This window comes from Parabacteroides bouchesdurhonensis, assembly GCF_900186615.1.
GTDB lineage: Bacteria > Bacteroidota > Bacteroidia > Bacteroidales > Tannerellaceae > Parabacteroides > Parabacteroides bouchesdurhonensis.
The window spans coordinates 3,416,682-3,474,352 of record NZ_LT896588.1; the positions used below are offsets into that span (position 1 = coordinate 3,416,682).

50 protein-coding genes and 1 pseudogene (1 of these 51 only partly in view) are annotated in these 57,671 nt (G+C 39.9%); 20 read left to right on the forward strand and 31 right to left on the reverse strand.

Annotated elements, in window-relative coordinates:
* The 4 genes from C1721_RS14765 to C1721_RS14785 all read right to left on the reverse strand — a co-directional run.
* Positions 1 to 537 (reverse strand): FimB/Mfa2 family fimbrial subunit (locus C1721_RS14765; protein ID WP_199830414.1); only part of this gene is annotated, 537 nt, incomplete at its 3' end.
* A gap of 2,653 nt (positions 538 to 3,190) precedes the next feature.
* The gene (locus C1721_RS14775) at positions 3,191 to 3,751 is read right to left on the reverse strand and encodes a DUF3575 domain-containing protein (protein ID WP_102405998.1); all 561 of its coding nucleotides are present in this window, start codon (positions 3,749 to 3,751) and stop codon (positions 3,191 to 3,193) included.
* 607 nt (positions 3,752 to 4,358) lie between these two features.
* A complete protein-coding gene (locus tag C1721_RS14780) occupies positions 4,359 to 5,117 on the reverse strand; it encodes a tyrosine-type recombinase/integrase (RefSeq protein ID WP_102408958.1) in 759 nt (252 codons plus the stop codon).
* The gene (locus tag C1721_RS14785; protein WP_159063598.1) at positions 5,083 to 5,295 is read right to left on the reverse strand and encodes a hypothetical protein; all 213 of its coding nucleotides are present in this window, start codon (positions 5,293 to 5,295) and stop codon (positions 5,083 to 5,085) included. Before C1721_RS14785 ends, C1721_RS14780 begins: the two co-directional genes overlap by 35 nt.
* A gap of 264 nt (positions 5,296 to 5,559) precedes the next feature.
* Between C1721_RS14785 and C1721_RS14790 the strand changes: the two genes are divergently transcribed.
* Positions 5,560 to 6,735, forward strand: a complete 1,176-nt coding sequence (locus C1721_RS14790; protein WP_102409548.1) for a M24 family metallopeptidase — start codon at positions 5,560 to 5,562, stop codon at positions 6,733 to 6,735.
* Between the two features lie 60 nt (positions 6,736 to 6,795).
* Entirely contained in the window at positions 6,796 to 8,496 is a 1,701-nt protein-coding gene (locus C1721_RS14795) for an alkaline phosphatase (RefSeq protein ID WP_102408960.1), read from the forward strand.
* Positions 8,497 to 8,630: 134 nt separating this feature from the next.
* Here the strand turns inward: C1721_RS14795 and C1721_RS14800 are convergent, their stop codons facing one another.
* On the reverse strand, positions 8,631 to 8,933 hold the full coding sequence (locus tag C1721_RS14800) for a helix-turn-helix transcriptional regulator (RefSeq protein ID WP_102408961.1): 303 nt from the start codon (positions 8,931 to 8,933) through the stop codon (positions 8,631 to 8,633).
* Positions 8,920 to 9,245, reverse strand: a pseudogene (locus C1721_RS14805) (type II toxin-antitoxin system RelE/ParE family toxin). The gene C1721_RS14800 and the pseudogene C1721_RS14805 overlap by 14 nt, the downstream one beginning before the upstream one ends.
* A 168-nt stretch (positions 9,246 to 9,413) precedes the next feature.
* Here C1721_RS14805 and C1721_RS14810 point away from each other — a divergent pair.
* From C1721_RS14810 to C1721_RS14835, 6 genes are all read left to right on the forward strand, one after another.
* Positions 9,414 to 10,736, forward strand: a complete 1,323-nt coding sequence (locus tag C1721_RS14810) for an AAA family ATPase (RefSeq protein WP_102408963.1) — start codon at positions 9,414 to 9,416, stop codon at positions 10,734 to 10,736.
* Positions 10,733 to 11,362, forward strand: a complete 630-nt coding sequence (locus tag C1721_RS14815; RefSeq protein WP_102408964.1) for an RloB domain-containing protein — start codon at positions 10,733 to 10,735, stop codon at positions 11,360 to 11,362. Before C1721_RS14810 ends, C1721_RS14815 begins: the two co-directional genes overlap by 4 nt.
* A gap of 74 nt (positions 11,363 to 11,436) precedes the next feature.
* Entirely contained in the window at positions 11,437 to 12,357 is a 921-nt protein-coding gene (pyrB, locus tag C1721_RS14820) for an aspartate carbamoyltransferase (RefSeq protein WP_102408965.1), read from the forward strand.
* Between the two features lie 6 nt (positions 12,358 to 12,363).
* Positions 12,364 to 12,828 (forward strand): aspartate carbamoyltransferase regulatory subunit, encoded by a 465-nt coding sequence (pyrI, locus tag C1721_RS14825; RefSeq protein ID WP_102408966.1) that lies wholly within the window; start codon positions 12,364 to 12,366, stop codon positions 12,826 to 12,828.
* A 22-nt stretch (positions 12,829 to 12,850) separates the two neighbouring features.
* Complete coding sequence (locus C1721_RS14830) at positions 12,851 to 13,417, forward strand: flavin reductase family protein (RefSeq protein WP_102408967.1); 567 nt, start codon at positions 12,851 to 12,853, stop codon at positions 13,415 to 13,417.
* A 4-nt stretch (positions 13,418 to 13,421) separates the two neighbouring features.
* Positions 13,422 to 14,144, forward strand: coding sequence for a porin family protein (locus tag C1721_RS14835; protein ID WP_102408968.1), 723 nt, complete (start codon positions 13,422 to 13,424; stop codon positions 14,142 to 14,144).
* A gap of 3 nt (positions 14,145 to 14,147) precedes the next feature.
* Here C1721_RS14835 and C1721_RS14840 read toward each other — a convergent pair whose 3' ends face one another.
* The 3 genes from C1721_RS14840 to C1721_RS14850 form a co-directional block, all read right to left on the reverse strand.
* The gene (locus C1721_RS14840; protein ID WP_102409550.1) at positions 14,148 to 17,030 is read right to left on the reverse strand and encodes a PD-(D/E)XK nuclease family protein; all 2,883 of its coding nucleotides are present in this window, start codon (positions 17,028 to 17,030) and stop codon (positions 14,148 to 14,150) included.
* A 395-nt stretch (positions 17,031 to 17,425) separates the two neighbouring features.
* A complete protein-coding gene (gene dnaJ / locus C1721_RS14845) occupies positions 17,426 to 18,580 on the reverse strand; it encodes a molecular chaperone DnaJ (protein WP_102408969.1) in 1,155 nt (384 codons plus the stop codon).
* A 30-nt stretch (positions 18,581 to 18,610) separates the two neighbouring features.
* Complete coding sequence (locus C1721_RS14850) at positions 18,611 to 19,195, reverse strand: nucleotide exchange factor GrpE (RefSeq protein WP_102408970.1); 585 nt, start codon at positions 19,193 to 19,195, stop codon at positions 18,611 to 18,613.
* Between the two features lie 203 nt (positions 19,196 to 19,398).
* On the opposite strand from C1721_RS14850, the gene C1721_RS14855 reads away from it, so the two are divergent.
* From C1721_RS14855 to corA, 3 genes are read left to right on the forward strand one after another with little or no spacing between them, the layout of a single operon-like run.
* Complete coding sequence (locus tag C1721_RS14855; RefSeq protein WP_102409552.1) at positions 19,399 to 20,826, forward strand: PDZ domain-containing protein; 1,428 nt, start codon at positions 19,399 to 19,401, stop codon at positions 20,824 to 20,826.
* 14 nt (positions 20,827 to 20,840) lie between these two features.
* Complete coding sequence (locus C1721_RS14860; RefSeq protein ID WP_102408971.1) at positions 20,841 to 23,309, forward strand: endonuclease MutS2; 2,469 nt, start codon at positions 20,841 to 20,843, stop codon at positions 23,307 to 23,309.
* A gap of 12 nt (positions 23,310 to 23,321) precedes the next feature.
* On the forward strand, positions 23,322 to 24,398 hold the full coding sequence (corA, locus tag C1721_RS14865) for a magnesium/cobalt transporter CorA (protein ID WP_102408972.1): 1,077 nt from the start codon (positions 23,322 to 23,324) through the stop codon (positions 24,396 to 24,398).
* 2 nt (positions 24,399 to 24,400) lie between these two features.
* Here corA and C1721_RS14870 read toward each other — a convergent pair whose 3' ends face one another.
* The 3 genes from C1721_RS14870 to C1721_RS14880 all read right to left on the reverse strand — a co-directional run bounded on the left by C1721_RS14870 (position 24,401) and on the right by C1721_RS14880 (position 26,831).
* Positions 24,401 to 25,000: a recombinase family protein gene (locus tag C1721_RS14870; RefSeq protein WP_102408973.1), complete on the reverse strand. Its 600-nt coding sequence runs from the start codon at positions 24,998 to 25,000 to the stop codon at positions 24,401 to 24,403.
* 116 nt (positions 25,001 to 25,116) lie between these two features.
* Positions 25,117 to 26,085: an Acg family FMN-binding oxidoreductase gene (locus C1721_RS14875; protein ID WP_102408974.1), complete on the reverse strand. Its 969-nt coding sequence runs from the start codon at positions 26,083 to 26,085 to the stop codon at positions 25,117 to 25,119.
* A 2-nt stretch (positions 26,086 to 26,087) separates the two neighbouring features.
* Positions 26,088 to 26,831, reverse strand: a complete 744-nt coding sequence (locus tag C1721_RS14880) for a DUF5131 family protein (RefSeq protein ID WP_102408975.1) — start codon at positions 26,829 to 26,831, stop codon at positions 26,088 to 26,090.
* 78 nt (positions 26,832 to 26,909) lie between these two features.
* Between C1721_RS14880 and C1721_RS14885 the strand changes: the two genes are divergently transcribed.
* Complete coding sequence (locus C1721_RS14885) at positions 26,910 to 28,040, forward strand: glycerate kinase family protein (RefSeq protein ID WP_102408976.1); 1,131 nt, start codon at positions 26,910 to 26,912, stop codon at positions 28,038 to 28,040.
* 4 nt (positions 28,041 to 28,044) lie between these two features.
* Here the strand turns inward: C1721_RS14885 and C1721_RS14890 are convergent, their stop codons facing one another.
* On the reverse strand, positions 28,045 to 28,713 hold the full coding sequence (locus tag C1721_RS14890; RefSeq protein ID WP_234347511.1) for a hypothetical protein: 669 nt from the start codon (positions 28,711 to 28,713) through the stop codon (positions 28,045 to 28,047).
* A gap of 47 nt (positions 28,714 to 28,760) precedes the next feature.
* Complete coding sequence (gene dnaB / locus C1721_RS14895; RefSeq protein ID WP_102408978.1) at positions 28,761 to 30,278, reverse strand: replicative DNA helicase; 1,518 nt, start codon at positions 30,276 to 30,278, stop codon at positions 28,761 to 28,763.
* 188 nt (positions 30,279 to 30,466) lie between these two features.
* On the opposite strand from dnaB, the gene C1721_RS14900 reads away from it, so the two are divergent.
* Positions 30,467 to 31,393, forward strand: coding sequence for a magnesium transporter CorA family protein (locus tag C1721_RS14900; RefSeq protein WP_102408979.1), 927 nt, complete (start codon positions 30,467 to 30,469; stop codon positions 31,391 to 31,393).
* Positions 31,394 to 31,554: 161 nt separating this feature from the next.
* Here the strand turns inward: C1721_RS14900 and C1721_RS14905 are convergent, their stop codons facing one another.
* The 16 genes from C1721_RS14905 to rfbA form a co-directional block, all read right to left on the reverse strand.
* Entirely contained in the window at positions 31,555 to 33,798 is a 2,244-nt protein-coding gene (locus C1721_RS14905; protein ID WP_102408980.1) for a GH92 family glycosyl hydrolase, read from the reverse strand.
* A 33-nt stretch (positions 33,799 to 33,831) separates the two neighbouring features.
* Entirely contained in the window at positions 33,832 to 36,012 is a 2,181-nt protein-coding gene (locus C1721_RS14910) for a family 20 glycosylhydrolase (protein ID WP_102408981.1), read from the reverse strand.
* Positions 36,013 to 36,512: 500 nt separating this feature from the next.
* Positions 36,513 to 36,857 carry a 50S ribosomal protein L20 gene (gene rplT, locus C1721_RS14920; protein WP_102408982.1) on the reverse strand — a complete coding sequence of 115 codons (345 nt, stop codon included), beginning with the start codon at positions 36,855 to 36,857 and terminating at the stop codon, positions 36,513 to 36,515.
* Positions 36,858 to 36,969: 112 nt separating this feature from the next.
* The gene (rpmI, locus tag C1721_RS14925) at positions 36,970 to 37,167 is read right to left on the reverse strand and encodes a 50S ribosomal protein L35 (protein ID WP_102408983.1); all 198 of its coding nucleotides are present in this window, start codon (positions 37,165 to 37,167) and stop codon (positions 36,970 to 36,972) included.
* A 51-nt stretch (positions 37,168 to 37,218) separates the two neighbouring features.
* Positions 37,219 to 37,842: a translation initiation factor IF-3 gene (gene infC, locus C1721_RS14930; RefSeq protein ID WP_102408984.1), complete on the reverse strand. Its 624-nt coding sequence runs from the start codon at positions 37,840 to 37,842 to the stop codon at positions 37,219 to 37,221.
* A gap of 33 nt (positions 37,843 to 37,875) precedes the next feature.
* Positions 37,876 to 39,831, reverse strand: a complete 1,956-nt coding sequence (thrS, locus tag C1721_RS14935; RefSeq protein ID WP_102408985.1) for a threonine--tRNA ligase — start codon at positions 39,829 to 39,831, stop codon at positions 37,876 to 37,878.
* A gap of 51 nt (positions 39,832 to 39,882) precedes the next feature.
* Positions 39,883 to 42,012 carry a tetratricopeptide repeat protein gene (locus tag C1721_RS14940; RefSeq protein WP_102408986.1) on the reverse strand — a complete coding sequence of 710 codons (2,130 nt, stop codon included), beginning with the start codon at positions 42,010 to 42,012 and terminating at the stop codon, positions 39,883 to 39,885.
* A gap of 145 nt (positions 42,013 to 42,157) precedes the next feature.
* Positions 42,158 to 42,484 carry an acyl-CoA carboxylase biotin carboxyl carrier protein subunit gene (locus tag C1721_RS14945; protein ID WP_102408987.1) on the reverse strand — a complete coding sequence of 109 codons (327 nt, stop codon included), beginning with the start codon at positions 42,482 to 42,484 and terminating at the stop codon, positions 42,158 to 42,160.
* Positions 42,485 to 42,495: 11 nt separating this feature from the next.
* Positions 42,496 to 44,043 carry an acyl-CoA carboxylase subunit beta gene (locus C1721_RS14950; RefSeq protein WP_102408988.1) on the reverse strand — a complete coding sequence of 516 codons (1,548 nt, stop codon included), beginning with the start codon at positions 44,041 to 44,043 and terminating at the stop codon, positions 42,496 to 42,498.
* A gap of 22 nt (positions 44,044 to 44,065) precedes the next feature.
* Entirely contained in the window at positions 44,066 to 44,623 is a 558-nt protein-coding gene (gene def, locus C1721_RS14955) for a peptide deformylase (RefSeq protein WP_102408989.1), read from the reverse strand.
* Positions 44,620 to 45,048: a Holliday junction resolvase RuvX gene (gene ruvX / locus C1721_RS14960; protein ID WP_102408990.1), complete on the reverse strand. Its 429-nt coding sequence runs from the start codon at positions 45,046 to 45,048 to the stop codon at positions 44,620 to 44,622. The genes def and ruvX overlap by 4 nt, the downstream gene beginning before the upstream one ends.
* A gap of 69 nt (positions 45,049 to 45,117) precedes the next feature.
* The gene (locus tag C1721_RS14965) at positions 45,118 to 46,515 is read right to left on the reverse strand and encodes an undecaprenyl-phosphate glucose phosphotransferase (RefSeq protein ID WP_102408991.1); all 1,398 of its coding nucleotides are present in this window, start codon (positions 46,513 to 46,515) and stop codon (positions 45,118 to 45,120) included.
* A 99-nt stretch (positions 46,516 to 46,614) separates the two neighbouring features.
* The gene (locus C1721_RS14970) at positions 46,615 to 47,760 is read right to left on the reverse strand and encodes an OmpA family protein (protein WP_102408992.1); all 1,146 of its coding nucleotides are present in this window, start codon (positions 47,758 to 47,760) and stop codon (positions 46,615 to 46,617) included.
* A gap of 109 nt (positions 47,761 to 47,869) precedes the next feature.
* The gene (gmd, locus tag C1721_RS14975; RefSeq protein ID WP_102408993.1) at positions 47,870 to 49,021 is read right to left on the reverse strand and encodes a GDP-mannose 4,6-dehydratase; all 1,152 of its coding nucleotides are present in this window, start codon (positions 49,019 to 49,021) and stop codon (positions 47,870 to 47,872) included.
* A 14-nt stretch (positions 49,022 to 49,035) separates the two neighbouring features.
* A complete protein-coding gene (locus tag C1721_RS14980; protein WP_102408994.1) occupies positions 49,036 to 50,115 on the reverse strand; it encodes a GDP-L-fucose synthase family protein in 1,080 nt (359 codons plus the stop codon).
* Positions 50,116 to 50,135: 20 nt separating this feature from the next.
* Complete coding sequence (gene rfbA / locus C1721_RS14985; protein ID WP_102408995.1) at positions 50,136 to 51,008, reverse strand: glucose-1-phosphate thymidylyltransferase RfbA; 873 nt, start codon at positions 51,006 to 51,008, stop codon at positions 50,136 to 50,138.
* 125 nt (positions 51,009 to 51,133) lie between these two features.
* Between rfbA and C1721_RS14990 the strand changes: the two genes are divergently transcribed.
* The 5 genes from C1721_RS14990 (at position 51,134) to C1721_RS15010 (ending at position 56,186) form a co-directional block, all read left to right on the forward strand.
* A complete protein-coding gene (locus C1721_RS14990; protein ID WP_102408996.1) occupies positions 51,134 to 51,718 on the forward strand; it encodes an HdeD family acid-resistance protein in 585 nt (194 codons plus the stop codon).
* Between the two features lie 181 nt (positions 51,719 to 51,899).
* Positions 51,900 to 53,156: a carboxypeptidase-like regulatory domain-containing protein gene (locus C1721_RS14995; RefSeq protein WP_102408997.1), complete on the forward strand. Its 1,257-nt coding sequence runs from the start codon at positions 51,900 to 51,902 to the stop codon at positions 53,154 to 53,156.
* Positions 53,157 to 53,211: 55 nt separating this feature from the next.
* Positions 53,212 to 53,757, forward strand: coding sequence for an RNA polymerase sigma-70 factor (locus C1721_RS15000; RefSeq protein WP_102408998.1), 546 nt, complete (start codon positions 53,212 to 53,214; stop codon positions 53,755 to 53,757).
* On the forward strand, positions 53,754 to 54,608 hold the full coding sequence (locus C1721_RS15005; protein ID WP_102408999.1) for a FecR family protein: 855 nt from the start codon (positions 53,754 to 53,756) through the stop codon (positions 54,606 to 54,608). Before C1721_RS15000 ends, C1721_RS15005 begins: the two co-directional genes overlap by 4 nt.
* Before the next feature lie 15 nt (positions 54,609 to 54,623).
* Positions 54,624 to 56,186, forward strand: a complete 1,563-nt coding sequence (locus C1721_RS15010; protein WP_199830415.1) for an STN and carboxypeptidase regulatory-like domain-containing protein — start codon at positions 54,624 to 54,626, stop codon at positions 56,184 to 56,186.
* Between the two features lie 292 nt (positions 56,187 to 56,478).
* Here the strand turns inward: C1721_RS15010 and C1721_RS15015 are convergent, their stop codons facing one another.
* Positions 56,479 to 56,655 (reverse strand): histone H1, encoded by a 177-nt coding sequence (locus C1721_RS15015; RefSeq protein WP_102409001.1) that lies wholly within the window; start codon positions 56,653 to 56,655, stop codon positions 56,479 to 56,481.
* Positions 56,656 to 56,883: 228 nt separating this feature from the next.
* Between C1721_RS15015 and C1721_RS15020 the strand changes: the two genes are divergently transcribed.
* Entirely contained in the window at positions 56,884 to 57,306 is a 423-nt protein-coding gene (locus tag C1721_RS15020) for a hypothetical protein (RefSeq protein ID WP_102409002.1), read from the forward strand.
* 74 nt (positions 57,307 to 57,380) lie between these two features.
* Positions 57,381 to 57,671: the 5' portion of a queuosine precursor transporter gene (locus C1721_RS15025; RefSeq protein WP_102409003.1), read on the forward strand. 390 nt of this gene lie beyond the right edge of the window; only the first 291 of its 681 coding nucleotides appear in the window; it begins with the start codon at positions 57,381 to 57,383; the stop codon falls past the right edge of the window.

Consider the following 57,671-nt stretch of genomic DNA (forward strand, 5'->3'; position numbering starts at 1 on the left):
CCCGTAGTACAGCTTCTCACTGGCCGTATGATATGAACCGGACGAACGCGTAGAAGAACCGGAATACAGATTGTTCATATAAAGCTGCATATCCGCCAGTCTGCTTTTCCCGATAACCACTTCCGGATAATGGGCGCTGACGGTATCCAGGTTCGCCCACGACACGATCGTATATTTGCCCGGCTCTACGTTTAACTCCCCATAGACCACACGCTCGCCATTCGTACTGTTTACCTGTACCAGCGTTCCCTCCGAATCATAGATATACTGCCTCATTTCATCCACATATTGCGGCAACACGTTCACCGTGCCGCTGCCCGTATACCAATATTCCAAACGTACATTATACGGACACTCACCCAGTTCCCCGTCAAGCGTACACGAAGCGGTTAAGCCCAGTGCAAACAAAGCCGAAAAGATGGCACGCAGATGACACAGACAGGCACAGATTAACGCAGATAGATTTTCTTTAATAAAGAATCCGCACATATCTGTATTATCTGTGTTATCTGTGTGCCTTAGTTTTAGTGTACTCATAGCTGCACCTCCAATCTTAAAAGGTTCTCACGGGCTTTAGGGGCATCCGATTTCAAGGCCTTGCGGAAGTAATACTCGGCCTCCGCACGGTTGCCTTCGATAAAGCACAATACACCGTAGTTGTTGTATGCACGCGGATCGTCCTTAAAGCGGTCCAGGTATTCGTGGGCTGATTTGGTATCGCCAACCAACAGGACGGCGGCAGCCGCATTCACGTTGGCCGTAATGTCATCCGGATAAAGGTTAGCAGCGATCTCGTAAACCTCCCGGAACTGAACCGTACCCGGGCGGTAGAAATGCGATACGCTCATGATCTCTTCCAAGCTGAGCAACTCAGGATGGGTATAAAGAAGCTGGGAAGCCTCCCGGTCAGTGACGTTCCTCACCTCATAGGCGACCATCAGTTCGATGCGGCGCAGTTTCGGGAAGTAATCCCGCAACAGTTCCTTATAAGGAGCACCGCCGTTTAACTCCATCAGGTAACGTTCCCTACCCTCGAAGATGCCGTAGTTGTCGATGATGAAGTTCACCGATTTCTTATAAGGTAACGAGGACTCGTTTACCAGCTTTCTCAAACCTTCCCAGTCTTCCCCCACCCAAGCAGTGAGCAAGGGGCATTGCTGCAAATCGTAATAGCGGCTGAGATAAGTCTTGAAGCCTTCACTGCGACGTTTAGATAAGGCCTCATTATCATAATAAGCGCCGTCAGGCGAGGAATAACCCGTGATCTGGATATGGCGGAAACGGGCCATATTATCTTTTAGAAGAGGTTGCAAAAGAACGTCCACTTTTGACAGTTCGGCCTTATTGTTCCCAAACGAAGGAACGACTGTGGAGACGCCTTTCGGGTAATCTATATAAGCCGTAGCCGTGGAGGTACGCACCTTGACAGGCTCGTCTTTTGGGACTAAATAATTCACCATATCCGAGAAAGCAGAACTCTCCACCTCGCGGATGACACGCACAGCAGGAACGGTTGCCAAAGCAGGCTGCTGAACACCCGGCTGAGCGCAAGGCGGCGTCAGGTTAATGTCTTTAGTAAGGACATCGTTGGCAAGGAGCAGTTCCGTACAACAATCCTTGCTGACTTGNTGGGCTGATTTGGTATCGCCAACCAACAGGACGGCGGCAGCCGCATTCACGTTGGCCGTAATGTCATCCGGATAAAGGTTAGCAGCGATCTCGTAAACCTCCCGGAACTGAACCGTACCCGGGCGGTAGAAATGCGATACGCTCATGATCTCTTCCAAGCTGAGCAACTCAGGATGGGTATAAAGAAGTTGGGAAGCCTCCCGGTCTGTGACGTTCCTCACCTCGTAGGCGACCATCAGTTCGATACGGCGCAGTTTCGGGAAGTAATCCCGCAACAGTTCCTTATAAGGCGCACCGCCGTCCAACTCCATCAGGTAACGCTCCCTACCCTCGAAGATGCCGTAGTTGTCGATGATGAAGTTCACCGATTTCTTATAAGGTAACGAGGACTCGTTTACCAGCTTTCTCAAACCTTCCCAGTCTTCCCCCACCCAAGCAGTGAGCAAGGGGCATTGCTGCAAATCGTAATAGCGGCTGAGATAAGTCTTGAAGCCTTCACTGCGACGTTTAGATAAGGCCTCATTATCATAATAAGCGCCGTCAGGCGAGGAATAACCCGTGATCTGGATATGGCGGAAACGGGCCATATTATCTTTTAGAAGAGGTTGCAAAAGAACGTCCACTTTTGACAGTTCGGCCTTATTGTTCCCAAACGAAGGAACGACTGTGGAGACGCCTTTCGGGTAATCTATATAAGCCGTAGCCGTGGAGGTACGCACCTTGACAGGCTCGTCTTTTGGGACTAAATAATTCACCATATCCGAGAAAGCAGAACTCTCCACCTCGCGGATGACACGCACAGCAGGAACGGTTGCCAAAGCAGGCTGCTGAACACCCGGCTGAGCGCAAGGCGGCGTCAGGTTAATGTCTTTAGTAAGGACATCGTTGGCAAGGAGCAGTTCCGTACAACAATCCTTGCTGACTTGTTTAAGAATAAGGGAGGCATGCTCCATCCAAGAAGCGTAAGGGATGCTGACGCGGTAACGCAGGTTATAACTGCTGCCCCGTCTGACACCTACCCAAACGTGGTAAGGCTCTATTTTCTTCGGGTCGGGATCGACCGTTTCTTCACGTCTGTCGAAGCGGGCGCGCTGGCTACCCGACAAGACGATCGGAGGCAAAACGATACGCTTGCCTTTATAATGCAATTCAGGGACAAGGCTCAACGACTGCTCAGAAGGGATGCGGATACCGTTAGCCATGATCTTCAAATCGATACGCACACTGTCATCCCTTACCTCCATGTTCTGGGGGATTATACGGATACCTATCTCCGAACCTGAAACCGTCTTCTTTGAATCCGCCCGAACCGACGCGCTGCACAAAAGCAACGCAATAAACAGTATTATTGCACGCAGATAACACAGACGGGCGCAGATCAACACAGATAGATTTTCTTTAAAAAAACATCTGCGTAGACCTGTACGATCCATGTCATCTGTGTGCAATAAGACTATATCCATTCCCATATCTTTATTTTTTCTCTTCTCTCTCTTCTCTTTTCCCCGTTTTTCTCTCTTCTCTCCTACCAACTACCAACTACTAACTACCAACTACTTCTTCAATGAATCAAGTAAATAATCGAAATGCCCAGCTTCGTCGGGCCGTAGTAATGGCGTTTATAGCGGCCTATCAGTTCAGCGCATTCGGAACATACATATTTATTGTATTCCAGGTAGGCGTAACCAACCCCTAACGACAACTCCAACCCCCAACGCCTGCCGAGGGCAAAGTGGTAACCGTATGATACCCCGCCGCCATACAGGTGGCCGCGATAGGTGTATTGATCAAGTTCGGGGATAAAAGGTATCTGACCGATATTGTATTTAGACCAAAGGCCGTGGACGCCGAAGAAGTGACCTTCAAAACTCTTGCAAGGCCAGTAACGGAACTCGGGCTGAACCAAAACATGACGCAGGCTCATACCGTCGGGCAAAAATGTCCACGCGTTATAATTGCCGGAAATATCAAGGGAAGTTTTATGACCCAAAGCGATCTCAACGCCTAGATTCGGCGTCGTAGTGGCCCAATAAGCAAGGTTCGTTTTGGTTGCTATGTGCTGGCCGTATAAATTGCCGGCAGAAAGCAAACAAATAAGCAATTGTAACAATATTCTAACCATTTTATCTTCTTTTTTCTAAAAGAGCTTTATAAACTCTTTTAATGTCCCTTATTTGTGAAATAAGGGACAAAAGACGTAGAATAATGATTTTCAATGCTATACAAAGCCTTACTGACCAAAATAATAAATTTATACGCCGGTTTTATATTTCTTGATAGAGGTTAAATTACAATACTTGGGAGTAAGTTTTTATGCATAGGAAAATGAGGGCGATATTTGGCTAAAATGTCAGCATCCCTTATCTTTTTTTTACGGTTTACCGCTTTTTATAAATGTTTATTTACATATTTAGGGGCGAATTTGGGCACAAAGATGTAAATGGATGTTAAGGGCAAAAAAGGGGCTGTCCAAACTTTGTCTATAATTGAGCTTTGATGAGGCGTTTTTTCAATTTTTGATTAGATTTAGCCTGAACTATTTATAAAAATAAGCCTTTTTAACTTTTATTTGTCAAAAACCTCACATAAATCCTTTCACATTTATTTTTAATATCTACCTTTGCAGGCGTAACCCCATTGACTTTCGGGTTTTGGGGAAATAAAAGGGTGAAATTTCGTGTTGTTCTGACTTTAAAAATAGGGGATGTCCCTTATTTCACAAATAAGCGTCACCGGGAGCGGCGCACTATGTTATCCAAGCTCCGGATTACCTGCATATTTGCTTTATCCAATACCATCTGGTCCAAACTGCTCAGGTAAAAACGCGTTGTCTTCTCCGACGTATGGCCCAGGGATTCACCGATTATACCTAACGGCGTATGCAAACGCTTCGCCTCCATCGCCCACGCATGACGCGCCACGTAAGAAGTAAGCTTCACCGGTAAGTCCAGTCTATTCCCGATACGGCACAAACGGCGGTTATACGTACGGAGGCTGGATTTGTATTCCGTGTACGAAGGATCAGCCTTTTTAAGGATCGGGAAAAGGTAATCGCCAACGCCCTTGCCGGAATACTTATTCAATAACGCGCTCATCCCCTTGGACAGGCGGATACTGATACGGATATTCGTCTTGCGGCGGTAATAAACCAGGAAAACGTCCACCAGGTTCGCCGTGGTAAGGTAAGCCAGGTCTACAAACGGGATACCGCAAGTCATAAAACTAAAGATAAACAGGTCACGCGCAAACGACAGTTCACCTTCGCCATCCAGGTCGCACAACGCAATCTTTTTCAGTGCATCCACATCTATCGTGGCTTTATCCGTACGCTTCGGACTGAAACGGATATGCGAAAAAGGATTGGAATCCTTCGGGGCGAGGCGGTCGCTTACCGCCGAGTTGTACACCGTACGCAGGCAACTAAGGTACGTGCACTGGGAATTGGGGCTGAGATTAGCCAGCCTCATCGAACTCTCGAAGTCGCGCATGAAACGCAACGTTACCTCCTTGAACGGAAGGCTGGAAGAATTTAAAACTCTTCAAACGGTTACGTGTACTACGGTAAATACCCGCCGTACCCGAACGACGGTTCTTTTCCAACATCTTACAACGGGAATCCATATAGGCCAACAAGTCACGGCCCGAATACTGCTTTTCTGTCTTCATACTTTTCTGCTTTTTATTCAACATAAGAGTTATTGAAAAACAAAAGAAGAAAATTATTTGTTCCCTAACACACGAAAACAGAAAAGATCCCGATGATTTGGAAAAGTCATCGGGATCTTTTTACAAAATCATCGGGATGATTTATATATGTCTGTCCATTCATTCGTAAACATATTAATCAATAATTAATCTAAAAAGCAGATGTTTTAGTTACAATAATTAATATCTTTGATGCTCTGATAAAAATAAACGATCCAAAGAATGATGATACCAAAAGAATTGACGAGTGATCTGAAACTAAAATGGACGCGCATACAACAAGCCATGCAGCAGATGGGCGCAGACGGATGTTTACTTTCCATTGATGTAAATCTGTATTATACTACCGGACGTATATATAATGGTTATTTTTACATGCCGGCAGAAGGAGAACCCCGTTTCTTTATAAAACGTCCGAACGGACTATCCGGCAATAATGTAATATATATCCGTAAGCCGGAACAAATGCCGGAACTCTTTGCGGAACACGGCTTGAAAATGCCCGAAAAATTAGTATTGGAGGCAGACGAACTTACTTACAATGATTATATACGCTTGCTAAATATATTCCATCCGAAAGAAACGGCCAACGCAACTGCCATGATGCGTATGCTGAGACGTATTAAAACTCCGTGGGAAATCTCCCAATTCCGTATATCGGCAGAAAAACATGCAGCTACTTACGCTAAGATTCCGGGACTTTTCCGTCGTGGCATGACCGATCTGGAGTTTCAGTTTGAAATAGAAAAAGAAATGCGTAAAAACGGCTCAATCGGTATATTCCGTGCCTTTGGCGCCAACATGGATATTTATATGGGAAGCATCCTGGCGGGAGAGAATGCGGAAGAGCCCTCTCCTTTCGACTTTGCATTAGGCGGGGCAGGCATGGATAATTCCTGTCCGTTGGGAGCAAACGGAACTGTCCTTAAGGAAGGAACGGCCATCATGGTCGATATGGCGGGCAACTACACGCCTTACATGACGGATATGACACGCGTATTCTCCGTTGGCAAACTTCCGGAGGTTGCTTATCGTGCGCACCAGACAGCACTTACCATACAACATGAAATAGAAGGCAAAGCACACCCCGGTACAGCCTGTGCCGACTTATACAACATAGCGGCACAGATAGCTGAAAAGGAAGGATTGTCTTCTTATTTTATGGGAACAAAACAACAAGCTAAGTTTGTAGGGCATGGCATAGGCATCCAGATTAATGAGTTACCGGTACTCACACCCCGTTCCAAAGAAGAACTATTACCCGATATGGTATTTGCCCTGGAACCGAAATTCGTGATTCCGGGTGTTGGAGCGGTAGGCATAGAAAACAGTTTTCTGATTACTGAAACAGGAACTGAAAAACTGACACATTGTAACGAAGAAATAATAGATATTTATTAATCAACCTTCGCAAAGCTCCGGTTGATCACTGAATTTTGCGAAAAACATAAATTTACTGATATGAAAAAGACAATGGCAATTCTGCTTTTGCTGGCGCTAATCATAATGCCCACGAAAGCCGCAGATGTTGAAAACGTAAAGCCGGTTAAGAATGTAATCGTCCTTATCCCGGACGGGACTTCACTCGCAACAGTCTCTATGGCACGCTGGTTGCAATGGTACACAAATCCGGATAAACCGAAATTGAACATCGACCCGTATTTGTGCGGAACAGTACGTACCCACTCGTCCAATGCACCGATCGGCGACTCCGCCCCCACAACATCCTGCTATATGACCGGACAGCCCAGCCGTACAGGTTATGTATCTACCTATCCTGAGAACGACGGCGACAATGACATTTATCCAACCGATCCTTCCCGCGCCTTCCAACCGCTGACAACTGTACTGGAAGCAGCCAAAATACTACAGGGAAAAGCTACAGGTTTGGTATTTACCTGCGAATTTCCTCATGCAACTCCGGCAGACTGCTCCGCACATAGCTACAATCGCGGCAAATATGAATGGATTGCCCCGCAAATGGTACACAATGACCTGAATGTGGTAATAGGAGGCGGTGTTTCCATCCTCGACAAGAATATGGAAGATTATCTGCTTTCCAATGGTTACAGCGTATATAAGAACGACCTGAAAAGTATGCGTGCCGATAACGGTAATAAGATGTGGGCACTGTACGGCGACCGTGAAATGGCTTACGACATCGACCGTAATCCGGAAGAACAACCTTCTTTGGAGGAAATGACGCGGAAGGCTATCAGCAAATTATCAAAAGACCCGAACGGTTTCTTCTTAATGGTAGAAGGAAGCAAGATTGACTGGGCTGCACATGGAAATGATCCGATAGGCATGGCGACGGATATGTTGGCATTTGACCGCGCTTGCGGCGCCGCATTGGAATTTGCCCGTCAGAATGGCGAAACAGCCGTTGTTATCTTACCCGACCACGGAAACAGCGGTATCAGCATCGGCAGAGCAAGCTGTAAAGGATATGATAAACTGACAAAAGACCAGCTGTTCCACCAGTTCTCGCAATATAAACTGACAGCCGAAGGGTTTGCCAAGAAGTTAAACAGCGAACCAAATTCGGAAGTACAGAATATTTTCCGCAAATACGCAGGATTCGAACTGACTCCGGAAGAGTTGAACGCTTTGAACAACAATAAAGATTACAAAAACAGCCCTATTCCTGTAGACCAACGTAAATCCGACGATAATTCGTCTATGTACAGCGGTTCATTAACCGGGTTGATGGCACATCTTCTTACTTCCAGAACGTGCTTTGGTTTTACTACCAGCGGACATACCGGCGAAGAAGTTTTTCTGGCAGCTTATCATCCGCAAGGCACTCTGCCTCTTGGCATGCATACAAACATTGAAATAAATGATTATCTATGCGCGTTATTCGGAATGACTCATAATACGCTGGAGGATTTAACTAACAAAAACTTCGCACCTCATACAGATGTATTTAAAGATTACACATGCCAGATTATTCCGGCAGCAGATGAAAAAGGTTCGCCTACATTGGTTGTAAAGAATAAGAAAGACAAGAAAAAACAACTAACGATCACTCCGTTCTCAAACATTGTAAAAACAGGCAAGAAAGGAGAAAATGAAATCAGACTTAATTCGGTGATAGTTTATGTAGACAAAAATAACACATTCTACCTGCCGTCCGGTTTGACAGACTATCTGAAATAATATTTTAAATACAACAATAGAGAATATCGCAGATTTATTTGTAAACAATCAATATATCTGCGATATTCTCTATTTTAGCCATGAAGTTTGCATTATGTCTCCGGCTTGCCTTCTGGAACCGGGAGATTGCAATATCACATAGCCGGAGTTAATTCAACTGTCAGTCCCAAAGCATTAACAATCCGATAGAATGTAGCTACGCTTGGCACAGTCGTCCCCTTTTCAATACGTGAAATATATGATTTATTTGCACCTATACGTTTTGCCAATTCTTCTTGTGTCAATCTCGCGTTTTTCCGGGCATTAAGAAGTATCTGACTTGTATAAAAAGCATAAGCTTCCTCGTCAAATCTGGCACGTTCAGAAGTTCCGGTCTCTCCATACTGCGCATTAAGAACCGCACTATAATCCCTAATTTTGTGATCATTTATCTGCATAATAAGCCTCCTTTATTTCTAATGCTTTTTCAATCTCACCAGATGGTGTTTTTTGTGTTTTTTTCTGAAAACCATTAAACAACACAACTATCTGACCATCGTCAAAGATAAAAAAGACACGATAAATATTTCCATTATACTCCATACGAAGTTCATATAATCCATCACGTATAAATTTAATGAACTTTACAGGCATCCGGTCTTCCACTTCCAAAAGTGAAATGATATAGTTTAGCTTTAACAATTCTTTTGTAGAAAGTGTTGCTATAAATTTCTCGAAATACCTCCGTATGTTATTATCTTACGTTTCATACAGCAAAGATACTAAAAAGTTACACAATCATGTAACTTTTATTTGATTCTTTATAAGTTTACACTCAAAATTATTTTTTGTATATAAGCCATTATAATTTCACAAAACAAATAAAAACACCGATTTTATAATTATATTTGCCAGATAATTACAAATACGAGGCAAATATGATCGTAAATTTCAGTATTAAGAATTATGGTTCTATAAAAGATACCATATGTTTATCCTTCGAAGCGACCGATTCAAAAGAATTGGAAGAATATTATGTCATACCGGTTGAACTTAGTAATGGAAAATCTTTCAGCTTATTAAAGCTAGGATTGATTTATGGCGCAAACGCTTCGGGAAAGACAACCATATTAAAAGCGCTTAATTTTTTACGTAGAATTATTTTAAAACCTCTGGACAAGAAAGATAGCACATTCAACTTTGAACCATTTCTTTTAGATAATATCAGTTCTACCCAAGAAACATCTTTCACTTTGGAATTTATACAGAATAAAGTAAAATACCTGTATGAGATTCAATTGACGAAGCACGCGATCACCAACGAAAAATTATACATCTATAATCCCAGTAAGTCTTTGGTTTACGAGCGAATTACAAATACAGAAAAACAACTAACCTCTATTTCCTTAGGGAATAAAATATCACTAAAAAAGGAATTCTTAAATTCATTGGAAGCAAATACCTTATGGAATAATACTGTATTAGGAGGTTTCCAAAAAACAAATATAGACTTTAAAGAATTACATGAAGTAACCGTTTGGTTCAAAGATACTTTATTACCAATTGTAACACCAAAAACAAATCTGTTCAGCTATGTATCAAGCCGGATCGAGACAAAGGAAATAAATAAAAATAATGTTATTTCCCTATTAAAAAAAGCAGATTTCAATATTTCGGATATTCTTATAGAAGAGACAACGCGAGAGTTAAATCAGAACGTATTAAAACAACTATGGCTTCTTGTCGAAATGAAAAATAATGAGGAGGATACATTAGATGACATAAAAAAAACAAACCAGATAAAAGAAAAAAGAATACTTCTCCAACATAATATAGGAAACGGCTCATACAGTCTGAAATATGAACAAGAATCAGCAGGAACACAACGGTATTATCAGTTCTGCGGTTTGCTGGATTTGTTGATACGAAAAAATAAAATTTTACCTGTTGATGAAGTAGAATGCTCGCTTCATCCTGATTTATTGAAGTATTTCTTCTTAACATTCTTAACAAACAGTAAACAATCCCAGCTAATATTGACCACTCACTTTCGCGAACTTCTTTTAGAAAAAGATATTCTCCGGAATGATGTGATCTGGTTCACCGAAAGAAAAGAAGACGGTAGCACGGATTTGTATTCACTGGATGATTTCAACACTTCGGTAATCAGAAATACCAGTTCCATATACAATGCCTATAAAATAGGAAAATTGGGGGCAACCCCTAATTTGGGAGATTATTATATTGAACTTGATGAATGATGGGAAGAAATAACAGGCCAAAAAGAGACGGCAAACAGATACATCTGATTGTTGTAGACGGAAAAACAGAAAAGTGGTATCTTGACTTATACAAAGAAAAAAATTCACTTAAAAACTTCAAGGTAGACCCGGATCTATGCAAGAAAAGATCTCTGAAAGAACAATTTCAGACTATAAAGGATAACCTCGACAATTATCTGAGTATTATATGGATTATAGATTTTGATGTCATATTGAAAGAATCCTGCGAAACGCCAAAAGGAGAAAAAACAAAGCTATCAGAATTCAGAGACTATCTGGAACTTTTAAAAAGAAATGAAAACGTGCACATTCTCATTAACGTCCCATGCCTTGAATACTGGTATCTTTTACATATAAAAAACACCAGTAAATATTATTCTTGTTACAATGAATTAGAAAAAGAATTCAAAAATACCGTACTTGACGGTTATGAAAAAACAGAAAAATTCTATAAACAGAAAAACAACGACATTTATTCAAAACTTGAACCTTTTTTGGAAAAAGCAATTATCAATGCCAAACAACTGGGAGATATAAATATTTATGATATGGAAAAAGGAAAAGCGGAGATGTATAAAGTCTTCGATATTTTAAATAAGAAATAAATTAAAGCAGAGGCTATTCAGTCTCTGCTTTTTTTATACATTTGCATACATAAGAGAAGACATACACACAACTTATGAAAAGTAAAAGTTTAGTTTCTATCGACCAATGTTCAAAAGAAGACATTCTTCGTATATTGGATAACGCAAGGAAGTTTGAGGAAAATCCGAACCGGAAACTGCTGGAAGGAAAAGTAGCGGCAACTCTGTTCTTTGAGCCTTCCACACGCACGCGGCTGAGTTTTGAAACGGCAGTGAACCGCTTGGGCGGACGTGTAATCGGTTTTCAGGATGCTTCCACTACCAGCTCTTCCAAAGGCGAAACATTGAAGGATACCATTCTGATGGTAAGCAATTACGTAGACCTCATCATCATGAGACATCACCTGGAAGGCGCCGCCCGCTATGCTTCGGAAGTTACAAACATTCCAATCATTAACGCAGGAGACGGGGCGAACCAGCATCCTTCACAAACCATGCTGGATTTATATTCCATCCGAAAGACGCAGGGAAAACTGGAAAATCTGACCATTACAATGGTGGGCGACCTGAAATACGGACGTACTGTACATTCACTGATTGTCGGCATGTCGCACTTTAATCCCACTTTTCATTTTGTTGCTCCTAAAGAGCTCCAGATGCCGGATGAACAGAAAAACTTCTGTGACAAACATGGCATCAAATACTATGAACATACGGATTTCACGGAAGAGATCATCAACCAGACTGATATTTTGTATATGACGCGTGTACAACGGGAACGCTTCACCGACCTGGAAGAATACGAGCGTGTAAAGAATGTGTATATCCTGCGCGACGATATGCTGAAAGGAAGCCGTGAGAACCTTCGCGTACTTCATCCTCTGCCTCGTGTAAACGAGATTGCTTATGATGTAGACGACAATCCGAAGGCATACTATATACAGCAGGCACGTAACGGGTTATTTGCTCGTCAAGCCATTATTTGTGAGGTTTTAGGAATTAATATTGAAGATTAAATTATTATGTCAGCAGAAAAGAAAAGAGAATTGCAAGTTGCCGCGCTTGAAAACGGAACTGCTATCGACCATATTCCTCCCAGCCAACTTTTTAAAGTAGCGTCTCTTTTAGGACTGGAAAAGATGAATAACACAATCACTATCGGAAATAATTTCCACAGTAACAAAATGGGATGCAAAGGCGTTATTAAGATTTCCGACAAGTTTTTTGAAGAAGACGAGATCAACCGCATCGCATTAATTGCTCCTAACGTTATTCTGAACATTATCCGCGATTATGAGGTTGTAGAAAAAAAGGCCGTTACCTTGCCTGATGAATTGGTAGGGTTGGTAAAATGTAATAATCCGAAATGTATCACTAATAACGAACCGATGCTCTCACGCTTTGACGTTATAAACAAGGAGAGAGGAACTATCAAATGCCGTTATTGTGAACGTAAGATTAACAAAGAAGACATTATTATCAAATAAGCAGACGGCGAATTGAATTAATATGAAATATGACTGGAAACCGGGAACGATGATTTATCCGTTGCCAGCCGTAATGGTGAGCTGCGGAAATAATCCTTCCGAATATACTATTATAACAGTTGCGTGGGTTGGTACAATCTGTACGAACCCTCCGATGTGTTATATTTCCGTACGCCCGGAAAGGCATTCATATCCGATCCTCAAAAAAAACATGGAATTTGTCATTAATCTGACAACACGCGATCTGGCTTACGCGACAGATTGGTGCGGTGTAAATTCCGGTAAAGACCACCAAAAATTTGAGGAAATGAAACTCACTCCCGGAAAGGCTTCCGTTGTAAATGCCCCGACCATTGAAGAAGCTCCGCTTTGTATTGAATGCCGGGTAAAAGAAGTGGTGGCTCTGGGCAGCCATGACATGTTCATCGCGGATGTTGTAAATGTACAAGCCGATGACAAATTCCTGGACCGGGAAACAGGAGCTTTCGATATGCAGAAAGCGGATCTGATAGCTTATTCACATGGTAAATATTATAGTTTAGGTGATTTCATAGGCAAATTCGGATGGTCGGTACAAAAGAAAAAATAAGTCTATGAAAAAATATTGCCTTATATTCGTTTTGCTTCTGACGTGTATTGCCGGCAAAGCCGACAATCTTCTTCATCTGAAAGATAAAGCCTTCAACTATGGTGCGAAAGTAGGATTCAATGCGACATTTCCTATCATTAACTCTCTTTCATTCAATGGCGTTGAAGCGACAGATATACGATTACAATATAAGGTAGGTTATTTAGCGGCTATTTTCTGCAGGGTTAATATGGACCGTTTTTTTATTCAGCCCAGTTTTTCATGGCATCGGTCGGAAGGAGAAATCCATTTTAATATTCCGGAAGAAAATATAACAACCGGCATTCCGAACATAGAAGTAATAGAGCCGATATATAATCTGAATATTAAAACAAATTCGCTGGAACTTCCTATCATGGTTGGATACAGCCTGGTAAAAGAAGGCCCATACGGATTAAGCCTGATGGTGGGGCCAAAATTAAAATATAATTATAATGTTTCTTACACGTCCAATCTTGCGGATACTCCTCACGAATATATAAGTGACAGCACTCCGTTCGGCATTAATATTGCAGCCGGTTTAGGGGTAAGTATCGGCCGGTTATTTTTTGACTTCGTATATGAATTCGGACTAAACGAAGTAGAGGCGGATTTCAAAGATAAAAAGGAATCTACACCCGCAAACAATAATCTGCGGATAGACAAGCGCACTAATGTAATGAGTTTCTCCCTCGGTTTTCTCTTCTAATCACTATTTTCCACAAATACCTTTAAACGGGCAATAAGAACAGGCCTTGCCGGTTGGCGTCTGGATAAAAGGTACACCGGGATCAAAGATTTCGCTCAAACAAGCTTTCAAACCATTCTCAAAATCGTCTATATAACCGGCAAAATCATCTACCGGACGCTTTTCACGTTCCGGACGATAATATACGGAAGAATCAAACAATGTTGCGAAAAGCGTGCGCATATAATAGATACCCGGCTTTATTATCATTCCCCTTCTATCCTTTGCATTATTGTACATCCACGCATACATAAAAACCTGCATAATAGCCTTAGGCCGTTCTTTTTCTTCTTTATTGAAAAGACTTTCCATACTGCTGAAAACAGATAAGCCCGACCCTGTTTTATAGTCAATAATACGCGCCGTATCCCCTATCTGGTCTATGCGGTCGATAAAACCTTTGAGACGGACTTCTTTTTGAGAGCCGGGAAGAGCCAGCAAACACTCCATTCTTTTCTCCGACTCCACATAATAAAACGGGGTCAACTTACTATCGTTTTCCAGAATCTTCAATACATATTTGCGAATCATCTCTCCTATCAGAAAATTCTGTCCGTTTAACGGACGAATTACGTCTGTTTTGAAAAATTCTTTTGCGAAAGCGCGGACAATGGCATCCGTCAACAAAGGAGTATCTTTCCGGATAAGCTTTAAAAGATCCGCCGTCACCATTTTTCCGCACAAAGGCTTATACAAATCTTCCATCACCTTATGCAAAATAGTGCCGAACATGCTGCTTTCTATCGTTTCGCTCACTTCTTCCTCTTCCTTTACGCCTTCAACAACAGAGAAATAGAATTTAAGCGGACAATCCAGATAAGTATTGATAGCACTGGCAGAAATAGCCATCTCTCCGTTACGGCAAAAATTATCCAGACGTTTCATTACAGCCTCACTCTTTTTCACTTCCAAAGGAGGCGTTTTTGAAGAAGACACATTATAAACAACCAGCTTCCGCTTCATCGGCACTTCATAATGATAACGCAGCTGATGCACAAAGCGGCTTACTTCACCGGTTTGTAACCCATTGTTCCTCGTATCATACAATAGGCTTACATGATCGGCGCGATAGATAAGGCGATAGAAATGATAAGCCCAAACACTGTCCTGATGTTCGTAAGTAGGCAAACCGAATCCGCGTCTCAGATTATACGGGATAAATGAATTAGCAGCTTTCCGAAGCGGGAAAATACCTTCATTCATGGAAAGGATTATCAAACGGTCGAAATCGAGCGCACGCGTTTCCAATACACCCATAACCTGCAAACCGGAAAGAGGTTCTCCCTGGAAAGGAATCGTTATTGTATCCGTAATACGCTTCAACAAGCGAAAATAGGTATCAATCTTCATTTCCACACCGGCCTCCAGCATAATGTCTTTCAAACGGTTTACTGTTGTAAAATAATGGAAAATGAACTCTTGTTCAATATCTGTGGAACGTTGGCATTTGTCTTCATTTTCTTCCTCTTCCGCCCAGCCTGTTACTTTGTTAAGTTCCTGAAGTAACCGGATTAAATAATTGGAAAAACCGGAAACGTCCGTTACCGGAGTAAATAAAATATTCAGCAACGGGGTTTTACCCAATTCTTCATGGTTGATATATATTTTGTTATTTTCAGCCATGTCTTTAACCAAAGAGGCTATTATAGCGGGGTCTGTAGCTGAGATATACCGGTGGTTCAATATAGGAAACACGTCTCTGAAATAGAATGCCGGTTGCCGGTCTACATAACGAACATTTTTCTGTAAAGCAAGAACATATTCCATAAGTGAAGCAATCGGTGTGCCGGCCAACGGATACCCCATTGTGACATTAATACGGCGTATTTGTTCCGGTATCGCATTAAGAACCGGAACCAGCAAATTCTCGTCCGGCAAAATAATAGCGGTCCGCAACGCTTCCTCCGAGTTCATTTCTTTTTGATCGCAAAGTTCTTCCAGCAAAGAATAAACCTGTTTAGCCTGCCCTATTCCAGACGGAATACCAATAACCTCTATTTCGGCCGTTTTTTCTTCATCGCGACTCTCTAAATTCAATTGAGACGGGAAATTTCTTAAATTCCGTTCTACAAAATAAGAGGCTTTATTATTGGTATCTCTCACCTTATCGGAAGCATAATCCCAATAAAAATCGGCAATACCCAATTTCTGCAATTGAGACAAGAAACGTTCCTCCGAGGTAGATAAAGCATTCAATCCGACAAAAACGACTTTATCATAAGGCAAATCATAACTTTGCCCCTTTTCCAACCCTTCTACAACTTCGCGGAATATCATGCCCTCATATCCTCTCCCTTCGACCGCCAATGCTTCCCTCAACTCTGCATACAAAGCATACAGGATTTGCCACACAGCTAAAAAGCTCTGTTGGTTCGGAGCATCATTCTTAGGATAAAAAGAAGACCAGAATGTGCGGATAACGGCTATTTGATCTTCCGTTAAGAAGCTGAAATCACTCTCTATTTCTTTCAGGTCTGTTACATTGGTAAAAAGCATGCGGGCATTGACCATATATTTATCTACATCGTCAAAATCATTCAAAAGCATCTCGCCCCAATACAGAAATTCATCAAAAGTTTCCGTTGAACCGCTTTGGCGGATATAAATATCATACAAAACAAACAACATGCTGATATGGTCGGCTGTTTGTTTTCCGCTCAACTGAATAAATAAATCGTTAATGGTGAGAATTGTAGGAGAGAATAATGGCTTTTCCGCCACTTCCGAAAGATATTTCTGAAAAAAAAGTCCAGCACGACGGTTGGGAAATATAAATGCAAGCCTACTCACGTCCGCGCCATATTTTTTATAGAAAAGTCCGGCTATCTGATATAAGAATGGTTTCATACTTTCTACAGGTTCAAAAATGATTCCTTCCGAATGAAAATAAAATTTCTCCCGGAAGAAACCGGAATTTCTTCCGAAAGGGATATTTTTATCGGTTATACAAACGTACGTAAATATTTCCGATTTTAAGAGGGGGTATATAAAAAAGAAAAGGCCATCCATCCCGGACGACCAATCTCATTGTTAACCTTAAATCTAATACCATGAAAAACACAATGCAAATATACACGTTTTATGTTATGCAGCATACTATTTTATTTGGAAATTTCACCATTTTAACCTGATTTAACTATTTCATGTTATAAAACATACTTATTCGAGCATAATAAAAAAAGCAGCTAACAGAATTATTTCCTGAAAGCTGCTTTTAAACTCCTTATACGGGGTTTTATTCATTAATCAAATAAATTTCTGAACCGGCTGAATATTTTTTCCTTCATCGATTTATTCGGCTGAAAGTTCGGTGAGTTTTCCAATCCGTTTAACATCTCTTTCTCCGAAGAAGAAAGTGTTTCCGGAATATATACACTTACATTAACCAATAAATCTCCGGTGCCATAGCTATTAACGGAAGGAAGTCCTTTATTACGCAAACGGAGTACTTTTCCGGGTTGCGTACCAGGTTCTATCTTTACTTTCGCTTTACCGTCTATTGTAGGCACTTCCACCGTTCCGCCTAAGGCAGCTTGCGGAACGCTCAATAACAAATTATACAATAAATCATTTTCGTCGCGAATAAGTTCAGGATGCGGCTCTTCTTCAACAAGGATAAGCAAATCACCGTTAATTCCTCCATGACGGGCAGCATTTCCTTTTCCACTCATTGAAAGCTGCATACCTTCTGCCACACCTGCCGGAATATTGATTGTGATAACCTCTTCATCCCTCATAACGCCTTCACCACTACAAACAGGACATTTTTTAGTAATCACTTTGCCTTCGCCACCACAAGTAGGGCATGTAGTCTGTGTTTGCATCTGTCCCAGAATAGTATTGGCAATACGCGTTACAACACCGCTTCCTTTACAGGTTGTACAAGTAGTCATGCCATTATCACCGTCGGCACCGCTACCATGGCATTTACTACACGGAACATATTTTTTTACTTTTATCTTCTTCTCCACTCCAGTGGCAATTTCCTTCAAATTAAGCTTCACCTTAACGCGTAAATCCGAACCCCTGTTTACCCGATGTCCACGTGATCCGCCGCCAAAACCACTAAAGCCTCCAAAACCGCCAAAATGTCCACCAAAGATGTCACCAAACTGGGAGAAAATATCTTCCATCGACATACCGCCGCCAAAGCCGCCTCCTTGTGAAGCACCGCCAACACCGGCATGGCCGAACTGATCATATCGTTGACGTTTTTGCGGATCGCTCAACACATCGTATGCTTCCGCAGCCTCCTTGAACTGTTCTTCCGCATTTTTATCTCCCGGATTTTTGTCCGGATGGAATTGAATCGCTTTTTTACGATATGCTTTCTTTATCTCGTCAGTCGAGGCATTTTTGTCAACACCAAGTACTTCATAATAATCTCTTTTAGCCATCTTTGTATTTGTTATTTGCTCCTTTTATGCTTATTCACCTACTACTACTTTAGCGTGACGGATTACTTTATCATTCAAAGTATATCCGGTCTGTACACAATCCAATACTTTGCCTTTCATTTCCGGCTCTGGAGCAGGAATAGTAGCAATGGCTTCAAACATTTCCGTATCAAAAGGTTTTCCTACGGCCTCGATAGCTTTCACTCCTTGTTGAGACAAATAAGACATAAATTTATTATAGATAAGCTCTACCCCTTCTATAATCGCTTTTACATCATCCGAAGCCTGAATATTTTGTAAAGCACGTTCAAAATCATCAATAACAGGAAGCAATTCAACCAAAGCCTTTTCTCCTCCGTTTTTAATAAGTTCCGATTTCTCACGCAAAGTACGTTTGCGATAGTTATCAAACTCAGCCATCAAGCGTAAATGAGAGTCATTTAGCTCATTATATTTCTTTTTTAATGTCTCCAATTCATCCGACACATTGTCAGAAGCGTCAGTTTCTTCTGCCGCATTTGTCTGTTCTTCCTGCAAATTTGTCGCGTCTTCATTTCTTTGCTGTTCATCATTCAAAGAAGTCTCTTTCTTTTTGTTAGGATTCATTTTGCTCATAATTTATTTTGTTTTTTTATTACTATCTAGTAATTAGCAACATACAGTACCACAAACCTACTTAATCAAAGCACGTCCATGGACTATTTATTGTTGACATTCATAAGAAAGCCATCAAATATATTGCCAACTGTTCTATGTAACAAAAATATCTTTACCTTTGCATATACATTACTCAAAAAAATATGATAATTTCTGATAATATGAAGAAAGCGATTCTATCTGTAATATTGTTATTTGCTTTTCTTACAGGTTTTGCACAAAGCCGGAACGGAATAGTTTGCCGATTAGGTTTCACATATGAGATTAGTTTAAGCAATAACTGGGGAAAAGGGAAACCGGTTATTAAAAATGTCCAGCCTTATACTCCTGCCGAACAAGCCGGTATCAAACGAAGTGATATTATAGAAGCTATCGACGGTGTATCCGTAAACAATATCTCTCCTGAAGAAATAGACCAGATGCTTAATCCGGCAGGAAAAAATGATGTAATGCTGACAATCAGAAATCTCTCTACCACTCCGACCAAGCAAGTTATTGTAAAGAAAGAGTGCAAGAAAAGTAATGCCATTACAGAAGACCAGTTGGCATCCGCTTTCGCGATGTATAGCATGGAAACAACAAATGACCAGGAATTCACCTGTCCTTTCAAAACAATAGTGACATCCGATTCAGTCAATCTCGCAGGATTTAAAACATTCGCCTTTGCCGCTATTGACGAGAACAACAGAAAGATAGAAACAGCTATCAACGAATGTATTGAAAATGAACTGACTAAAAAAGGACTGAGTGTTGACATTGAACGTCCGGATATGTTGGTACAAACATTTTATTTCTTCGACAAGAATCCTAATTATATGGGGACAAACAAGGTTCAGGTAAAGAAAGAGCCTACTTTCCGATATAATTTCAGCCATAACAAGATGGAACAATTTCCGTTCTTAAATAACGCAGCCTCAGAAGCGGACGCAGAATATTTACTGCAATTCGGATTCCGTTTGATAGATCAGCGTGATATTCCGGGCCGGGTTCTTTGGGAATGCGAAGCTAACGAACTGATGGAAGATTCTTACCGGTTAGACACCTATGCACGTGTTCATGTACCTTTAATGTGTATGCAATATCCTTACGTAAAATACAGTCGTAATGTAAAATTCCTTGTTAGCAAGAAATCATACAATTACACGGGAATCAGTTATAATATAGACCAATTGGAATTAGTAAGTGATGTAGACCGTAACTCTCCGGCCTATGCCGCCGGTATCCGTCCGAAAGATATAATTGAAAAAATAGGCCGCCATAAAATGAATCATTCCGCAGAAGAATTCTCATCGGCTTATAAGCAATTTATTACCAAAACGATGCCCTACCGTGATCCAAAAACACAGTTTACGGATGCAAACGGATTTAAACGTTGTATGTTTTGGGATACTTTTAAATATCCGCAAGTAGCTGATGCCATTCAAAAGAGCGATTATCTGGGGGCATTCTCTTATCTTTACTACTTCACGCCTTATATTAATCCGTCAGGAAATAATACCTGTACGTTTAATATAAAACGTGGTAAAACCAAATTGGAAGTAATTATCCGTCCTACCATTCGGACAGAATCGACGGTAGAGATTAAATAAACGAATTCAAACACGTGATATATCCACATAACTTTGAACAAAAGACAGAATTTAGTAAAGTCCGACAATTAATTACAGATAAATGTTTAAGCCCGCTCGGAGAAGAACGGGTTGCCGGAATGGAGTTCTCGGCAGACTTTACCACCATTTCCGAACGCTTGGAACAAACAGAAGAATTTCTTCGAATCATACAGGGAGAAGATGAATTTCCCGCTAATTATTTTTTCGATGTACGCTATTCATTAAAACGAATACGTCCGGAAGGGACTTGGCTCGACGAAAGGGAACTGTTTGACCTGAAATGCTCATTACAAACGATTAATGACATTATTCGTTTTTTCCGTCCCGCAGAAGATGAGGAAATAAAATATCCGGCATTAACAGCATTAGCCGGCAATACCCTTGTATTTCCCCAATTAGTAGGAAAGATTGATACAATACTGGATAAATTTGGGAAAGTAAAAGATAACGCCTCATCCTCCCTTGCGCAAATCCGCAAGGAAATGACAATAACCATGAGTGGCATTTCAAGGAGTTTGCAATCCATTCTACGTGCCGCACAATCGGATGGCGTTGTAGATAAAGATGTAACTCCAACTATGCGTGACGGACGCTTGATGATTCCTGTTGTACCGGCTTTCAAACGAAAGATCAAAGGAATCGTACACGACGAATCGGCCAGTGGCAAGACCGTCTTTATTGAGCCGGAAATAGTTGTAGAAGCAAATAATCGCGTGCGGGAGTTAGAAGGTGAAGAAAAACGGGAGATTATTCGGATTCTAACCGAGTTTACAAATACGGTACGCCCGATGGTGCCGGATATATTGCAGTCTTATGAATTTCTGGCAGAAATAGATTTTATCCGTGCCAAGGCACTTTTTGCCCAACAGATAAAAGGGATCAAACCTGTTCTTGAAGATAAACAACAAATAGATTGGGCGCATGCCATGCATCCCCTCCTCTATTTATCCCTTCAAAAACAAGGAAAACAAATTGTTCCGCTGGATATCTATCTGGATGAAGATAAACGTATATTGATTATATCAGGGCCGAATGCAGGAGGAAAGTCCGTTTGTTTAAAAACAGCCGGATTATTACAATACATGTTACAGTGCGGACTGTTAATTCCATTGCACGAAAGTTCGCGCACAGGTGTTTTTGCCAATATCTTTATTGACATAGGCGATGAGCAAAGCATTGAAAATGATTTGAGTACATACAGTTCACACCTTACTAACATGAAGTTCTTCGTGAGGAACTGTAACGACAAGACGATCCTATTGATAGATGAATTCGGCAGCGGAACAGAACCTCAGATTGGCGGAGCTATCGCAGAAGCCCTGTTGGATCGTTTCAACCGGAATCATAGTTTCGGTGTGATTACAACACATTACCAGAATCTGAAACATTTTGCCGAAGATACGGAAGGCATTATAAACGGGGCTATGTTGTACGACCGCCATTTAATGCAGCCGTTATTCAAGCTTTCTATCGGCAATCCGGGAAGTTCGTTCGCCATTGAAATAGCGAGAAAAATAGGTTTGCCCGAAGATGTTATTGCCGATGCCTCAGCCAAAGTAGGTAGTGATTACATCGACATGGATAAATATTTGCAAGACATTGTGCGTGATAAACGCTACTGGGAAAGCAAACGCCAAAACATCCGCCAACGCGAAAAGAAGCTGGAAGAAATCACAGCCCGCTATGAACAAGACTTGGAAACGGTGAATAAGCAGCGTAAAGAAATCATGCGCGAAGCAAAAGCCGAAGCCCAACGTATCCTTTCCGAAGCAAATGCAAAAATAGAAAATACAATCCGGGAAATAAAGGAAGCCCAGGCAGAAAAGGAACAGACAAAACTGGCGCGTAAAGCATTGGATGAATTTAAAGCGTCGGTACAGTCTACAGGAGAAGAAGATGACAAGATCGCCCGTAAAATGGCGAAGCTGAAAGAGCGTAACGAACGTAAAAAGCAAAAACAGAAAACACCTGTTCAACCAGTCTTCAACAAAGACGTAATAGAAGTGGGAGATAATGTCCGCTTGAAAGGGCAAGTCTCGGCCGGAACAGTCATGGAATTACAGGGTAAACAGGCGGTTGTTGCTTTCGGAATGATTAAAAGTACGGTTAAACTGGAACAATTGGAAAAGGTCAGCAAAGGACAAATAAAACGTGAAGTCCAGAAAAGTACTTTTATCAGTAGCCAGACCACTGACGAAATGCATGAAAAGAAATTGAACTTCAAGCAAGAGATAGATGTTCGAGGTATGAGGGGTGACGAAGCATTACAAGCTGTAACCTATTTCATAGATGATGCCATTCTGGTCGGAGTGGCCCGCGTACGTATCCTGCACGGTACGGGTACGGGTATTTTACGGCAATTGATACGTGATTACTTGCATTCTGTTCCGGGAGTACGCCATTTCCAGGATGAACACGTACAGTTTGGCGGTGCAGGCATCACCGTGGTAGAACTTGAATAAACAGAAATAGCTATGAGACGAAAAGAAGGTAAGACACATAGAAGAAGACATATGTCTAACCGGCATTTGTCGGATAAATATTTTTACGTTGGAGAGCATGAAACAATCACCAACATCCATCTCACACAATACAACGAAACAACGCTCCATACTCGTGAGATCAAGACAACCGATGTTTTCAAACAGTTAGTCAGTCAAGACCATATTAACTGGTTTCAGGTAAGCGGACTCACAAACGCAGAAGCGATTACCCGGATAGTTAAAGATTTCGGATTACATAACCTCGATGCCAAAGACATCCTGACACCGCAACACGTTGTGAAGATTGAAGAATATCACGACCGGATGCTTATTATCTTAAATTCATGCTATTATAATGAGAACATGGAAATCATGACTGAACATATCAGCATGTTGGTTGCAGGGAATGTAGTCATCACATTTACGGAAAGCAATAACCCCGTATTTGAAGCCACTTATAAAGCGTTAGGATCAAACATGCTGAACATACGTAAGAAAGGGAGCGGTTTATTACTGGCTTTCTTACTGAATACAATTGTGGCGGGCATGGTTGAAACGGTTACAAAGGTGGAAGAGATGCTGGAAGATATAGAAGAAACGCTGTTGGATGTAAATAACGATCAAGGGAACATGGGCTTGCTCATCCAGCAACGCCGGCATGAATATATGCTTATCCGTAAGAACAGCCAACCTCTGAAAGAGCAGTTTTCCAAACTGCTACGAAGTGAGAACGGTATAATTAGCGCCGATATGCTTCCTGTATATAATGATCTTGCCGATCAGTTATCTTTTATAATTCAATCTACAGAAAGTTGCAGGGAAATTATTTCATCGTTAGTCGATCTCTACATTTCCAACAATGATTTACGCATGAATGCAATTATGAAAAGGTTAACCATTGTTTCCACGATTTTCATTCCACTAACTTTCTTAGTTGGCGTCTGGGGAATGAATTTTAAGTTTATGCCCGAATTAGACTGGAGATATGGTTACTCTATAGCATGGATAGTGATGATATTATGCGGGATTATCACCTGGCTTTATATGAAAAAGAAAGACTGGTATTAAAACTACAAGCCGTAATTCTTCTTGAATTTATAAAATGTATTCTTAGATACATTATAGTACTGGCAAATAGCCGCAACCGTTTCACCCTGTTCCAGCATATTTATTATTTCGTCTTTCTTTTCATCCAGGCTGTCCTGCTTTGTTTTAGAACCGACAGGACGACCTAGCTTCTTTCCGGAATGTTTCAATTCCATCAATGTATCTTTAGTACGCATTGTTATCAATGAGTGATCCAGGTCTACCGTAAGCATAAAAGCCTTATTCATCTTCTCATAATCCATGGATGAGTCAAAAATATAACGGTCTTCAATACACCAAAGAGACGCTTTCTTTTTCAGACATACCGATAATATTTCCATCATTTCAAAAACAGAACGGCTCAGCCGGGTAATGTCCGAAACAATCAATACATCCCCTTCTTTTATACGCTCTAAAGTATCCTCCAGCTTCTGCCCCATCCTCTTGGCTTTCTCACCGGTTACATCCGTTATCCATTTATCGACCTGTAAATTGTCTTTCTTTGAAACGAACTCATTGATCATATTTCGTTGAATATCCAGATGCTCTCTGTCTGTGCCTACATTCAAATACGCTATTACCATAAAACTATCTCTTTTATTAATAGAAAAACAAGGATATGCTCCAATTTGTTGGTGAAGATATAAAAAGAAACGAAATTGCCATTATTTCACTAATTAAACTTCTCTATTAAATACAATCAAATATCATAAAGAACCTCGTCTATGTGTTTCCGTAGAGAAAAGGGCATCTTTTTCCCATAACCAATCCTTATTAATATTGTAGGATATTCCGTATCAATTAACAGAGAATGTTTCATTTGTTCGGATAATGCTTTTATCTCACAAGGCTGATTAAGAAAAGCATAAGCAATACCAGAAGCCGTTAACTCCAGAAGAAAACGCTCCAACGTACGTCCTAAACCGATCCACTCTTTTATTGAATTATGGCGAGTAGTGAACAAAACAAAATGAGATGAAGATTGTATCTTTTTCTTATCGCCCCGATTCTGTACAAATGGATTCAGGCAAGCTTTCATGATCATCTCTGATATACAACGGGGAAGATTCGGCGCTCCGAAAACAGCATAGCTTAATCCGTCTCCACTTTCCTCGGCATGGGACTTATTATATCTGATCCAGGAAGAAAGTTCATCTTTAAACGCTTTATCCCTCAACTGAATCTTATTTCCCTTCATGATATAATCTGCTACTACATTATACTTTCTCTCTCCATTCAGCAAAAAACAAACACCCACATTCTCTTCCTTCGGTATATTCCGTAAGGAGTAGATAATATTTTCTTTGATAATCGTTCCATTATATACATTTCTATTCGTTTGCCGTTGGCTTATCTGTTCATATAACGGATTTTTTATTACTGATGAAGACGAAGTAAACTGTACCGAAACAAATGATCCGTCTTCCGGCATGGAAACATCGGCTTTATACCCTTTAACAGAAGCGGCAATACATAAATTCTCCGCAGCGCAACCCAGAGAAACAAAAAGCTCCCTCCTATCGGCATCCACTACCTTCAATTCTTTTTCCGGATTAGGAAGTATATCAATACGGTTTTCTTCCACCCGGAATAACCACGGCTGCGTATTATGTCCCGAAGGAGCCTTTACCGCCTGTTCTACCATAAATATCAAATCATCATGCTGCATAGTTATTCTCCTTTTTCCAATGTGACATTTATCCCGGCTTTTCTCGCTTGCGAATGTTGAAACTGGCGGGCAATATGAAAAAGCTTGCCATCTTTCAATAACCGGGAGCCTGTCTGTTTAAACCAAAAATCCACATTTGCCTTTATTGCCTGTTCTCGTATATTCAAAACCCAGTTATAATCACAAACACGTGCCTCACGACCGGATTCACCACCAACAACAACCTGTTCCACCCACTCTTTTATAGAGAACGGAAAAGCAATATCACTCAATAAAGGTTCACATATTATTATTTTATGTTTTATGGGAGCCGCTTTATAAATAGGAAACCGGTAATCTACCCGATCCTGATTCTCCATAGTACAACAAATCGTAACATTATCATATCCATCTCCCCAATCGCCGGGCAAGCATGTTTGCAGACGATCTATTCTTTTTGTTATAAAAAGGAAATCAATATCCTTCCTGATACGCATCATATCCCAAACCTCAGCTCGCCATTCGTCCGCATCTTCCACAAAGAAATCCGAACTAAAGCAAGTATAAACCAAATTACCCGGAGGAATTTTATACTCTCCATTCCTTTTCCGGCGAAGAGGCAAGTCAAAGTTTTCCGTCTTAGTAACCACAGAGCTGTCTTTACCATGCTTGCCATCAATCCGGTATACATAGCAATGCTGGCAACCGGCACTTAACTTATGACAACCATGCCACGGATTCCATATAGACGATTTCCCCTTTTCCATTATCGAGAGCTTTTACACAAAGATACAAGAATATTTATTACTTTTGAGAACAAATCCGGATACCACATATTATTACGCGTGAGAAAAGTAGTTATTGCCATCGATTCATTTAAAGGTTGCCTCAGCTCCGATGAATGCGGACAAGCCGCAGAAGAAGGAGTAAAAAGTATTTACCCCGCATGCGAGGTAATAAAACTACCCATTGCCGATGGAGGCGAAGGAATGCTAAACGCACTAATGTCGGTCACACAAGGAAATTATGTCCGGCTATACGCCCATAATCCTTTGATGGAAGTTATAGAAACTCAATACGGTATCTCGAAAGACGGGCAAACTGCCTTTATCGAGATGGCAACAATAAGCGGGCTTCCTATTATTCCTCCCGAAAAAAGAAACCCATTGATTACAACCAGCTATGGAACGGGAGAATTAATAAAGGATGCTCTAAATAAAGGATGTCGTAAATTCATTATCGGCATAGGAGGAAGCGCTACGAATGATGCCGGATTAGGTATGCTGCAAGCACTTGGCTTCCGGTTTCTGGATAAATCAGGTATGGAACTGGAGACAGGAGGCAGAATCATGGATAAAGTATTTCATATTGATAACAGCAATATACACCCGGCATTGAAAGATTCTTTATTTACTATTGCTTGCGATGTAAACAATCCATTCTGCGGACCTGAAGGAGCAGCATATATCTATGCCCGGCAAAAAGGAGCAGATAATGAAATGATCGAGGAACTGGATAAAGGTATGCAATCTCTGGCCAATGTCATCCGGCAAATAACAGGGAAAGATATAACATCAACTCCCGGAGCGGGCGCAGCCGGAGGAATGGGGGGCGGTTTTATAGCCTTCCTTAACGCTGACCTTAAATCTGGTATCGATTTGTTATTAGAAGCTTTCGATTTTAAGAACCTGATCAAAAACGCCGACCTCATCATCACCGGAGAAGGTAAAGTTGACCGGCAAACCATAATGGGCAAAGTTCCTTCCGGCATTTTACGTGAAGCACAGAAACAAAACATTCCGGTTATCATCATAGCCGGAAGCGTAGAAGACACGGAAGAATTGAATAAGGCCGGTTTTAAAGGTGTATTTTCCATCACGCCATCGCCGGTTTCATTGGAGGCGGCTATGGAAGCTAACTTTGCAAAAGAGAATATAAAAAGATTAATCCGGCAAATATGCCGGATTACTTCATGAACTGTCAATTACATTCAATTACCTGAACTTGCGAACTTCTGGGATTTCTGGTTAACAATAAAGGAAGCAATTCTTTTTCAAAAATCAATTTACTGATAATACGATAATGCGGAGAATATGTTTCCTCAAATATACTGCTATGATGGCCTACATACTCCCCATTTGCCAGCCTCTTCTCTATCTCGGCCTTATCAGCCTCATAATCCGGCAAAAACAAATTCATCGAACGGATAATCGTTTCTATAGAATGCCATTCATCACGCCATTTCTCTATTGAGACAGGTTGAATCCCGTTTACGCTTCTTACAAAAGCCTCTAGAAACACATCATACGGAATTATACCCTTTTTTAGCACAGACAGATTTACGCGATAGAAATTACCTTCCCATCCCGTAGGTTCGGCAACCTCACCTGACATATTGGAATAAGAGTCCATTTCATGACGCAAATAACGGGCGGCAGAAGCCACATCATTAATAATATGTCCCGGACCGAATTTGTCCTGAAAGAAGTTCTTATACAAATCTTTCAATGTAGATTTAGGATACGTAACCATTTGCCGGGTCACAGCAGTTCTAACTGCCGTTTCAAAAGTCACGCCTTTTTCCGCAGATGAAGTCATCACAAATAAGGCAGACAATAACCCACAGAGAGTAAACTTATTGAACCACATAATATTTGTATATTAAATTATTACTAAAAGCGACACACCACACATCTTTAGAAAGGCACTTCGTTGCTACTTCCCTGGCTTAGAAAATCTTGTCCTTCCGGTGTGATTGGCGGCATAACTTCCAAAGAATTATTCATATTGGAAGAAAATTCCCGGATTCGAATATCTTCTTCAACATTCATAAACTTGGCAAATTCCGCTTTAAACCGAAGCCTGACATCTCCTACAGCACCGTTACGATGCTTTGCAATAATAATCTCGGCCAGACCAATCAGCGAATTACCCCGTTCATCTTCCGTAATTTTGTAATATTCAGGACGGTGGATAAAACAAACCATATCCGCATCCTGTTCAATCGCCCCGGATTCACGCAAATCGGCAAGCTGCGGTCGTTTACCTTCCGCTCCCTGACGGGCTTCCACGCCACGATTCAACTGAGACAATGCAATGATAGGAATATTCAATTCCTTGGCCAGACCTTTTAATGAACGGGATATTGTACTTACTTCCTGTTCACGGCTGCCGAAATTCATCCCGCTGGCATTCATCAACTGCAAATAGTCAATAATGATAATTTTAATTCCGTGCTCACGAACCAAACGGCGTGCTTTGGTACGCAACTCAAAGACAGACAAACTAGGCGTATCATCTACATAAATAGGCGCGTCATACAGTTCTTTGATCTTAAAATCCAGTTGTTCCCATTCATAACTCTCCAAACGCCCGCTCTTAATCTTCTCTCCCGGAATCTCACAGACATTTACAATCAGACGATTCACCAACTGCACGTTACTCATTTCAAGAGAGAATAACGCCACAGGAGTATTATAATTTACCGCCATATTCTTGGCCATTGAAAGCACGAAAGCCGTTTTACCCATAGCAGGACGGGCTGCAATAATTACCAAATCAGAATTTTGCCATCCGGAAGTAATCTTATCCAGCGCCTCGAAACCGGTACGAAGCCCGCTTAATCCTTCTTTCTGGTTAGCGGCTTTCTGCAACAGTTCCATAGCATCCTTAATAACCGGATTGATTTGGGTGACGTCTTTCTTTACATTACGCTGGGATATTTCAAACAGTTTACCTTCTGCCTCCTGCATCAAGTCTTCCACATCAATAGTTTCGTCGAAAGCCTTGCCTTGAATCATGGCAGTAAAGGAGATCAACTCACGCGCCAAATATTTCTGCGCAATGATACGGGCATGATATTCGATATGGGCACTGCTGGCCACTTTACTTGTCAGTTGAGAGATATAAAAAGGACCACCTACTTCCTCCAGTTCTCCTCTTGTCTTCAACTGCTCGGTTACAGTCAACATATCAATGGGACGCTGGCTAATAGCCAGATCCACGATAGCCGAATATATTTTCTCATGAGATTTCTCATAAAAACATTCCGGCTTTAATATTTCGCTGATTATCGAATAAGCATCCTTTTCAAGCATCAACGCACCCAGCACAGCCTCTTCCAACTCACGAGCCTGCGGCTGTAGCCGTCCCATGTCGGGCACTATCACGGTTTTCTGCCTGCTTCTTCCTGTATTTTTGCTTCCTTCTGCCATTTCCTTTTTCTTAATTGGGAAATCAAAGGTAACACTTTTCAATAATTTTACTACCTTTGCAGCCGTAAAAAGTAATTATTCAATTATGGACGACAGTATTCCGCGAGAAACAAAAACAAGTAAAAATTAAGTAGCGGAGGATTTACATCATTATCCTCTGCTCGTAAACAACACGAAAGGAGGCAATAATGAGAAGATTTCTTTATTGCGAAGCCGGTTTTGTAGAAAAAGACCATTGGCTTCCTAATTGCTGGATAAACGTTGAATGTCCCACAAACGATGACATCCAGTACCTTATTAACGAGTTCCATGTTCCCGAATCTTTTTTAAGCGACATTGCCGATACCGACGAACGCGCCCGTATTGAATACGAAGGCAACTGGCTACTCACTATCCTGCGTATTCCGGTGCAAAGTCAAGAACAGGGCATTCCTTTTACCACCATTCCCATCGGTATTATCACGAATAATGAAGTGATTGTAACTATTTGCTATTTTAAAACCGAACTGATTCCGGACTTCATCCAATATACACGACGTAAGGAAGTGGTTGTACGCCATAAGTACGATTTAATATTACGTCTTATCCATTCGTCAGCCGTTTGGTATCTGAAATATCTGAAACAGATAAACAACGCCGTTAACCAAGCAGAAAAGGCTTTGGAGAAAAGTATCCGTAACGAAGATTTGCTGACGTTAATGAAGTTGGAGAAAAGCATGGTATTCTTCAATACCTCCATTCGTGGCAACGAGGTAATGCTTTCCAAGCTGCAAAGTATTTTTCAGGAACCAATGTATATGGATAAAGAACTGTTGGAAGATGTGGAAACCGAGCTAAAACAGGCTCACCTTACTGTAAACATCTACAGCGACATATTAACAGGAACAATGGATGCGTTCGCCTCTATTATATCCAACAATGTAAACACGATCATGAAACGTATGACCTCTTTGTCCATCGTGTTAATGGTTCCAACCCTGATAGCAAGCTTCTATGGGATGAATGTTCCGATCCATATGGAAGACACTCAATACGGATTTGCCATAATTGTTATCTGTTCCATCATACTATCGGCTACGGCGTTTGTTATCTTCAGGAAGATTAAATGGTTCTAGGAAGTAATGACGGAATCCCGACATTCTAATCGGATCACACCTGTGATCTATATAAATCACAAGGGTGATCTGATCGGATCACAGATGTGATCTATATGAATCACGGCCGTGATCCGATTAGTTTATCAGGTTCCTGACTATAAAATATCCTGTACTGATGCTTACTTATGCGTATCTTCAAGCACAAAACGAAGCGTACCAGCATTCACAAGTTCCTCTTGCGAAATTGTATACCCTTTCAATCTCTTATCACCTGCAAATACGTCCTTTATATAAATATCCTCCGGTTTATTGTGCATAGACTCAATAATCAGTTCACCTTTCGGGTAGAATTTCTTATCCAGTTGAATAGTGATCTTGTTAAAGGTCGGCGAAGTAAGTACGTAGTTCACATCACCGGGACAAGCCGGATAGAATCCCATCATCGAGAAGATAGCCCAGGCAGACATCGTTCCGGTATCTTCGTTGCCGGGAACACCGTTGGGAGCATTATGGTAGCAATCTTTCAATAGCTGACGGACTATTTTCTGCGTACGCCAAGCCTCGCCTTTAAAGTAACTGAACAGATATGGATAAGCTATATCAGGTTCATTGGCGGCATCATAATACCCCTTATCGAACACCATCTGGAGCTTATCTACAAACTTCTTGTCGCCACCCATCAGCTTTGCAAGTCCTTTTATATCATGCGGAACATAGAAGGTATAGTTCCAGGCATTTCCTTCATGGAAACCGGGACTGGGTTCAAAATTCTCGCCTTGTTTCGGATCGAAAGGAGAATAGAAAGTACCATCAGGCAGAATGGGGCGAAGCGTTCCGAATTCTTTACTATAGTAATGCTTATAACCCAAGGAACGGTCACGGAACAACTTAGCGTCTTCTTTCTTACCCAGAGCTTCGGCAAAGTTAGCCAGATTCCAGTCGGCTATATAATATTCCAAAGCATGAGAAACCGAATTGTCATACTGTTCACGCAAAGGGACGTATCCCTTACTGAAATAGTCGTTAGCGTCCGGACGAAGCAGGTTGAATTCACCCGGAGTAGTAGCACCTTTGCGCATGGCCTCGTAAGCAGTTTCCACATCAAAATCGCGTAAACCGCGCATCCAGGCATCAACAATATAAGGGATAGACGGATCACCTTCCATCGTAAGCGTTTCACGTCCGTAAAGTTCCCATTTAGGCAACCAGCCGCTTTCCTTATACATATCAATCATGGAACGGATAATGTCTAACTGACGTTCAGGGTAAAGCAATGTCATCAAAGTACTTACGTTACGATATGTATCCCATAAGGAGAAAACGGTATAACGATTGCCTGTAGTATGTCCAACCTTAAGGCTTTCCATCATCGGATATTCTCCGTTTACATCCTGAATAATATTCGGATGAATCAGCAAATGATACATGCCGGTGTAGAAAATAGCTTTCTCGTCATTCGTACCGCCTTCCACCTTTACTCGTGAAAGATCGTTGTTCCACATCGTATTGGCTGCCGTACGAACTTTATCAAAGTTGAAATCCGGTTGCTCGGTATTCATGTTTAGGCGCGCATTCTCGATGCTAACGAAAGACACGCCTACCTTTACCTCGATCGATTCGTTCTCGTCTGTATCATAGGTAAACCAAACGCCAACATCATCTCCACTCATCTCACGAGTGTATTTGGTATATAGCTTATATTTACCGGAATAAATATCCCATTCGGCTTCTACGCCTTTCATATCGCGTTGCTTCTTCCAATAGCCCATCTGCTTCGGTGCTTTGCTCACCTTCATCACAAAATAAATTGGGAAAACAGCCTGCGGATTGTAACAGAACGTACCTAAAAGCTTGCTTCCTTCTATTTCCGTATCGTTGACGATACGAACGGTTGCCCCCGATTCATTTGTCAAGCCTTCTCCTAGATTCATCAGGATGTTCCCCTGCCCTTTCGGGAAAGTAAAACGGCTCAGCCCTGTACGCATACTGGCTGTCGCTTCTGTCTTGATGCCATATTTAGTAAGCACGTTACTATAATAACCAGGATGAGCCACTTCGTCTTTATAATGGCTGCCGTATTCCTTATAGTTTACATTCAGTTCCCCGCTTGTAGGCATCAACAACAGACTGCCCAAATCGGGGCAACCCACGCCACTCAGATTTACATGAGAATAGCCGGTAAAGAAATTATTGTCCGACGAATAAGGAGTAGACCACCACTGACTGTCCTTGTCGAAACGGTTTGTTTCCGATCCCATCACATTAAAAGGAACAACACTCATCATTCCCTGCGGACATACGGCTCCGGGATTGGTAGTGCCGTAATTGCTTGTCCCAATAAAAGGATTTACATAATCTACCGGTTGCTGTGCCGATGCCATCAGGCCGCCACACAAGAGGAAGGTCATTAATTGTGTCTTCATTAATCTATTATTTTAGTGTTATTTATCATGAATTTACCATATAACTATCTCGTCTGTAAAGATAAAAGCATTATTTACTTCCGTTGCTTTCAGGCGAACATAGCGTGCATTCCAATCGCCAAAGAATATATATTCCTGAAAAGAAAGGTCTTTGTCTTTATTGGATATTGTTGTAGGAACAACTCCTTGAGGGATAAAGTTTTCACCGTCTTCGGAAGTTAGCAGCTCCACTTTGCCCGGCTGAAATACACCCGGACCTATCAGTTGCATGAAACGGATAGAAACTTTATGTATACCGGTTACTTCTTCCATATCTACCACGCAATCCAAATCATTCAGATAGCCTTGCCAACGCCCGTCAAGATAAGTAAGTCCGCCCCGGTAACCATCCAGCAAAGCATTCATTCCTCCGGCCATATATCCGCTATATAACTTACTATTATAATGTATAGGCTTGTTAATACCGCGGTGATAATCTACTTTCTTTTCTGTAGGTGTTCCTTGCAATTTACCATCACGGAAGATGGCTGCTTTGATATAAGCGGAATCTTTAACGGCGGCTATAGTTCCTTTATATAGTGTGGAAGAAAGCGTAGGCGTAGTTCCATCTGTGGTGTAACGAATCTCTGCCGGATATTTCTCGGCATCCAGCACAACTTCTATCTGCTTCTTTACAGTGTCTACTTTCATGACCGTTTCTATCTCGTCAGACAAGGTAAAGGTGTTTATGCCCATCTTCTGCAATACCGGGATGTTGGCATTCATACGCGGCTTAAAGTCTTGCCAACTGCGCTGTTCTTGCGGTGTCCAGGCAATCTCGGCCAAAGCAAGAGCACGGGGAAACATCATATATTCAAGATGGTCGGCCGTCTGGATATATTCCGTCCACGTATTAGCCTGCACACCGATAATATGTTTACTCTCCTCCGCCGTCAAAGAATCGACCGGAACAGGATTATAGCTATACACATGCTTAACCGGAGTATAACCACCTATTGCATACGGTTGTGTCTTCGGATCAGCTTGGTAGAAATCAAAATACATATAGCCGCCGGGAGTCATTATTACATCATGTCCCATACGGGCCGACTTGATGCCTCCATTTTCTCCACGCCACGACATAACGGTTGCTTCGGGAGCTAACCCGCCTTCTAATATTTCATCCCAACCTATTAATTTACGGCCTTTGGAGATAAGAAAGTCTTCTGCTTTATGAATCATATAGCTTTGCAGTTCGTCTACATCTTTCATACCTTCTTTCTTCATCAAAGCCTGGCATTTGGGACATGTCTTCCAAGATCCTTTGCCGGCTTCGTCTCCTCCTACATGTATATATTCAGATGGGAATAAATCTATAACCTCAGACAAAACGTCTTCCATAAAAGTAAATGTCTTTGGATTACCTATACAGAAATCGCCATTCATATAAGGTTTACCGGAACAGGAAAGTTCCGGATAAGCAAACAATACTTCATCCGAATGGCCTGGAAATTCGATTTCGGGGATGATGTTGATATGACGTTCGGCCGCATAAGCTACTATTTCGCGGATATCGTCTTTGGTATAATATCCACCATAAGCACCGGGAGTTCCTTCCGGTAGATACTTACGGTCTTTACCATCCCACCATTTCTGCCAGTCGGATTCAGTACGGTAAGCGGTTTCAGAAGTGAGTTTCGGATATTTATCCATTTGAATACGCCATCCACCGGCATCGGTCAGATGCATATGTAAATTGTTCAGTTTATAGTAGGACATTATGTCCAGCAGTTTCAAAATTTCTTCTTTTGGAAAGAAATGGCGGGAAACATCAAGATGCAAACCACGGTAAGGAAAACGGGGAGCATCATGGATGTCTACATACGGAATGCCTTTATCTGTTAATAATTGCCGAAGGGTTTGCCTGGCATAGAACAGACCTGTGTCTGTTCCGGCTTTTACTGCTATTCCCTGATCGTTAACTATAAGTTCGTATCCTTCGGGATTAGATTTATCAAATGAATCGTCTATAATATAATGTATAAATTGCGATGATTCATCTGAAAAGATCTGATTGCTGTCTACTTTAAAGTAGCCGACGTTTATTTTCATATTTGCCGGTTTTGGTATTAAGTCTATCTGTGATACTTCTTTTGGCGAGCAAGCAACCAGAAACAGAGAATATGCAACAACAATTCCCGTGAGTTTTTTATAAGAACATTTTGGCAACAGCATAAATTATTATTTTAGTGTGTTAATTCTTGGCATGTAAATATACAACGGAAAAAGGAATCCTTCCGAATGTATTTTCATTTTCTTTTAAAAGGAATTAGATTTTCTTCCGAAAGGAATGTTTTTACGGTATAAATAAAAAATGGAAAACCTCTCACGAGATTTTCCATTTCATATCTGAAAAGAAAGCCGCACCGTAGATGTGAACAAACTCCGTATGACAGGATTTGAGTGCTTTGCCACCTTTGTAATCCGCTGTGCTAAGCATACCCCGAAGGGCGCGGCCCGCCATCAGCAACAAGAGCTATGTCTCGGAATTAAAATTATCTGATGAGTTTCCCAATCGAACAAGTGCGGCTTAACTCATCTTTCTTTTTACAAAGATATTTAATAGGATTGATATTTCCAAATGTTTTAAGCATAAAAAAAGAATGTTTACCCCATAAAAACAAAAAAGGACTTTCCTTTCAGAAAGCCCTTTTTCATTCACGTATAACATTAAATTACTTTACTTTTGCTACGATAGCTTTGAAAGCTTCCGGATGATTTACAGCTAAGTCGGCCAATACCTTACGGTTCATTTCAATACCGGCAGCATGTAAAGCCCCCATCAAACGAGAATATGACAAACCTTCCAAACGTGCAGCAGCATTAATACGTTGAATCCACAATGCGCGGAAATTACGTTTCTTGTTACGACGGTCGCGGAATGCATAAGTCAAACCTTTTTCCCAGGTATTTTTAGCTACAGTCCAAACGTTCTTACGTGCACCATAATAACCACGGGTAAGTTTTAAAATCCGTTTTCTTTTTGCTCTTGAAGCAACATGATTTACTGATCTAGGCATAATTCTAATCTGTTTTGAATGTTAGCGTCATCCAATCTCTGGATAATCTTAATTAGCTAAATACATTCGGTTAATAAAAATCGTTGTTAAAACTCGCTTAATATAAAAAAGATTACTTCAAGCCAAGCAACTGCTTAACATTGCTTACATCTACGCTAGCGATCAAGCCAGTGTGAGTAAGATTTCTTTTTTGCTTTTTAGTCTTCTTTGTCAGAATGTGACTTTTAAAAGCGTGTTTTCTTTTGATTTTTCCTGTTCCGGTAAGGGCGAACCTCTTTTTGGCACCGGAATTAGTCTTCATCTTAGGCATTTTCCAATTTTGTTTTTAATTATTAAACTTAACTGCCACAAGGCAGATTTTTTATTCTTCAGTTATCTCGTCACTTTCAGGAGCAACCTTTGGCTTCGGAGTGTCTGTTACTTTTTTAACAACTTTGGGAGCTTCCGGCTTCTTAGGAACACTAACTTTTTTAGGAGTCAGCATAATAATCATACGCTTACCTTCTAATACGGGTAATTGTTCAACCTTTCCATATTCTTCCAAATCGTTGGCAAAACGAAGCAGTAATACTTCACCTTGTTCCTTAAAAAGAATGGAGCGACCTTTAAAGAATACATACGCTTTCACTTTGGAACCTTCTTCCAAGAATCCTTTCGCATGCTTCAATTTAAAGTTGTAATCATGATCATCTGTTTGAGGTCCGAAACGAATCTCTTTCACAACGACTTTCACAGACTTCGCTTTTTGCTCTTTCTGACGCTTCTTTTGCTGATAGAGGAATTTCTGATAATCAATCACTCTACAAACGGGGGGGGCAGCATTTGGTGAAATTTCAACCAGATCTAATCCTTCATCTTCGGCAATTTTTAATGCCTGCTGAATAGGATAAACTCCCGGCTCTATGTTATCACCTACTAAACGAACTTCACGAACGCGAATCCGTTCGTTAATTCTATACTGTTCTTTCAGATTGTCATTCTTCATTCAAAAAGATTTATTCTCCTCGTTATTAGTTATTTATTGTTTACTTTTTTGCCAGTGATTCATTTGTTCCTCTACTTCACCATTCAAAAGCGCTGCAAAGGTAGTAATTTTCATCGAACCTCTATCACCTTCACCCTGTTTTCTTACAGAAACTTCATCATTTTCTGCTTCTTTTTCTCCAACAATAAGCATATAAGGAATTCGTTTCAATTCATTTTCACGAATTTTACGACCGATCTTCTCGTTTCTGTCGTCCACCTGAACACGAATATCCTGTTCTTCCAATTGACGTGCAACCTTCCACGCGTAGTCATTAAACTTCTCACTGATCGGTAATACGCAAACCTGGTCCGGAGTCAACCACAACGGGAATTTACCTCCTGTATGCTCAATCAATACGGCCACAAAACGTTCCATTGAACCAAATGGAGCACGATGAATCATTACCGGGCGATGCTTTTTATTATCTTCTCCTGTATATTCCAGTTCAAAGCGCTCTGGCAAGTTATAATCCACTTGTATTGTTCCTAATTGCCAGCGTCGACCTATAGCGTCTTTTACCATAAAGTCTAGCTTCGGACCATAAAAAGCAGCTTCTCCATATTCAATTTTAGCTTTCAAGCCTTTTTCCTGACAAGCTTCAATGATAGCAGTTTCTGCTTTTTCCCAATTTTCCTCAGAACCGATATATTTATCTCTGTTCACTTTATCACGAAGTGAAATTTGAGCTTCAAAGTTCTCAAAGTCAAGTGCCTTAAAAATAATGAAGATAATGTCCATAACTTTCAGGAATTCGTCTTTCAACTGATCCGGACGACAGAATAGATGAGCATCATCTTGCGTAAAACCACGTACACGAGTTAAACCATGCAATTCCCCGCTTTGTTCATAACGATACACCGTTCCAAATTCTGCAAAACGAAGAGGCAGATCTTTATATGAACGTGGAAATGCCTTATAAATCTCACAATGGTGAGGGCAGTTCATCGGTTTCAGCAAAAACTCCTCACCTTCCTGTGGAGTATGAATAGGCTGGAATGAGTCTTTTCCATACTTGGCATAGTGACCGGAAGTAACGTATAGCTGCTTACCTCCGATATGTGGAGTCATCACTTGTTGATAACCATATTTCTTTTGGATACGTTTCAGGAAATCTTCCAATTTCAGACGCAACTGAGTTCCGCGCGGCAACCACAATGGCAAACCTGCTCCTACTGCGGTTGAGAAAGTAAACAGTTCCAACTCCTTACCGATCTTACGATGATCACGCTTCTTGGCTTCTTCCATCAATGCCAAATATTCATCCAACATTTTTTTCTTTGGGAAAGTAATACCATATAAACGAACCAACTGTTTACGTTTTTCATCACCCCGCCAATAAGCACCGGCAACACTCAAAATCTTTACAGCCTTTATATAAGATGTATTAGGCAAGTGTGGACCACGACATAAGTCTGTAAATGCACCTTGCGTATAAGTTGAGATTGTTCCGTCTTCTAATTCGCTAATCAGCTCCGTTTTGTATACTTCACCTCTATCACCAAACATTTTCAAGGCATTTGTCTTCGAAATATCCTGGCGTTTGATTTCTTCTTTCTTGGCAACCAATTCAAGCATTTTAGCTTCAATAGCGGGAAAATCGCTTTCTTTAATCGTTGCTTCACCGGGATCAACATCATAGTAGAAACCATTCTCAATAGCCGGACCTATACCAAACTTAATATTCGGATACAATTCTTGCAAAGCCTCTGCCATAAGGTGAGCACTGGAATGCCAGAATGCGTGTTTACCTTCTTCATCATCCCATTTAAAAAGCTTTACTGAAGCATCATAAAAAATAGGACGGGTTAAATCCCATATTTCACCATTTACACTTGCAGCCAAAACTTCTTGAGCCAAACGAGAACTAATGCTTTCTGCGATTTGCATTGCAGTCGTTCCTTCGACATATTCTTTCACAGAATTATCCGGAAATGTAATCTTTATCATAATCTGTTTACTAAAATTCTTTTACTAATCTGCAAAGGTAGTATTCTTTTTTTAATTATTACTCATCATGCGTTTAATAATACTGTACGCATTAATGATTCCCAACTCGCCGGCTTTACTTAAGTCTGCAATTCCACGATTGGCGTCTCCTAAAGAAAGACGAGCGAGCCCACGATTAAAATAGGCTTCCGCAAACTCAGGATCTCTTTCAATGGCGGCATTATAATCTTGAATGGCTGCACGGAAATCCCGCTGGGCGCAACGCAAATTTCCTCGATTGAAATAAGCATATACAAATCCCGGATTCAATTTAATTACCATATCATAATCACGAACAATCATTTCATGCTCATAAGCCCGCTTATTATCTTTCAACATAGCCGTCGAAGCATCCACCGGATTGTTATTTTGAGTTTGGGGTTTCTTTCCCACACTAAAACTCATACTACTCATTGATGACAAATCATTATCAATAGAAGTCATTTGTGATTGATCATACATCATTTGTTTATAACGGACAACTGCCCTATTAAAATATGCCATAACAAATGACGGATCTAGTTCAATCACTTTATCATAATCTTTTATTGCTTCTACAAAATCTTGTACAAGCATAAAATCCAAAGCACGTCCGAAATATGCATTTGCGTCTGTAGGATTTTGATTAATCTTAGAAGAATAATCATCTATAGAAGTAAAATGCCGGGATATCTGGTCTTCCGTAAGAGCGGCTTCTTCATTTGTAAGGAGCAATTTACGAGGTAATATCATTTTCTTGTTGAAATCCTCTATCATCTTATCATAATAGACAATTTTCTTCACCGGATCCGGTTTTTCATAATAAGTCAGAATAAACTGAGGTTCCAGATCTACACGAACATTCCGGTCCTGTACACGGCCTCTCACTTCACTCTGATATTTACTTCTTCTTTCTTGTTCCTTATCATAAACAACCAGACGATTAAATTTATTAATATTCTTATCTGATTGTTCACGTGTATTTTCTTCCTTAGATTGCGTATTCTTATCAGCCTTAGAATCGGTAGAAACGTCAGCTGTAGCAGTTCCGGTTCGAGCAGCCAGACGTTCTTTTCTCATCTTCTCTTCCAGTTCATAAGCAGTCCAATTATCACGGTCTGCCCCTGCAAAATCATGCATTTTACGTTTCGCCTCTGCACGGCTATAATATCCAGACAAGAAGTTTGGATATTGCCTCAACACAACATCAAAATCACTAATGGCTCCGGCATAATCTCCAGTTTCCACACGTAGCAAAGCGCGATTATAATAAGCCATGTAGTTATCCGGTTCTTCTTCTATGACAACATCAAAGTCTTCAATAGCACGATTATTATCTCCAACTTGGAAACGTAATAATCCTCTATTGAAACGAGCTATCAGATTACGCCGATCCATGCCTATTACCTGATCATAATCAGCCATTGCTCCACGTAAATCATTCATCTGATAGCGTACCAAACCTCGATTTATATAGTAGCCGCTTTCTCGAGTATCCAAACGAATCGCTTCATTCAAATCAGTCAATGCGTCTTTCAAATCATTCATCTGATAATGCAAAATGGCACGATTTCCATATCCAGGTGCATAATACGGATCCATTTCTATTGCTTTATTATAATCGGCCAATGCTTTTATGCTATCACCTTTTTCCAAATACATAGCACCGCGCGTCAAATAATTCATAGAATATTTAGGATGCGCTTCCATCAAGACGTTAAAAACTTTCTCTGCCCCATTATAATCCTTCTTCTGAATATATGCTACCGCTTGGTTTACCAGCATTTGTCGATCTTCCGGTTTAAACTCCAGACCCTTTTGATAATCAGCAATAGCCTCACTATATTTCTCTTGACTCTGACGAGCTATACCTCGAGCATAATAAGCCTGCACCAAAAACGGATTCCGTTGAAGACATAAAGAACAATCTTCTTCTGCACCTTTAAAATCATCCAGATTAATCTTTGCCACAGCTCGATAAAAATAAGGTTCGGCCAACCAAGGTTTTGCTTTGATCACTTGATTGAAGTATTGTATAGAAAGAACATAATCTTCAAAGTATAATGCGTTTCGACCTATTGCCAATACACGATCCGTATTTATTTGAGCAAATAGCGAAAACGCACATATTTGTAGTATTAAACAGAGTATTGCCTTTTTCATCCTTTTTAATTATAAAGGCGAAATGCGATTCGCCCGAATAAGGGGCAAAAATAAGGAAATTATCTTATTCACAATCCATCTTGACAATAAAAAACTCCCGTATAACTTCTATTATACGGGAGCTCTGATCATATATCATTATCAATTACTTCGGATCAATCTTTATCATCAAATGATTTTTTCCGATCTTGTCACCTTCTTTTACTGCCAACTCGGCAATTACTCCTGAAATTGGAGCAACAATCCGATTATACATTTTCATCGCTTGATGGATAAGCAGCAGTTGACCAGCTTTAACTTCCTGGCCTTTTTTTACTTCTATCTTAACGATTGTTCCGGGCAAATTAGAAATTACATCTCCCTGATATGGCTTATGCCAAACCGGACGATCTTTATACTTTGCAGTAAGCAACGTTTTATATTTACGTGCTGTTACAACAAAATCTACAAATTCTTTTTCTTTATTTTCCATACTGTTATAAATTAGAATGGAGGTAAACCATGTTTTTTAGCCGGTCTGTATTCTTCTTTTAGAACAGAAAGTTTCAAAGCATGCAGCAGTAAAGAACGAGTTTCTTTCGGCTCGATCACAGAATCAATAAATCCTCTGGAAGCTGCTACATAAGGATTTGCAAACTTCTCAATATATTCTTTTACTTTCTCCTGGCGCATAGCATTCTGATCTTCCGCTTCTATAATTTCCTTACGGAAAATAATGTTAGCTGCACCTTCCGGTCCCATAACAGCAATCTCTGCACTTGGCCATGCAAACATGAAATCAGCACCCAAATGGCGAGAGTTCATAGCAATATATCCACCACCATAAGCTTTACGCAAAATAACAGTGATTTTTGGTACAGTTGCTTCAGAATAAGCATACAATACTTTTGCGCCATGACGAATTACACCAGCGTGCTCTTGGTCAACGCCCGGCAAATACCCCGGCATATCTTCCAATGTTACAATAGGAATATTAAATGAATCACAGAAACGGATGAAACGAGCAGCTTTATCAGCACTATCACAATCCAATACGCCAGCCAAGACCATCGGTTGGTTAGCAACAAAACCTACAGTTTCACCACCCATACGACCAAAACCGATAACAATATTAGCAGCCCATAGTTCCTGTATTTCAATAAAATCTGAATTATCAACAATACATTTAATAACATCGCGAACATCATATGGTTGCTTCGGATCAGCAGGCACAACCTGTTCGATATTCAAAAGCGCTGTTGGTTCTTTCGGTTCAACAGCTTTTGCATGTTCATGGTTATTCCATGGAATAAAACTAATCAAACGTTTAACCTGTTCAAAACATTCTTGTTCGTTTTGTGCATAGAAATGAGCATTACCTGTAATCTCGGCATGTACGCGGGCACCACCTAAATCTTCCATAGAAATATCTTCTCCTAACACAGTCTTAATAACATTAGGACCAGTGATAAACATCTTTGATATGTTTTCTACAACAAATACAAAATCTGTCAATGCCGGAGAATATACTGCGCCACCGGCACACGGACCTAATATCAAAGAAATCTGAGGAATTACACCTGAAGCGATTGTGTTACGATAAAATATTTCACCATATCCAGCCAAAGCACCTACACCTTCCTGAATACGTGCACCACCGGAGTCATTGATACCGATAATAGGACATCTCATCTTCAGGGCATGATCCATTATCTTAGTGATTTTACGGGCATGTTGTAATCCTAAAGAACCACCGGCAACTGTAAAATCTTGTGCATAAATACATACTGGAGCTCCAAAGATCGTACCTGTTCCTGTAACTACACCGTCACCCGGCAGGTCTTTTTTATCCATTCCAAAATCACGACCATCGTGTTTTACAAATAAATCGTACTCATGAAAAGAATCTTTATCCAACAAAGAAAGAATACGGTCACGAGCAGTCAATTTACCCATGGCTATCTGCTTTTCAATAGCAGCTTCACCTCCCCCCATCTCAACGACGGCTTTCTTTTCTCTGAGAGCCTGAATGTTTTTACTTAAGTCTGTCATAACTTTTAATTATAGAGTTCTATTATTTACCAACAGCCTTCGCACGATAAGAACAACGGGCTGTTCCTTTAATAATATTATTTAGTTTCGCTTTATTTAATTGCCGACGTATTGCCGAAATATTATCAATAAATACATGACCTGTCAAATGTTCATACTCATGTTGGACAACACGGGCAGCAAACCCCTCAAAAACTTCGTCATGTTCTTTCCAGCTTTCATCAAAATATTTTACTCGAACTTTACTTGCGCGCGCCACTTTTTCGTGGATACCGGGCAGACTCAAACAACCCTCTTCCAAAGAAATTTCTTCCTCACTGCGTTCAACAATATCAGGATTGATCATTGCATGTTTAAAGCCTTTACATTCAGGGAAATCATCCCCCATAACATCAGCATCTATCACTAACATCCGAAGGGATAAGCCAACCTGAGGAGCAGCAAGGCCAACACCATCTGCATGATACATTGTTTCAAACATATTTGCTACCAATTGCTTTAAATCCGGATAATCTTTCGGTACATCCTCAGCCTCTTTTCTTAACACAGGCTGACCATATAGATATATAGGCAAAATCATAAATTATAATTATATTTTTTACTTTCTAAATAGGTTTGCAGGATAATAACAGCACTGATTTCGTCAACCAAACCTTTCTCCTGCCGTTTCTTTTTCTTTAAACCACCATCAAGCATTGCCTGATGAGCCATTACTGATGTAAATCGTTCATCATAATACTCTACTGGAATATTGGGTATTGTCCGTTTCAGATGGGTTACAAAAGCCTCTATATATTTCATGTTTTCGGACAATTCATTATTCATTTGTTTAGGAAAACCCACAACAAACAAATCTACATGTTCACGAGTTACATAATCGGATAAATACTTTACCACGTCTCCACTTGGAACAGTTGTAAGACCATTTGCAATCATTTGCAGCGTATCAGTAGCAGCTAAACCGGTTCGTTTCCGGCCATAATCTATTGCAACAATTCTTCCCATCGCCTACAAAGATAGTACAAATATATATACAGATTACACAAATCCTGAAAAAGTGTGCAATATACTCTGTTAATAAGCATTCTTTTCTCCCTTAAACATATTTAGGATCGTCACGACAATAATTTTCAAATCTAAGAAGAATGTCCAGTTTTCAATGTACCAAACATCTCTTTTAACGCGACCTTCCATCTGTTCCAGTGTTTTGGTTTCTCCTCGATAACCGGTAACCTGCGCCCAACCGGTTACTCCCGGTTTTACTAAATGGCGAACCATATATTTATCAATAAGAGTAGAATACTGCTCCGTATGTTTCAACATATGCGGACGAGGACCAACTACAGACATCTCTCCTTTCAGTACATTTATAAATTGAGGAAATTCGTCCAAATTTGTTCTACGCAAAAAATCACCTATACGAGTTTTACGAGGATCATCTTTCACAGCCTGAACTACATCGGCTTCCGCATTCACTCTCATGGTTCGGAATTTATAACATTCAAATTCCTGTCCATACAATCCAGTTCTTTTTTGCTTAAAAAGAATCGGACCTCGCGAAGTAGATTTTATAAGTACTCCGATAAAAACATATAATATTGGATATATTGTACACAGTATTGCCAACGAAAATACAACATCAAAACAACGTTTTAGCGCTCGATTATATGCAGCCTGCAAGGGCTCTCTTCGTATGGTAAGCAATGGAACTGATTCCAAAACCTCCATAATCAAGCTCTTTTTAATATTTCTATAAAATTCAGGAACAATATAGAAACGAACCATGTGCTTCTCTGCAAAATTTAATATTCTCAGAATTTTTTCATCATTGGTTCCTGGCAATGTACAATATATCTCATCTATATCATGGGCCAAAACATAATCTTCCACGTCATTTGTCATACCCAAATAATTAGGAAGAACATTTTTTAGAGATATATTATCATCAAAAAATCCCATAATATTAAATCCATAAGAAAGGTCATCCTTCATTACGCGGTATAGTTCCATTCCGTTTTTACCGGCACCAACGATAATTACTTTTTTAAAATTATATCCTTTCTTTCGGTATACTTTCAAGGAAACACGAACAAAAACACGCCACAGTGAAAAGACAATAACCGCAGAAAAATAATAGACAAAAAGAAATGTTGCTAAAATATCTCCGACATTTAAAAAGATAAGACATGTCGAAAATAAAAAAATTAAAAATGTAACCAGAACAAATGCCCTTTGCACAATTTTGTCAATATAGACAACAGACATATGCAATTGCATAGGGACAAAATAAAGAGAGAAAAAATAACAGAAATTGAGTAATAAAAGAATTTCTCTCAAATTATGAGAAATAGCACCTGTGTAAAATTCACCTAATCCATGATAGATCAACAAGAACAAGGCATTTAATACTATTAAATCCCCTATTCCAATCAGCCATTGAATCAGATACCCATGTTTCTTATTTAGTTCCATACAAATTCGCTAAAATCTCACAAAAGTAATCAATATTTTCGAGCAAAAAAAGGGCCACACAACAGTGTAGCCCTTTTATGCCAAATATATCTATTCAGATTAATTATTAGCACTCATGATAACAACACGGTTCCAATTATTTTCACCATAAGGTTGAACATCAGAACCCTTCCATTCAATTGTGATTTGATCTGAAGAAATACCGTATTTTTCGATCAATTCTTTAGCAACAGCTTTAGCACGTTTTTCAGAAAGACCCATATTGTAATTAGAAGTACCTGTCTTCTTATCTGCATATCCAACCACCTTGATAGGAGTATTGTTATTCTTCATAAATTCTGCAGTATTATAGATGCTAATTTGTTGATTCTTATCTATCTTAGAGCTATTCAAACGGAAGTAAACTACATTATCTACATAGTTGTTTACAACTTCTGTTACAACTTCTTCACATTCAGGACAAGAAACAGGACGTTTGCTCAACTCATCGTTTGCTGCACGCAAAGAATTAACCTGATTATTCAAATCATTCAGCAATGCATAATCCATCGGTTGAAGAACTTCGAAATCAGTCTTGCCCAATTTGAATGTCAAACCAGCACTCAACTGTGCAATACCGTCTGACAAATGTCCCATTGATACACGGTTGAATTGTTCATTCAACAAAGAACCCTGAGCTTCAACATTGATATCCACACGTTTGCTAACACGAAATGCCATCAAAATACCAGCATTTAATGAAGGAGATTCTGATCTTGCAAATTCAGCTGCTTCTGTTGTTTTAAAACGTTGAGCATAACCAAGACCGACCCAAGGAATTAAACGAAATACTTTTGATTCTCTGTAAGGAGCCCAGAAATTTGTAACATCCCACAATAAATCTACGTGAGCTGCCATGTATTTATTATGTTGCATCAATTGGGCATCGTCTCCCACAAAACCATGAAGAATACCACCGTTTAATTGAGTACGGAAAGCCAAATATGGATTAAACCATTTACCAAATGAGAATTGGGGAGCAAAATTCAAGCGATTACCAAAATCGGCCTTATTGTTTTGGTCGCCTAACAAAATGCTGGCACCTCCTGCAATAGAAATAAACCAATTATCTCCTGCCTTATTCTTTTTAAAATTTGTTTTATAACCTTTCTCCGTGCTAAAACCTATTTGAGGTTGGAATTCCTGTGCTGACACAGAGAATACGAAACCTGATAATAATGCTAAAAGTAAAATCTTAGTTTTCATATTCAATAACTTTTAAATTAAACAATCAATTACCTAATAACGCTCGAAAACGGGACAAAATTAACGCTTTTTTGAATTATAACAAATAAAAACTGTATTTTGTTTTCCCTTACTCAAAATAGTTCAAAATTTTATATCCGCCCTCTCTTAAGTAAGATTCCTTCTTCATAAGCTTCACGTCTGATAACATCATATCCTCTATTAAAGTTTCTAAAGAATACTGAGGTTCCCACCCTAATTGTGTACGAGCCTTTGTAGCATCACCAATTAAAAGCTCCACCTCTGTCGGTCTAAAATACTGAGGATCAACACCAACAATCTCTTCACCTATACGCTTTTTCAGATCTTCCAAATAAACTTCACCAATTTTATTTTTAAATATTTTTTCATCAACAGAACGTAAAACAGCGACTTCATCAACACCCTCTCCATGAAAACTTACTTCCACTCCGATTTCGGCAAATGCCATTTGTATAAAATCGCGGATCGTTGTAGTAATTCCTGTAGCAATCACATAATCGGACGGTTTTTCCTGTTGGAGAATTGCATGCATTGCACGAACATAATCCTTTGCATGTCCCCAATCTCGCTTAGAAGAAAGATTACCCATATAAACTTTCTTTTGCATATTTAAAGCAATACGAGAAATGGCACGCGTTACTTTACGCGTTACAAACGTTTCGCCTCTCAACGGAGACTCATGGTTAAACAAAATGCCATTGGATGCATGCATATTATAAGCCTCACGATAATTCACAGTAATCCAATAACCATATAATTTAGCTACAGCATATGGACTTCTCGGATAAAATGGAGTTGTTTCTTTCTGAGGAACTTCTTGTACTAACCCATACAACTCGGAAGTTGAAGCCTGATAGATACGGCTTTTCGGGACCAGATTCAACAATCTGACAGCTTCCAAAATACGCAATACTCCCAACCCATCGGCATTTGCCGTGTATTCCGGAGTATCGAAACTCACCTTTACATGGCTCATCGCTGCCAGATTATATATTTCATCCGGTTGCACTTCCCCTATAATACGAGTCAGATTCAAACTATCAGTCAAATCTCCATAATGCAGAATCAAGTTTCTGTCCTCAATATGCGGATCTTGATACAAATGATCTATTCTATCTGTATTAAACATCGAAGAGCGACGCTTGATGCCGTGCACTGTATATCCTTTTTTTATTAAATATTCTGCCAGGTAAGCACCATCCTGACCGGTAATTCCTGTTATTAAAGCAACTTTACCCATTTTATCTGTCTATTTTATTGATTACTATTATTTAAATACCATTTATATAAACGATCTATTCCCTCATTTATTTCAATGGAATGATGCCAACCTAAAGAATGAAGTTTTGTCACGTCTGTTAATTTCCGGAGAGTACCGTCCGGTTTAGACGCATTAAACTTCAATTCACCCTGATAGCCTATATTCTCTTTTATAAGAGCAGCTACTTCTTTAATGGTCAGCTCTACTCCTGTTCCTATATTGATATGTGTGTTTCTTACTTCGCCTTCTTTAGGACAAACATCAGCAAAGTTTACATGTTCCATTATATAAACGGAAGCGTCCGCCATTTCTTCACTCCACAAAAATTCACGTAAAGGTTTTCCGGTTCCCCAAAGTTCCACTTTATTCCCTCGAATTCCATATTTGTCGAGAACAGCCAATATTTCCGATTCCGATGCAGAGCCGGAAACCGTTTCTACCGGACGAAAATCCAAATCCTTCCGAATGGAATTCCAATTTCTCTCGAATAGGCATTTTCCAAGATGTATTTTCCGGATCATAGCAGGAAGCACATGGGAAGTCTCCAAATTAAAGTTATCATTCGGACCATAAAGGTTGGTCGGCATAACAGCAATATAGTTTGTACCATACTGCAAGTTGTAACTCTCGCACATTTTTATACCGGCAATTTTGGCTATCGCATAGGGTTCATTTGTATATTCTAGCGGAGATGTCAGCAGGCAATTCTCCGGCATAGGCTGTGGAGCCTCACGCGGATAAATGCAAGTACTTCCCAAAAACAACAATTTCTTTACACCATTCTTATAAGAAGCATGAATTACATTATTCTGAATCATCAAATTAATATAGATAAAATCGGCACGATAACGGCTATTCGCCATAATTCCTCCAACATGGGCAGCTGAAAGAAAAACATATTCAGGTTTTTCCGTCTCAAAAAAGTCATTAACAGCCCGCTGATCAGTCAAATCCAGCTCAGCATGTGTACGCAGCACAAAATTGGTATAACCCTTGCCTTGTAAATTTTTCAATATAGCCGACCCTACCAGTCCACGATGTCCGGCTACAAATATCTTATTATCTTTATCCATTGTATTGTTACTTGATCTTTTTATTTCAGTAAGTTCAGTAGATACTGCCCATATTGGTTCTTTGTCATCGGATGCGCTATCTCTTTCAGTCTATTAGCATCAATCCAACCCGAACGATAAGCAATTTCTTCAAGGCAAGCCACCTTTAATCCTTGTCTCTTTTCTATCACCTCAACAAAAGTAGAGGCTTCGGAGAGAGAGTCATGCGTTCCTGTATCTAACCAGGCAAAACCGCGCCCCAAAAGTTGAACTTTCAATTCACCATCTTTCAGGAACTCCTGATTAACTGTTGTTATTTCCAATTCACCGCGTGCCGACGGCTTTATCTCTCTTGCCACTTTCTTTACCTTGTTTGGATAAAAATATAGCCCTACGACAGCATAATTAGACTTTGGCTCTTTTGGTTTCTCTTCAATGCTCAACACATTACCTTCCGAATCAAATTCCGCCACACCATATCGTTCCGGATCATTCACATAATAACCAAAAACAGTTGCTTTCTGTTCTTTCTCTGCATTATGGACTGCCTCTTTCAGCATAGTCGTGAAACTCTGTCCATAGAAAATGTTATCACCCAATACTAAACATGCAGAATCATTTCCTATAAAATTCGCACCTATAATAAATGCCTGTGCCAATCCGTCAGGCGAAGGCTGTTCAGCATATTCAAAACGGACGCCATAATCGGAACCATCACCCAACAAACGTCGAAATCCGGGTAAATCCTGAGGTGTAGAAATGATCAATATTTCACGAATGCCAGCCAACATTAATACAGACACCGGATAATAAATCATCGGCTTATCATAGATAGGCAGAAGCTGCTTTGAAACACCTTTGGTAATTGGATATAGACGTGTACCCGAACCACCGGCTAAAACGATACCTTTCATGGTTTATTTATCTGTTAATTTTAGGACAAAGATATGTAAAATATTATAGAGGAAAGGGCTTTTAAAACTTTTCTTTCAAGCTGTTTGTTTCAATAATAAATCACAAAATTCAAAAACTATTCAATATGAAGACTTTTATTGATCAAATTGATTATGCAGTAAAAAACTGGTGGATGTCTTTGCTTGTCGGCATCCTTTATATCATTATTGCTATCTATTTAATGTTCGCTCCTCTTGCTAGTTATATTGTACTGAGTATATTATTCAGCATATCGATGTTTGTCAGCGGATTGTTGGAAATAGCCTTTGCTTTCAGCAATAAAAAGATTATTTCCAGTTGGGGCTGGTATCTCACAGGAGGAATTGTGGATCTGATTTTGGGTATTCTTCTAATGGCTAACCCAGGATTGAGCATGAGTGTATTACCATTTATTTTGGCATTCTGGCTAATGTTCCGTGGTTTTTCTGCAGCAGGATATTCCCTTGACTTAAAGCGTTATGGAACCCAAAACTGGGGTTGGTACATGGCTTTCGGCATTCTGGCAATACTTTGTTCCATAGGTATTATCTGGCAACCAGGTGCTGGCGCATTCACCCTTGTTTACCTGATCGCTTATGCCCTGCTTATCATCGGTATATTCCGTGTAATGCTTGGCATCGAACTAAAAAGTTTACACAAAAAGAATAAAGAAATGCGGGAAAAAGAGTAAACACTCCTGCACTGACCTTACTAAGCCATACGGAACTGGACAGCCATCAAAGGCAACTTCGGAACCGTATGGCTTTTTTATTATTTCTCAAAAAAACACTCTTTTTTTATAGGGTTTTTACACGCCGGACGATCATATTAATATAAAACGAAACGAATATTCATTTTAAAATCATGTAAATATGAAGGCGTCATGTAAACAAACAGTAGGATTTCTTCTGATTATTTTAATGCTTGTCAGTTTCACTCCGGCAAAAGCACAAGACAGTATTGGTGAATACATCACCATCAGTGGCATTGTAAAAGATAAGAACAGTAAGAAACGGCTAGAATATGTTAATGTATCCATTCCCGGAAGTAACATCGGAACTATCACCAACAACGATGGTGAATTTCTCATCAAAATACAGAAATCTTTGCAGGTGAAAAACGTGGAAATCTCACATATCGGATATAACAATTATATCATTCCGGTAAAAGAACAAAACCTAGCCAATGTTACAGTATTGTTAACACCCAATGCCAATGTATTGCGTGAAGTAATTATCCACGGGCAAGATCCACGCTCCTTAGTAGAAGCAGCCATCAGCAAAATTCCTAAAAATTACAGTCCGGAAAGTAATCTGTTAACCGGATTTTATCGTGAAACGGCTCAAAAAGGACGTCGCTACATTAATATCTCGGAAGCCATCATAGACATTTACAAAACATCTTATAATCAAGATGTGAATCGCGACCGTGTACAAATTTACAAAGGACGCAAATTGCTAAGCCAGAAACAAAGCGACACGTTAGTAGTGAAACTACTTGGAGGCCCAAATCTTTCTGTCTATATCGACATAGTAAAGAATCCCGATGTATTACTTGACATGGAAACATTACCCTATTACACTTTCCGGATGGAAGAGGGTACAATTATAGACAATAGACCTCATTATGTAATCAGTTTCCAACCCAATACAGTGCTGCCCTATGCTCTGCACTACGGCAAATTATATATCGATAAAGAAAATCTGGCATTTAGTCGTGCCGAATTTAGCCTCAGCATGGACGACCGCAACAAGGCAACACAAGCCATCTTGAAAAAAAAGCCTTTCGGCCTGCGCTTTAAGCCCATAGAAGTCTCTTTCCTTGTCACCTATAAACAGCGCAATGGCATCAGTTATCTTAATTATATCCGTAATGAGGTACGTTTTAAATGCGATTGGAAACGAAGACTGTTTTCTACCAATTATACCATTCTATCCGAAATGGTTGTCACGGACGGAAAAATACAAAAAGAAGGCATTCCATATAAAATGGCATTCAGACCCAATCAATCTCTTTCCGACAAAGTTGAAAATTTTATTGACGAAGATTTTTGGGGTGCATACAACATCATAGAACCGACAGAATCACTGGAATCGGCTGTTTATAAATTAAAGAAACAACACAAATAGAGTCTGAATTTCTTTTCGTACTTTTGAGAAAGTTTACCATGTAAAAACAACGGTTATGTTAAACGAGCTGTTTATTCTTGCTAAAATCAAAGAAGGAAACATAAAGGTTTTCGAAGCAATCTTCAAGCTTTATTACGCTCCTCTTTGTCTATATGCAGCTAGCATAACCGGACAAATAGATATTGCGGAAGAAATTGTGCAGGATCTGTTTTACACCTTCTGGAAAGAACGGAACAAAATACAATTATTTCATTCCATAAAAAGTTATTTATACGGAGCCGTACGTAACCGTTCCCTTCAATGGCTGGAACATCAGGAAGTAAGAAACAGATATAAAGCAACATTTCTGTTTGGAAAAAATGAAGACAAGTCCATTTCTCCGCAAGAGCAACTGGAATATAAAGAATTGCAGGATTTAATAAACCAAACGCTTCTCCAATTACCAGAACGGAGACTCCGTATTTTTAAAATGCATCGTTTCGAGGGAATGAAATATGCGGAAATAGCCTCCGCTCTTTCTCTCTCCGTCAAAACAGTGGAAGCAGAAATGACAAAAGCGCTTCAAACGCTTCGTAAAAAAATTGAATATTATACAGCATGAAAAAAGAAAAAAAACATATTATCCAAACAGAGCAAGCATGGGAGCACCTTTACAATCGGCTCCTACATGACGGATTATTTACGGAGTATGGAATACAACAAAGTAGCATTATTTCCAGTCTCCGTAAAATAAGCTGGGTCGCAATCTTTCTACTGCTTTGCATTTCAATAATCACTCTATTTTATACGAACAGGCTAGGAGAAAAAACAGATACTACCCTTCTCACTCTTCAAAACAAAAAAGATGCTGCCACTTTAGTGAAGACTCTGGAAGACGGATCTATAGTTTACCTTGCCGATAACTCACAATTGCAATATCCCGAGCATTTCCAGACTGATAAAAGGATTGTTACCCTAAAAGGTGACGCTCTTTTCGACGTAAGCGGAAACAAAGAACGCCCATTCTTCATAGAAACGGATGACATGCAAATAGAAGTCCTTGGAACGGCCTTCAACATTATAAACAATGAAAATAAACCTTTCGAATTGTCAGTCTTACGAGGGAGCGTAAAAGTTACTTCCATGCAAAACAAAACGAGCGTTCTGGTAAATGCAGGAGAGACAGTCACGCTTCTCGTACGACAGCTTCAAATAAACGCGACGCAGGATACCAAACAATTTGCACGCTATACACAACTAATGCAGTTCAAAGATGAACGGTTAGCAGATATTTTACGTGTTATAAATCTAACGAACCCAGAGATGCAAATACAAGCAACACCAGACATAGAAGACCACCGTCTTACAGTACGTTTCACCAATAATTCACCAGATGAGATTGCAAGACTTTTATGTGCGGCATTAAATTTAAAATATACGCAAGATAAAAACACCTTATTCATAAAACCTTAAAATTTATCCGGCTAAATGAAACGGAAAGTGCCATATTTCGTAGCCTGCAGCTTTATCTGGTTTATGCTATTCATTACAGCATCCGCCCGAGCAGAAGGGAAAGACACGCTTGACTGCAAAATAATACTGCTTAAAACTAAAGGAACAATATACCAAATGCTAGGAGAGGTAACCGAACGTTCCGGTTTCCTTTTCATCTATGACAGTAATATTCTGGACAATGACCAAAGAATAAAACTGAAAAAGAAAGAATATACCATCCGTGAAGCCGTCCATGCAATCACCGGTCAAAACGATCTGAAAATGAAAATTATTGGCAACCATATCCTATTATCACTCTATCAGAAGACAGATTCGGCAGCAAATGTCATCGACCAACCGTTAGCTGGACACAAAGAGAGTATCTATTTCGACGTAGAAGGAGTTTTACATGATAACTATACCCAAGAACCTATATCCTACGGGACAGTAGGAGTTAAAGAAGCAGGAGTCGGAACAATCACCAATCAAAATGGAGAGTTCAGACTCAGACTCCCCGACTCCCTACTTCATTCCACAATCTATTTCTCACATCTTGGGTACAAACCACAGGAAGTAAACAGCCAGCTACTAATCGGAAGGCACAATTTTCTTACTCTTGAGCCTCAAGTTATCCCCATTCAAGAAATCGTAGTAAGGCTGGTAAATCCCCGAAAACTCCTTCAAGACATGATCGATAAACGTAATATCAATTACGCAAACCATCCTGCATACCTTACCACCTTTTATCGTGAAGGTGTAGAACATCGTAAAAAACTATCCAACCTTACCGAAGCAATATTCAAGATATACAAAACGCCCTATATGTCACCACATAAAGATCAGGTAAAACTACTAAAAATGCGCCGAATCAGCGATGAAAACGAAAAAGATTCGCTGATAGCAAAAATGAAGTCAGGAATTAACGCCTGCCTGTTACTGGATGTAATAAAAATATTACCTGATTTTTTCATGACAGACTATAACGACCAGTATAACTATATCCATTCTGATATTACAGTGATAGACAACAGGCTGGCAAATGTTATTTCCTTTGAACAGAAAGCAAACGTAAAAGAACCACTCTATAAAGGAGCAATCTATATTGATGCTGAAAATGACGCATTACTACGCGTATCCTTTGAATTCAATCCTCAATATGTTAAAGATGTCGGCAATATTCTCATCATAAAGAAAAGTAGGGATATCAAGATTATTCCTCAAAAAGTTTCTTATACTGTTACTTATAAGCCATGGAATAATACCTATTATATCAATCACATCAGAGGTGATTTAAATTTTAAAATTAAGAAAAGGAGAAAAATTTTTAACACAAATACACTTCATGTATGGTTTGAAATGGCCACCTGTCGGATAGATACGATAGACGTAAGACGATTTACAAAACACGAAATACTGCCTACAAGAAGCATTTTTGCTGAAACAAATTTTATATACGACAAAGATTTCTGGGAAAATTTCAATGTCATTCTACCAGAAGAAAAACTCAACGAAGCGATCAGTAAAATATCGTCAAAGATTGAAGAGACAGGATATTAACTCTTATAAATCATAAAACGAGCCTTTTCGCAAAGGCTCGTTTTATAGGTTTTTAATAGGTATTAGTCTTTAAGGCAAAAAGATTGTTTAGGTTATCTGTATGCAAAGATGAACCAATAAATATTACGATGCAAATAAAAAAAGATATTTTACAACACATTTTTAAGATTCTCGTAATTTCTTTGCAGCTTATTTTACTTTTTAACAAATAAGCCCTAAATATAAATCAATCCATCAAAATAAAAAAGCTGCCGGATATCTCTGGCAGCTTAACTTTGCGGAAATAAGAAAGTTATTTTTTACTTTCTTCGATAGAAACTTTACGGAACTCTTTCATTGATTTTTCTAAATCCAATGACGCTTTACGAGCTCGTGTACCAGCAGCTTTGTTGTTTTTCTCTACCTGAAGTAAAGCATCTGCTTCGAATGCTTTGTATTGCTCCTGAATTTTTGCCAATAAATCTTTCATACTTACTTGTTCTTAATTAATATATTTCCACAAAAGTAATCTTTTTTAGTTGTTTTCAACTATTCTCCAATTAATATAATACGATTATTTTTCATATCCTGTTTTAGAAATGAATATATCCACAAATTCATAGAGATAGTGCACCGCCTTATTCTGGACAAAAGTCATATATAACAAATGACATTATTTCTTTACTAATTCCTATCTTTGCCTAAAAGATTCAGATAAATGAAGTACGGTGTACATAAGCGAACATTATTATTTATAGCCGGATTAGTTTGGATTATTGCAGGAGCTAATATTTTACGTATCGGTATTATCACGTGGTTAGACGACACCCACGATTGGTTATTCAAAATATGCGAAGCTATTATCGTATTTCTATTATTCTTTTATCTTGTATTCATAAAACTCTTCTATAAACACAGAGAGCGTATTGCTCAAAAAAAAGAAAATAAAAATTGCCCATTCTCTTTTTTTGATGTCAAGGGATGGATTATTATGGCATTTATGATAACGTTAGGAATAACTGTCCGTACATTTCATCTTCTTCCTAATTCTTTCATATCCGTATTTTATACAGGTTTATCGTCTGCATTAATTATTACAGGCATCCTCTTTTTTGTTCAATTATATAAGGAGAAAAAATAAAACTAATATATACCTGTATTTTTCGTATCTTTGCAGCCCGAGTGCTTGATTAACCTCGTTAAAAACAAGAGAACATGCAAAAAACAGTTACAGTACCATTCATGTTACTGGGCATATTATTCAATATCTGCTTAGTAGCGTCCAATTTATTAGAATCAAAAGTTGTACAAGTAGCCGGCATCACAGCTACAGCCGGTTTAATAGTCTTTCCTATCTCATACATCATAAACGACTGCATTGCAGAAGTATGGGGATTCAAAAAGGCACGCCTGATAATCTGGAGTGGATTCGCATCCAATTTTCTCGTGATAGGTTTCTCGCAATTGGCCGTTATCCTCCCGGCAGCTCCATTTTGGGAAGGTGAA

Bases quoted from the DNA above. Each gene is read 5' to 3' on its own strand.
- pyrB (WP_102408965.1), top strand. From the start codon at position 11,437: ATGAAAAGTAAAAGTTTAGTTTCTATCGACCAATGTTCAAAAGAAGAC.
- C1721_RS14830 (WP_102408967.1), top strand. From the start codon at position 12,851: ATGAAATATGACTGGAAACCGGGAACGATGATTTATCCGTTGCCAGCC.
- C1721_RS14880 (WP_102408975.1), bottom strand. From the start codon at position 26,831: ATGGAAAAGGGGAAATCGTCTATATGGAATCCGTGGCATGGTTGTCAT.
- dnaJ (WP_102408969.1), bottom strand. From the start codon at position 18,580: ATGGCTAAAAGAGATTATTATGAAGTACTTGGTGTTGACAAAAATGCC.
- thrS (WP_102408985.1), bottom strand. From the start codon at position 39,831: ATGATAAAGATTACATTTCCGGATAATTCTGTGAAAGAATATGTCGAA.
- C1721_RS14965 (WP_102408991.1), bottom strand. From the start codon at position 46,515: ATGGAACTAAATAAGAAACATGGGTATCTGATTCAATGGCTGATTGGA.
- C1721_RS14775 (WP_102405998.1), bottom strand. From the start codon at position 3,751: ATGGTTAGAATATTGTTACAATTGCTTATTTGTTTGCTTTCTGCCGGC.
- C1721_RS14780 (WP_102408958.1), bottom strand. From the start codon at position 5,117: ATGCGCGACTTCGAGAGTTCGATGAGGCTGGCTAATCTCAGCCCCAAT.
- C1721_RS14840 (WP_102409550.1), bottom strand. From the start codon at position 17,030: ATGAAACCATTCTTATATCAGATAGCCGGACTTTTCTATAAAAAATAT.
- C1721_RS14875 (WP_102408974.1), bottom strand. From the start codon at position 26,085: ATGCAGCATGATGATTTGATATTTATGGTAGAACAGGCGGTAAAGGCT.
- C1721_RS15000 (WP_102408998.1), top strand. From the start codon at position 53,212: ATGTTAAACGAGCTGTTTATTCTTGCTAAAATCAAAGAAGGAAACATA.
- corA (WP_102408972.1), top strand. From the start codon at position 23,322: ATGAGACGAAAAGAAGGTAAGACACATAGAAGAAGACATATGTCTAAC.
- C1721_RS14815 (WP_102408964.1), top strand. From the start codon at position 10,733: ATGATGGGAAGAAATAACAGGCCAAAAAGAGACGGCAAACAGATACAT.
- C1721_RS14855 (WP_102409552.1), top strand. From the start codon at position 19,399: ATGAAGAAAGCGATTCTATCTGTAATATTGTTATTTGCTTTTCTTACA.
- C1721_RS14900 (WP_102408979.1), top strand. From the start codon at position 30,467: ATGAGAAGATTTCTTTATTGCGAAGCCGGTTTTGTAGAAAAAGACCAT.
- C1721_RS14800 (WP_102408961.1), bottom strand. From the start codon at position 8,933: ATGCAGATAAATGATCACAAAATTAGGGATTATAGTGCGGTTCTTAAT.
- C1721_RS14890 (WP_234347511.1), bottom strand. From the start codon at position 28,713: ATGTGGTTCAATAAGTTTACTCTCTGTGGGTTATTGTCTGCCTTATTT.
- C1721_RS14980 (WP_102408994.1), bottom strand. From the start codon at position 50,115: ATGGATAAAGATAATAAGATATTTGTAGCCGGACATCGTGGACTGGTA.
- C1721_RS14795 (WP_102408960.1), top strand. From the start codon at position 6,796: ATGAAAAAGACAATGGCAATTCTGCTTTTGCTGGCGCTAATCATAATG.
- def (WP_102408989.1), bottom strand. From the start codon at position 44,623: ATGATTTTGCCTATATATCTATATGGTCAGCCTGTGTTAAGAAAAGAG.
- rfbA (WP_102408995.1), bottom strand. From the start codon at position 51,008: ATGAAAGGTATCGTTTTAGCCGGTGGTTCGGGTACACGTCTATATCCA.
- C1721_RS14835 (WP_102408968.1), top strand. From the start codon at position 13,422: ATGAAAAAATATTGCCTTATATTCGTTTTGCTTCTGACGTGTATTGCC.
- C1721_RS14905 (WP_102408980.1), bottom strand. From the start codon at position 33,798: ATGAAGACACAATTAATGACCTTCCTCTTGTGTGGCGGCCTGATGGCA.
- C1721_RS14910 (WP_102408981.1), bottom strand. From the start codon at position 36,012: ATGCTGTTGCCAAAATGTTCTTATAAAAAACTCACGGGAATTGTTGTT.
- C1721_RS14990 (WP_102408996.1), top strand. From the start codon at position 51,134: ATGAAGACTTTTATTGATCAAATTGATTATGCAGTAAAAAACTGGTGG.
- infC (WP_102408984.1), bottom strand. From the start codon at position 37,842: ATGAAGAATGACAATCTGAAAGAACAGTATAGAATTAACGAACGGATT.
- C1721_RS14950 (WP_102408988.1), bottom strand. From the start codon at position 44,043: ATGACAGACTTAAGTAAAAACATTCAGGCTCTCAGAGAAAAGAAAGCC.
- ruvX (WP_102408990.1), bottom strand. From the start codon at position 45,048: ATGGGAAGAATTGTTGCAATAGATTATGGCCGGAAACGAACCGGTTTA.
- C1721_RS15010 (WP_199830415.1), top strand. From the start codon at position 54,624: ATGAAACGGAAAGTGCCATATTTCGTAGCCTGCAGCTTTATCTGGTTT.
- C1721_RS15020 (WP_102409002.1), top strand. From the start codon at position 56,884: ATGAAGTACGGTGTACATAAGCGAACATTATTATTTATAGCCGGATTA.
- dnaB (WP_102408978.1), bottom strand. From the start codon at position 30,278: ATGGCAGAAGGAAGCAAAAATACAGGAAGAAGCAGGCAGAAAACCGTG.
- C1721_RS14970 (WP_102408992.1), bottom strand. From the start codon at position 47,760: ATGAAAACTAAGATTTTACTTTTAGCATTATTATCAGGTTTCGTATTC.
- gmd (WP_102408993.1), bottom strand. From the start codon at position 49,021: ATGGGTAAAGTTGCTTTAATAACAGGAATTACCGGTCAGGATGGTGCT.
- C1721_RS15015 (WP_102409001.1), bottom strand. From the start codon at position 56,655: ATGAAAGATTTATTGGCAAAAATTCAGGAGCAATACAAAGCATTCGAA.
- C1721_RS15005 (WP_102408999.1), top strand. From the start codon at position 53,754: ATGAAAAAAGAAAAAAAACATATTATCCAAACAGAGCAAGCATGGGAG.
- pyrI (WP_102408966.1), top strand. From the start codon at position 12,364: ATGTCAGCAGAAAAGAAAAGAGAATTGCAAGTTGCCGCGCTTGAAAAC.
- C1721_RS14790 (WP_102409548.1), top strand. From the start codon at position 5,560: ATGATACCAAAAGAATTGACGAGTGATCTGAAACTAAAATGGACGCGC.
- C1721_RS14940 (WP_102408986.1), bottom strand. From the start codon at position 42,012: ATGAAAAAGGCAATACTCTGTTTAATACTACAAATATGTGCGTTTTCG.
- C1721_RS14785 (WP_159063598.1), bottom strand. From the start codon at position 5,295: ATGAAGACAGAAAAGCAGTATTCGGGCCGTGACTTGTTGGCCTATATG.
- C1721_RS14995 (WP_102408997.1), top strand. From the start codon at position 51,900: ATGAAGGCGTCATGTAAACAAACAGTAGGATTTCTTCTGATTATTTTA.
- rpmI (WP_102408983.1), bottom strand. From the start codon at position 37,167: ATGCCTAAGATGAAGACTAATTCCGGTGCCAAAAAGAGGTTCGCCCTT.
- C1721_RS14945 (WP_102408987.1), bottom strand. From the start codon at position 42,484: ATGGAAAATAAAGAAAAAGAATTTGTAGATTTTGTTGTAACAGCACGT.
- C1721_RS14850 (WP_102408970.1), bottom strand. From the start codon at position 19,195: ATGAGCAAAATGAATCCTAACAAAAAGAAAGAGACTTCTTTGAATGAT.
- C1721_RS14810 (WP_102408963.1), top strand. From the start codon at position 9,414: ATGATCGTAAATTTCAGTATTAAGAATTATGGTTCTATAAAAGATACC.
- rplT (WP_102408982.1), bottom strand. From the start codon at position 36,857: ATGCCTAGATCAGTAAATCATGTTGCTTCAAGAGCAAAAAGAAAACGG.
- C1721_RS14870 (WP_102408973.1), bottom strand. From the start codon at position 25,000: ATGGTAATAGCGTATTTGAATGTAGGCACAGACAGAGAGCATCTGGAT.